This is a genomic window from Streptomyces sp. CA-251387 (genome assembly GCF_050936625.1).
Lineage (GTDB): Bacteria > Actinomycetota > Actinomycetes > Streptomycetales > Streptomycetaceae > Streptomyces.
In genome coordinates this window covers 1-57,245 of sequence record NZ_JBNJMJ010000001.1, presented here as the reverse complement: position 1 = coordinate 57,245, position 57,245 = coordinate 1, and the positions used below count along the sequence as shown (strand labels likewise).

Below are 57,245 nucleotides of genomic sequence, written 5' to 3'. Positions count from 1 at the left end.
GTAGCCAGCCGTTGAGTTACCGTCAGGTGCGATGGGGGACGGGTGCCCGGCCGATGCGGTTCGCGCAGCCGGCGCGTGCGGTGGATGGTGCCCAGCTGACCACCCGGATGCGGGAACGGCTCGCAACCCGCGACCGGCCCACCGACACGCCTGCGTGGACAGTGACCGCGGCTGCCGTTGGCGGCGAGGCCGAGTACCGGCAGGCCCGGCGGCGTCGGCTGCTGGCCGGCACCGCTCCGCCGCGGCGGGAGCACGACGGGACCACCGCATGGTTGGACTGCACGGAGCTGGGCTGGCTCCACCTCACGCCGCTCGGCCACAGCGACTGTCTGGCGCAGGCCATGGTCTCCCGGGACCAGCCGCCGACCCGACCGGACTGCTGGCGAAGATGCTGACCGAGTCCCTCCTGGACTCCCGGCTGCGTCGCCCTCCGCGGACCGCCGTGGCCCTGCCGGCCACGCCCAGAATCCACCTCGCCCCGGCCCTGCCCACCCACGGCGGTCGGCGGGCGGCTGGTCGTCGGAACGGGTGCGCTGCGCTGTGACCCGCTGACCGGCACCGCGCAGGCGCTGCGTACGGCGATTTTCTGGCCGCAGCGGTGGTCGACGCCGCGGCGGCCGGCACCTCGGCGGAGGCCTGAGCGACCACTACACCAGCCGCCTGCGCGTCGCCTTCCTCGAGCACCTGCACACGTGCCTGAAGTTCTGCGAAGGCGCTTTTGCGACGATCGCCTGGCGGGACGAGATCGACGCGACGCACCAGGCGATTCGCGCGACGATACCGGCCCGCGCAGGGCGGGAGCGTGTCACAGCCTGATCACCGAGACGGTGTCGGCGAAGAAGTTGGTCACGTACCGGCGGGTCCCGTCCGGGCTGGTAGCCATGGCCCGTGGTGCGCCACCGACCGGAATCGTCCCGAGCATTCTGTCTCGTCCGGGAACGACCACCGACATGCTGTCGAAGGGGGACTGGCCACGTACACCCGGTCCCAGTCGGGGCTCACCGCCACGCCGTAAGGTCCTTCGGCGACCGGGACACCGCAGACCGGCGTTCCGCCGGCGATGTCGACGACGACACTCGGGGGAGAAGCAGTGGTTCACGTAGGGATACCGCCCGTCGGGCTCACCGCCACGCCGACCGGAAAGTCGAGGACGGTGAGCGTCCCGAAGCCCGCTTTTGCGGACCGGTCGGTGATCCGCACCCGGTCTTCGCGAGCCAGCGCCATTTGTATGCCCTCTGCACCGGGACCAGGGCCGATCGCCACCGGACGGCGCATGGTAGAAGCCACTGCTGAAGGCATTGTTGGATGGTTGATCACGATCAGCACCTTGGAGGGCAGAACCGTGACCTGCAGATGCCCACCGTCGGGACTGGTTGCTACACCGCACGGACCTTCGTCGGCTGCGAAGGGGCCAACTCCCGCGCAGGATGTCGGCCTCCGGCACCGCGTTCCCCATGAACCCGGTCACGACTGCCGCATCCCGTCGGGGCTCACCGCAACGCTGTGCCGGCTCTGTCCGCCCCGGACGGTGGTGGCCCCTTCCGCGACCGGGCGTGACGTTGCCTGCTGTGGGGCGGACGCGCGGCGATCACAGGCTGCGCAGGAACGGCAGCGAGGGCATGAAGAAGTATTCGCCACCCTTCATGGTCACGGCCTGCACAGGAGCGGGGACTTCCTGAGTCTCGTCGTTTCCCCAGGCCTTCGGCCATGTCTGCGGGGGCCGGTCGCCGTGACCGATCACCGCATCGAGCCCGGGCTGGGGAGCGGCGTCGTGCTTGGGGAATCCGGAGTTGTTGGCCCACATCCGCTGCATGAACTCGAACTGCTGACCGATCTCGGAGTTGAAGGCCATGAACAGCAGACCGACACCGCTCTCGGGCTCGTCGCCCTCGGCGCGTTCTCCGTAGGTCTGCCCACGCCGCGCCAGCAGGTGCAGCTTCTCCTCATCCGGTGTTTCGAAGCCGCCTGACCCGCGGGGGTTGGTCTTGCGGATGTGTGCCTGGAACGGGCACTTGTGGGCGACGGTGTCGCTGGCATAGGTGAAGTCGTTCATCACCGGCTTGTCCGCTCCGGCCTCGGCCTGGAGGGTGAGCGGGGTACCGTCCCGGAAGCGGCCGACGAGCATGGCACCGGCGCGCTCGCGGTCGTTGTTGTCCAGCTTCAGCGCAGTGGCGAGCGCTTCCTCGGCCGCTTTGAAGGCGCGTACGTTCTGCTCCAGCTTGCGCAGCACGAAGTAGCTGCCGAAGTCCGTGCCGGGGTTGGGGGCAGCCGGGTCTGCGACCAGCAATCGTCCCAGCGGCAGGAACGGATCCCATACGGAGGTTCCGTCCAGGGTGTCACGCTCGGCGTCCAGGTCCTCGGTGAGGAACAGCGGCAGGCTGCGCCCGTCGACGTACCCGAAGTGCTCGATCGCGCGGCCTGCGGCGTCGTGCTGGGTCTTGCCGGTCTCTCTGGCGAGCACGGTGATCGAACCGGTCAGCAGCGCCTCGACCTCGGCGAGCCGGGCGTCGGCAGGAGGTGAATCGGCGTCGCCGACCAGGACGATGGCGTGGATTTCCTGCTGGTAACCGTGCTCCCACTGCGTGGGATCAGGGTCTTTCAGACTGGTCAGGGAATCGGGGTGTCGCATTCCCCGCTGGAAGACAGGGTCCGAGGGCACCGCACTCGTCAGGCCCAGCCTGCCGTAGCCCGCGTTCGTCAGCCCCACGCCGACATAGGGCGTGCCCTTCAAACCGTGCTGTTTGAAGGCTTCCACTTCTTCGAGCGCCGTCTTGGCCGACTTCATCATCGGGACCAGTCCGGCCAGGAACGCCCGGGCCTCCGCGGCGCCCTCGGGGCCCTCGGCGAATTGCAGGAGGAGGATGTGCAGACGGTCGCGGACATGGCCCTTCAGGATGTTCGCCTGCAGGTTCTGCAGCATGGTCTCGTTGTCGCCGGTGGCGTTCTTCCACGACAGCGGCACTGGGCTATTGAGTTCGACGGGCATGTCAGCTCCCTTTGTCGAGTCCGGGATCCGCCGAGATTGCGGGAGCGGCCTAAAGGCCGGAGGGTGCCCGGACGCCGATGCACTCCTGCTCAGACGCTCTCTGCAAGCGCTGGGGCACCTGTTTCAGTCTGAGGGAGCCGGATGCGATATGCGACTTGATCGAGACCCTCGCGGTGTGCGGTTCCGTTGACTGCAGGGCGAGAAAATTGAACCGTAAAGATCTCGGTTGACGGGAAAAGTAACGCGACGTTTGTCGAGCTCCGTTACGGCGCGCGCCGCCTCACAGGAGTTGACACGCTGGCAGAGACTCACCATTGCCTTTTGGAATGCCTCGGGGGCCCGCACCTGAGGCGTACTTCGGCTGCAGTACTACGCGGCAATGCGGCCGGCGGGAGGCATTCACCCTACTGAGCGTTTGATCCGGTTTCCGGGCAATCTGGTCGCGAATTTGCTCCCCTGGCGTCCAGAGACTGGAGCGGCCGGTGAGCCGGTGAGCCCGAGCTGTTCGCCCTGCCAAGTGCGGGCGTACAGGTCCAGCACCCAGGCGGCCTTCAGCCGGAACCCGGGGCGGGTGATGAAGATCCAGGAGCGCTGCTGCCAGGGCTTGAGCGCGTCCTGGCGAGCCAGCGACGCACGGTCGACGTCGGCATGAACGGGGCGATGCCCCGCCGGGCGGCCTCGCGGGCCAGTTCCGGGCACGACCAGCGTGAGAGCGGTACTTCACCTCTCGGCAGGCAGCCGGCAGGCCAGCGCCTTGACGTCGGCGGCCTGCAGCGGTGTGAACGAGGCGGGACGGCCGCAGCGTTGACGTTCATTGAGCCCGGGCATGCTCGCCTGGGCGAACCGGCCGTGCCAGCGGCGCACGGTGTCCAAACGCAGCCCCGTCTCCCGGGCGATGCACGCGGTGGAGCGTTCACGTGCGGCGTGTAGCACCACCTGTGCACGCACCCGCACCCGCAGCCGGTGCTCGGTCTTGTGGCCGTAGGCCATCTTCTTCAACCGCACGCGTTCGGCGGCACTCAGGGCTGTCGGACAGGGGGTGCGGACGGGCGTGGCGGGCGAACCGATCGGCCGAAGTGGATCACTGGTACTCCGCAGCCTGCCCCGCCCGTCACCGCCCCAGCCCCCGCAATGACCGGTGCAAGAGGCCACTTGGACAGGGAAAACGCAACTTCGACATGGCCCGCAGAGGCAGCTACCTTCACCTGGTCTTCGGCGATCGCCCACGGTCGCCCAGGAGTTCCTTCAGGCTGAGCCACCCGCGACGGGATGAGTTGGTCATGCCCCACGAACCCTCGCCCCCATGCCCAAGCCACCGAACCGGGTCCACACCAGGCACCCCCAACCAGGGAGAGACGCATGCCCCATCTCGCGCTGTACACATTCGGCGTCCTGAAGTCACCTCTCGCCGACCCCGCACCCCTCATGCGCGAGTTCTACGACAGGGGTGAGGCCGTCTACCGGAAGATCAGTCAGCACCCCGGATACCTCGCGCGTGCTGAAGCGGCAGACGGTGACCGGGGCATGCTCTTCGAGGCCGACTGGGGTGCATGGGGAGAGTTCGCCGTACCGACTTGGTACGGCAAGGGCCGTACTGTGGAAACCACCGCCCTGGCCGCGACCCTCTCACTGTGGACCGACCTGCGCCCCGCCTTCGACGCCGTCTACACCGGTCTGCACCGTGAGGCGCTGAACAGGCGTTATGACTGGTTCGAGAGGACAGGGCACCCGAATTACGTGTGCTGGTGGGTCTCCGACAGCGTGATACCCGCCTGGCAGGACGGGGTTTCCAGGCTGGAGTACCTCCACGACCACGGCTCCACGCCGCACGCCTTCACCTTCCACCACTCATTCGCCCCGGACGGAACTCCGACCAGGATCAAAGGCATCGGGCCGAAAAGCGACCAGGTTCGCTGACAAGGAGGCCCGAACGACTGGGTTCGCTGTCAAACGCCGCGATTGAATGACGGCGAACAGATGCGTCTGCGCTACGGCGGATCCGCCAGTACCCGGGGCTTCGACCTCTACCTCGCGAGCACCGATGAGTACCAAGACGCCATCCTGCACCAGCGTCTTCGCCGGCACCCCCGAAGGATTTACGGAGCCGACCACTTAGGATCGGCGGGGAAGATGCTCACCAGGGAAAGGCGCAGTGTGAACACGTCGCAATCGAGCGCCTGTTGGCCAGCCTGGAATTTGACACACCGAAGGCGGCGTTGACCGAGTTCGTTACCACGCAGCGCGAAGCCGAGCAGCACGCGCTGACAAAGGTTGAGCGCCGCGAACAGGCCACTGCCGAGCGGGATTTGTGCGGTCGCTCGTCGTGAGTAGCTGGCCGCTGAAGGGGAACGGGCAGCAGTGCGGCGCGCGGCTCTCGTGGCGCTGGGAGCGTCCTGGGACGACCTGGCTGACGCGGAGCGTCTGTTGGCTACGGAAGAAGGCGGGCGGCGGGAAGCCGGCCGCGTAGAAGATCGCGGCGAAGAAGGCGGTGCCGCTCTCGCGCCGCTCGGTCCGCGCCGCGTACCCGCGTACCTACCCGGTCTGCTTCAAGGACTGCGGCAAGGGCGAGGTCATCACGAAGGTTGGGGGGAGAGAGCTGGGGACATCCCGGTTGTGCTCCCCGCCAGGCGTCGGCAGCCGCGTTGGATTTCGCGCGGGGCGAGGCGGCGATCGAGAGCGGGTAGACGATCCTCTCCCGCAAGCCGTCGGACTGGCTGCTGGGAGCACGGTGCTGCGAACCAACTATTCCTCTGGACCGCCCCGCACCCCACTGCGACCATGTGTGGCATGCTGACCCGAGGGACTACGTCCTTACGCAGCCCACTCACCGTCATGGCCCTGTGCGCCGCCCTCGTCCTGACCGCCTGTACCTCCGCCCCCGAAAACTCCGGCGCCGAGGACGAGCCGTCCAAGAGGCCTACGTCGTCATCCTCACCGGAGGCAGAAGTTCCCCGTCCTGGTGACCAGACGGTCAAGCTGACCTGGAAGGGCCAACAGCGCACCTACAAGGCGCACGCACCCCCTGGGTACACCCCGAACAAGAAACTGCCCCTAGTGATCGCCATGCACCCCTACCCCAGCACCGGGCGCTACGTGGAACAGCTCAGCGGCCTGAGCACGAAGGCCGACCGGGAGAACTTCCTTGTCGTCTACCCGGACGGTCATGCGCAGGCCTTCAACGCCCTGGTCTGCTGCGGCTCCGAGGACGACGTCGGCCTGCTTCGCACGATCACCGACCGCTTCGTCGACATGTGGGGCGCAGACCCAGACCGCATCTACGCGACCGGCATCTCCAACGGCGGCGATATGTCCCTCAAGGCTGCGGTGGAACTCCACGACGTCTTCGCCGCCGTCGCCCCCGTCAGCGGCGGCTTCATCGGCTCGGCCGCGGAGGACGACTCGTACCGGCCTGAATCCCCGGTCTCCGTCATCACCTTCATCGGCGAACTGGACCGGTACTACGACAGTTTCGACACCGGCATCAAGACCTGGCAGAAGCGCGTGGACTGCAAGGCCGCCTTGCCTGAGGAGGCGGAGAAGGAAGTCAGGCGAACCACGGCCACGTGCGCAGACGGCTCCGAGGTGACCACCTACCGACTGGCCCGTATGGGTCATTCCTGGCCCGGCGGCCTGAGCAACGACATGGCCTTCGCCGACTCCGACGTCAACGCCACCGATCTGATGTGGGAGTTCTTCGCCGCCCATCCCAAGAAGAGGCAGTGAAGGCCTGTTGCACGTGTGGTGGGTCAGTGGTTGTGGGCGAGTACCGGGGTCTGCAGCGGCAACTCGCCCACAACTACGCATTCATCTGCCGGAACGCTCGCGTCGGCCGTGCTGAGGTTCCCGCGTTGTCTCTCTCGTCATTTGCGCCAGAAAAGGTGGTGCGTCACGCCGCTCGGGCTGGGCACGACCTCCATGTGGAACCGGTCCAGCAGCTGCTCGGACGAGTCCTAGAGGCGTAGCCCGGACCCGAACTTCACCGGTGAGACGGCCACATGCATGGTGTCGACGAGGTCGGCGTCGAGGAACCCCCGGATAGTGGTCACGCCGCCGCCGAGCCGGACGTCCTTGCCCTGCGCGGCCTCCCGCGCCTGCGCGAGTGGTGGCAGGCGTGAGCGTTGCGCCACGGCAGGTAGCGGTGGAGGGCCTGGGTCTGTGCCGGGGGTGGCTGCGGTGATGGGAGTTGGCCAGGGCGAACTGCCGCAGCGGGCCGAAGTGTGCCTCGATCGGTTTGGCCCAGGAGGCGTAGGTCGGGGTGAAGCAGAGTTGGACTGTGTTCTCCTTCGCCCAGCGGCGAGTCGTCACGCCCGTGTGGGCGGCATGGCCGACCACCCGTCAGCCCCGGAAGTACAGTGTGCGCTTCAGCAGACTGATCGACGTGTCCGCCCAGGCGAGGACCTCGAACCCCGAGGTCAGGTTGCCCGGAGGCTGGTTGATCAGGGTGTCGCGGCGGATGAGCCGATCGAAGTCGACGAGGACCGGGTCCGGTCGTACGGTGCCGTCCGGATGGCGGAACTCGACGCGTGCCTGGCGCATGACGTTGACCAGTTCCTGGGCGATGATGCCGTATCCGACGGTGGTGGGGTGGACGCCGTCGAGGGAGAACAGACCTCCGTCGGTGCGCCCGTTGCCGTCGCTGGTGAGAAAGTGGGAGTTCGGCGGCGTAGCGAGGGCCGCCAGTTGCGGCGGCAGGGGATAGGGCTGCCACCACGTCGGCTGGGCATTGAGATCGTCGATGTAGCGCCTGGCGGCGAGCCGGTCCAGTAGCCCGGCCGTATCCATGAGGTACCAGTCCCGGCCGGCCCGCCGCGTGCTGCGCACCTGGTCGGTGATGGCCTTGTTGTACAGGTCGATCGCCAGGTCGATGTCCCTGGCCTGCTCGCCCGTCACATGCGGGTGCACGGTGGGATTGAAGTCCCGATCGCTGATCCATGGCCGGGTGTAGTACGGGTAGTACCGCGAGCCCGTGGCCATCTTGCGCCCGATCCCGCGCGCGATCGGCGCGATGGTGACGTGGGGTACGGTGCACCAGATGACATGCCGGGCCGCGATGCCGAGCACCCGGTCGGCGAGTTCTCGCAGCTCTGCCTCGAAATGGTCGGGATCCCAGACCGTGTACGACTCCTTGCCCTTCAGATCCTGGTAGTCCTGGCCGCTCCACTTCACCTTGAGCTTGGTCACCGTCTGCAGGGCGTTGTTGGCGCCGACGAAGACGATCAGCGTCTCGATGCCGTGTTTGTGGTCCGCGCTCCGGTCCTCACCGAGACGTTGTGCTGCCGCGAGCACGGTCATGTTCTCGTCGCCGTCGATGCCCGCGGAGGGCAGCACCCGCAGAGCCGCGCGGTCACCGCCGTTCTGCACGACCTGCTTCAGGAAGTTGTCCTTTGGTTCGTCGATGGCGTCCCGGCAGATTTTCGCGCTTTTGGACAGCACATCGCGGACGTCCCAGCCGTACACCCCGAGATTGTGGTTGATTTCGGTGGTCCGAGGCACGTCCTTCCCCGGCCCGCGTTCCCAGTAGTCTTCGGCCTTGTCCAGGAACCTCCGGGCGTGGAACAGTGCCAGAGGCGCCTCCCACCAGTCGAGGTTCTTCCCGAAGCGTTCCTCCAACTCCCGCAGCAGCAACTCGATGTTGAGTGGCAGACCCCCGTATCCGGGATACGAGGGACGGCGGAACCCTTCGCCCCAGCCCAGCTCATGGGCGATGATTGCCGGGAACGAGATATCGGTGTTGAAGATCGCCCCACTCTGGAATCCGTGCGTGAGCGAATCGCCGATGGTGACGAGTCGATGCCGGGGTTCGGGCTCTCCTTCCCAGTCCCGGGCGACTTGGATGCCCAGTGTGGGGTCCTTGGCCGGTTCACGAGCGGGCAGTTCTCTGGCTGCGACCACTCTCGCAGGAGCGGGAAGATTTGCGTGATCGGCCATTTCTTCTCCTCGGTCCAGGCCTGGGTCCTGGATATGCTGGTTCAGCGGTCCGCTTTTTTTGACGGTACGTTTTCCAGTTGCTCCGCCTCGTGCATGTCGGGGTCGGCGGCCAGCAGCATACGGAAGTTGCGGCTACGGACACCCCGCTCCTCCTCGACCCCCTATGCCGCTCCCATCAATGCGGCGAGTGCCGCTGGCAGATTCTTCGGAGTTGACGTCTCTCTGGAAGGCCCGAGAAATTGCTCGACCTGTGTCACCCAGCTGTCCACACGGCAGACCGGCTTGGCCATCGCCAGCACACTCGGAGCATGGCGAAGCGCCAGGTTGGGCTCGTGCAGTCCCACAATGAGCACTTCGGCCTCATGCAGGCACTTCAGAGCCCCTTCGTACAGCTCCCCGTTCCACCAACTATGGATCCGCTCCCACAGCCCTCGCTGACCACTCCCGGTACTGTCGATCAGGTTCTCCGCCCGAACGAGCAACCGCCGAGCCCAGTCACGCTGCTCGCTCCGCTTCACCCCGTCCGAGCAGTCGTCTTCCTTCTCCTCCGGACAGACAGAGGCGAGTTCGATCCACAGAACGGACACACGGACCTTGGCGCGATGCTGCCAGGTATTGGGACGAGTGACCGGTGCGTCGGGCGCGTGCCCCTGGGATTCGCAGAGTGCTCGGCGGCACCCCTCGTTGCCCGGATTCTCCCAATTCTCTGAGGCGCGTCCCATTGACTGCCTCCTCCGGTCACGCCGGATCGGATGCGAGCCGGCGGAGTTCCAGTGGAGAAGTAAATGAAGAAGCAGTAGCCGTAATCGATGAAATGCACGTCTTGGCGTGGAACCGACTCAATGCGCAAGCGTCCGCTTTTCACGTTAGACCCCCTCGCCGTCTCACGCATCCGGACCCCCTCCGGCACCATTCGCCAGAAAGACGCAGCGTCAGGCCGGCGAGGAAGCGCGGTTCCTCATGCCCGGCCGCCTCGCCAAGGGCTATGTGCAAGCCCTGTCCGTGCTGGGCGGTGATTGAGTCAGAGCGGCTGGGTTGCCTAGATGATCGTCAATATTGCGCATCCAGCATTGCGTCTGAATTCAATATTTGACGCTTCACTAGAAGTAGTTGACTGAGTGAGAATCTGCCAAGGGGTAGAAGCGTTGGGGTTCAATGTCAACTTGCCTCATCGCGCAGCTCAACCATCATGGAATGAGTGGCAAAACCACCCTTCTCGGGACCTTCAACTCCTGGAGGGCGGGTGGTCGGAATGGTTGACGTCTGATTCATATAAAAGCTCCAAGTAGTTCAGCTGCTGCAGGAGTTCGAACCTGATTTGGCTGTCCGGGGGTGTCACACTCGGGAGCGCACTGGCCACAGATGGCGGTGGCTTGCCCGAGTGAACGCGGACTTCACGCCCTGGCTCGACGGAATCATCGAGGCAGTCGTGGCCATGTGCCCTCGCAATTGTCGCGGCGATTCTCGTGTGACCACCGGTGCTGCGACCGAACACTCACCAAGGAAAGGCGGCGTTGGTGAGCCTCGCCGCCCCGGACCGCTACTGCGCACGGCGCCGACGCGCCGATGCCTGCCGGGCCTCGGCGGCGGCCGCCCTCGCGTCGTCTCGCCCTCGAAGGGATGTGTGCTCGCATGGCCAGCAGAACGACGAACACGAAGAAGACCGCCTCGAAGACCCCGCCACCGAAGCCCGCGTCGAAGACGGCTTCGGCGAAGAAGAACTCGCCCTCCGACGATGAACTCCTCTCGGCGCTGCGGCAGTACGTCCGCGTCCGGGGCCCGCACCTGCTGGAGGATCCGAACATCACCTCGGTGGGCGTCGGCCGCAAGGCCACCGGCGATCGGCCGGGCGGCGAAGTTGCGTTGCAGTTCACCGTGGCGACCAAGGCCGAGCCGGAGGTGCTGGAGTCCCTGGGCACTGAGCTGATCCCGGCCACCATCACCGTCGATGGCTTCGAGGTGCCCACCGATGTCATCGAGCGCACCTACAAGCCGAGCTTCCACATGGTGGCCGAGGTCGAGAGTCCGCTGCGCAAGAGCCGGCTGGATCCCATTCGGCCCGGGGCCAGCGTCGGCGCGGTGACGGTGTCGGCCGGTACCATCGGCTGTATCGTGTTCGACCGGGCGGACGGCACCCCGTATGTGCTCAGCAACTGGCACGTGCTGCACGGGCCGTTCGGCGAGCTGGGGATCGAGGTCGTGCAGCCCGGCACACGGGACGACAATCGCATCGATCGCAACCGGATGGGCGTACTCAAGCGCTCCCACCTGGGCGTGGCCGGGGACTGTGCGGTGGCGACCATCGAGGATCGCGACTCCCTCCCGGAGATCCTCGAACTGGACGTCGCCCCCCGGAGCCTGGGGGAGCCCGAGCTCGGCGACAAGGTGGTCAAGAGCGGCCGTTCGACCGGGGTCACCCATGGCATCGTCCGCCGCGTCGACACCATAGCGAAGATCAACTACGGCGGGGGAACGGGCCAGCGGACCATCGGGTGCTTCGAGATTGGCCCGGATCCCGACCATCCGCTGGCGGACGGTGAGGTCAGCAGCGGCGGTGACTCCGGCGCGGCGTGGCTGTTCAAGGAGGGCGATGACCGGGTGAGCCCGGTCCTGGCCGGGCTGCACTTCGCCGGCGAGGGTAGGGGTAGTCCGGACGAGCACGCCCTCGCCTGCCTGTCGACATCGGTGTTCGAGAAGCTCGACATAACCCTCAGCCAGCCGACGCCGGAGCAGCTGGAGATCATTGCCGGCTACGACGCCGACTTCCTCGGCGAACGGGTCGAGGCCCCGGAACTGGACACCGACCTCGCGCGGGACGCCGCCCTCCTGGACGGCTCGCCGATCATCCCGTACACGCATTTCTCCCTCACCCTGAATAAGAAGCGGCGCTTCCCGTTCTGGGTGGCCTGGAACGTCGACGGCGGCTCGCTGAAGAAGCTCAGCCGCAGCGGCATCCCCTTCGTCAAGGACCAGCGGCTGCCCGGCACGGCGCAGGTCGGCAACGAGCTGTATCAGGCCAACCGGCTCGACCGGGGGCACATCGCCCGCCGCGCCGACCTGCTCTGGGGCAGCCTGCCGGAGGCGCGCAAAGCGAACACCGACTCGTTCTTCTACACCAATATCACTCCGCAGATGGACGACTTCAACCAGAGCGCCAAGAACGGGGTGTGGGGCGCGCTGGAGGACGCCGTCTTCGCCGACGCCGACGTCGATGACCTGAGAATCAGTGTCTTCGGCGGGCCGGTCTTCCAGGACGACGACCGGGTCTACCGGGGCGTGCGCATACCTCGGGAGTTCTACAAGGTCATCGCATTCACCGAGAACGGTGAACTGAAGGCCAGAGCGTTTCTGCTCACCCAGAGCCTGGATCAGCTCGAAGCGCTGGAACTGGACGAGTTCCGGGTCTTTCAGGTCACCCTCGGCGAGGTTGAGGACCGTACTCGGGTGCGCTTCCCCGCTGCCCTCCACAAGGGCGACACCCTGCATGTGCCCGAGTCTGTGGCGGACCGCCCGCCGCTGGAGACCACGGCCGACATCCAGTGGGGCTGAACCAAACTCCCCGTCCAAAACCCAGATTCGCGCATCACGAAGGACTGGTGCATCGCCATGACCCAACCGGTTCATGAGAACGCACCCGAGTTCCTCCAGAACGCGGCGGAACCGGTACGTGACCACCTGCTCGGTGCGGCTTCTCTGCCGGCCTTCCTGCAGGGCGCCGGCCAGTTGTCCCTGGAGGATCGCCGACTCCTCGCCGAGCAGGCCCTGGTCCTGTTGGAGCAGAACTACGTCCATCTGCCGCTGAAGACCGCGATGCACGCCGTCAACCCGGTCCAGCGGCTGCGGCTGCTGCGCCGACGCATGGAGCGGCAGACACCGCAGACCATGCCGAGGGAGTGGCTGTTCCACGCGGAGATGTCGGAGATCTTCCACTCGGTGCGGGACCTGCACACCAACTACCTGCTACCCGACCCCTTCAGGGGCAAGATCGCCTTCCTGCCCTTCCTGGTCGAGTCCTGCACGGAACAGGGCCGGACCCGGTTCCTGGTCACCCATGTGGTGAGCGGCTTCTCGGCGCCGGGGTTCGAGCCGGGCGTCGAGATCACCCACTGGAGCGGCATCCCCATCCAGGACGCCGTCGACCTCAACGCGGCCCGGTTCGCCGGTAGCAACACGGCGGCCCGGCGCAGCCGGGGTGTGCAGTCGTTGACCGTGCGGCCGCTCGTCATTCATCTCCCGCCGCTGGAGGAGTGGGTGACGGTCAGCTACATCGACCTCGCCGGAACGGCCCGGGAACTCCGGCAGAGCTGGCAGATCGTGGAGAACCTGCCCGCGTTCGTTTCCGCCGACCGGGACACGGCCGTGTTCCAAGGCCTGGACCTCGACGGCGATGAGACCCAGCGGGCCAAGGTGCTGCTGTTCGCGCCCCTGGTTGTCGCTCAGGAACGGGCCGCCGAGGCGGACGAACCCCTACCGGACCTGGGGGCGGGCGAGATCGCCAGCACCATGCCCAAGGTGTTCCGGGCCCGGTCCGTCACCACGCCGTCCGGAACGTTCGGCCACATCCGCATCTTCACTTTCAACGTCAACAGCCCCGGCACGTTCGTCGCCGAGTTCGTCCGGCTCATCCGGCAACTGCCGCAGAAGGGGCTCATCGTGGACGTCCGGGACAACGGCGGAGGGCACATCCACGCCGCCGAGTTCACCCTGCAGACGCTGACGCCGCGCCGGATCAACCCCGAACCCGTGCAGTTCGTCAACACCCCGCTCAATCTGCGGATCTGCCAGCGGCTCCAGGGCGGTCCGGGACTGGATCTGGGCCCCTGGGTGCCGTCCATGGAACAGGCCGTCGAGACTGGCTCGGTCTACTCCGGCGCCTTCCCGATCAGCCCCGAGATCGCCGCCAACGCCATCGGGCAGCAGTACTTTGGGCCCGTCGTACTCATCACCAACGCCAGGTGCTACTCGGCCACGGACATCTTCGCGGCCGGCTTCCAGGATCACGACATCGGCCCCGTGCTCGGCACCGACGAGAACACGGGCGCCGGCGGCGCCAACGTCTGGCCGCACGACCTTTTGACCGAGTTCCTCGCGGACGACCCGGGCACGCCCTATACGGCCCTGCCGAAGGGTGCCGGGATGCGGGTGTCGATACGCCGCACGCTGCGGGTCGGCCCGAATTCGGGCACGCCGGTGGAGGACCTGGGAGTCGTCCCCAACGAGCTGCATCACATGACACGCCGCGACCTGCTGGAGGGCAACACCGATCTCCTGGACCACGCGGGCCGGCTCCTGCAGGGTCTGACTCCGCACGCCGTGACGATCACGGAGGCCGCCGCCGCCGACGGCGCGCTCCATCTGAGGCTCACGGCGGAGAACGTCGATCGCGTCGACGTCTACCTCGACCAGCGCCCCCGCGCCTCCGTCGACCTCATCGGCGGCCAGGCCGACCTGCTGGTCCCTGGCGCCGCCTCGGCACACACCGCCCACCTGGAGGGTTTCGAGGTCGGCCGCCTCGTCGCGAGCACGACCAGGGATCTACCGTAGGCTCTTGTAGGCCCTCACCTGCTTCTGATCCTGAGGGGCCGTAAGCCCTTCGGACAGGGCCAGTCGCCGATCCTCGGAACGATCGGCACCACAGCCAACCCGGCGCGGCAGGAGCACGGCCCCGCACACTGCTACAGCCGGATGCGGGGGGCCACCGCGGACCAGACACCCGCCGTCGCGCCGGTGGGGGAGGCGCGTGCCCGCGCCCTGTACACCGACCCTCCGTCCGGTGCCCCGGTCATCTGCGCCGACGAGCTCGGGCCGGTGATCCCGCGCACGCGCTGGTCCAGCTGGGCGGTGCGGAGGAGGTCGGCGGCGTTGCCAGGCATTGTCGCGGGTGACCGGCAGCTTCGGGGCCGGGGCGTCCTTGGGGCCGGCCGCGGTGCTCGGGCATGAGGCCAGCGACGGCCGTGCGGATGGCACCCCGGCTGACGCCGTGTTCACGGGCCAGGGCGGCCGCCCCTGCTGCCTTTGGCCTCGGCGGCCCGCAGCCCGTCGTATGTCAGCTCCCACTGGGGGTCGCGCTGGGGTTGGCCGGCAGCCGCGAGGGTCTGCACGATGTCACCGCGCACCGGAGACCTTGCCCAGGCACGCCGTAGCTTCGAAGACCGCCATCGAGGTGTGGGCCTTGCCGGGGTCACACCTCAGTGCAGGGTGGCCAGGGAGCGAGAGGATCACGCCTCCAAGGATCCGGAGATCCCGATAGACATCGTCGAATCCTGGCCCGTGCCACCTCCTGGGGGCGCCCAGTTCCTTGAGTGCCATGGCTGTAAAATGATCTTGTTCCGATGGCTCCTCACGATGGTGTTGATCGGTCGTTGGTCGACACCTCCGGGGTCAGAGTTCGGTCGTCCAGATCCCGGCAGGGTGCTCACTCGGTGGAAGCCACAGCTGAGGCTGGGACTCCCGATGCCTCTCCTGAGCCTGTTCTTCCCAATGAAAGCGGTCATCCACGTCGGGCCACGCGACTTGCAACACAGGGAAAGGAGGCCGCGGTAGAACCCGATGGCCCGTCCGAAGAAGGTCCGGTACCAGCGGAGATCGACCTGCCTGAGGGCGACGTGGTGACCGCCGACAACGTCAGGGTGCCTCTGGCCGTCAGCCAGTACAGCACCCGCCGCGGACTTCGCTGCGAGCCTGTTGAGCATCCGGTGCATGGCGTGGACATCGAGCCCGAACATGGCGAGTTCAGATGCGCCGTGAGTGTGCGAGAGGCCGATCGTGTAGGCGAATCCAGGACCGATCTCGTCCTGGGGGCCATCACGACGTGCCATCCGTGCTGCTGCACATTCTCGGTGATCGCAAGATCCACTCGGTCCGCTTCATCTCGGTCACCGTAGTCATGGCACGGGACGCAGCGGCACCGGAACGGATCATCAGCCATGCGCGGAGGCTACGAGATGAGCGTTTGAGTCGGGCAGCCGGGGGTCGTGACCACTCGTTGAGTTCTTTGAGCGATCGAACATGTGCGTCTTCTCGCCACTTCGCATGGGGCGGTCACGGGGCACGGGTCAACACGGGTGTCTGACGGGGGCGCCGCACCTGTGGTCCTGCCTCGGTGAGTCAGCGGCTGCCTGCGGCTGCGGCGGGTTGGGGGCAGGTCGTGCGGCTTGCTGGGAGGGAGATTCGAACATGACTCGTCCGGGCGGTCGTTCTGTGGCGGGATCGGCCCCCGGGCCGGGGGCGGCTGGTGATCGTTCCGGTGGTTTTGTCGGTGCCGACTGCTACACCAACTCTTCAAGCAGCAGCCGCAGTTGGCGGCCTGCCCGACCTTGGGGGAGGAACCATGGCGAGGGTGCCTGAGGGATACCACGTTGTGCGCGAGCACATCCGGCGCAACCCGCGCCCGGAGGCGAAGAAGCTCAGCGGCTGGACGATCGCCGGGCTGGTCGCGGTGGTGTGGTTATGGGGCCAGCTGTTCGGCTTCGGCGAGGCTTCCACGGCTGAGCAGACACCGCACACGCCGCCGCCGTCGGTGTCTGCGGGCCGCTGATGGGCCGCCGCAGCCCCCGCACTCGCCCCGGGCTTCGGCTGCGCGCGCCGCGCGGCCGGAGCGAGCAGCTGGCCGCGGCGGCGGTGGCGGCCGCGGCGGGGTGGGGGCTGCTCCAGGCGGTCACCGCGCTCGGGCAGCTGGCGGCGCGCCTGTGGCCGGTGCTGGCCGTGCTCGCGGCCGCCGGTGCCGGCTACGGGCTATGGCGGATCCGCCGCGCCGGCCGCATACGGCGCGTCCGCGCGCAGATGCTGGCCCGGCTGCACATCACGCTGGACCAGTTCGACGCCATGAATGACCGTCAGTTCGAGCAGGCGCTGCGCGATGTGCTGGTCAGGGACGGCTGGCGGGCGCGGCAGGTCGGACGCGCTGGGGACCAGGGCGCCGACGTCATCGCCGACCACCCGGCGCTGGGGCGGCTGGTGGTGCAGGCCAAGCACACCACCACGGCGGCGAAGGTCGGCTCGCCGGTGCTGTATCAGCTCAAAGGCACCGCCGGCCCCGTCCACGGCGCCCACCTGGCTGTGGTGATCACCAACGGGCACCTCACCCGGGACGCGAAATCCTGGGGCGAGCGTCACCAGATCCACTGGGTCGACCGCGACCGGCTGCGCCAGTGGGCCGAACACGGCACCCCCCTGCATGAACTCCTGCGCCTTACCGCCCGGACGGGACGCCGCAGCCCACGTGCCCGGGCCCGAGCAGGCCAGCGCTCGCGCCCTGGATGATGTCCGGCACGGCGGCGGCCTTGCTCTGGTCAACGGCGTGTGCAGCGCCTGGGCCTGGTTGTCACCGCCATGGGGCGTTGCTCGGGTGGGCTGTGCCTTCGCGCTCAGTGCGTTGACCGCTTGCGGGGAGGCTGTCGTGTCGAGGGGGCCGGTGTGCTGACGCCGCCCCCGCGTGTTGCCGCGCGTGTGGCGTGCTGGGAGGAGGCCCTCGAACTGCCTCATGCGTATATCGAGGCGGATCCGGGCTTGGCGCCGGGCGCTGGTAGCGCCGCTCGCCAGCGGCGGGTTCGGCCGATCCCTGCGGGGGCCAGATGCTGTCGTGCTCTTCAGCTTGCAGTGTCGCATTGTCGTGCATGGCCGGCCGCACATGTACCCGCAGCCGCGGACCGTGCAGAAAGTGGTGCGCAGCCTGCCAGCCCACCGACACGACCGAGAAGACCAACCCGTCGAGCGCGATCACAAACGTCGCTGTGTCCGATCCGTCCATGACGGCACGCAGGGGCGTGTCTGCGGCGCGAGTTCCGCGCGGGGCGTAGGCGTGAGGCGGGCGCGCGCTCATGGGGCCGAAGCGGGCAGTGCAGGAAAGGCAGTCCCTTGCTCAGTGACCTTCAACTCTTCCTCCGACTTGGGGCGTTGGGCCATAGCATCTCGTTGTGCACGGTCAGGCCGCCCGCCGGCCCGACAGGCACACGAGACGAAACTACCGGGTGGCCTCGCTGTCTGTTTCAACGACCGGACAGCAGAAGTGATCGTGCACGGTGCGGGCTTCAGCTGTCCGGACCGAATCGCCTCGGATCGCGCGGCGCGGAGGGATCTCGGGAGCGTGGCGAGGGTCGGGAGATCGGTGCGGTCGGCGCGGTACACAGGCATGCCCAAGATGTCGTACATCTGGTGATTGTGCCTGAGGGTTTCCAGCGCATTCGGATCGCCCGGCTCTACGATCCCCTGGAGTTCTCGGGGGGTTGAATGACGAATGGCGACAGCACCGCGCCCAATCCAGCTCCGCCGCATGGTGCGACTGGGGGGCATGGCGACGGGGATGCGGGGGCGTCCGGGAGCGTGGGCCCGGCCCGCAGCAGGCCTGGGCGGAAGGCTCGACACTGCCATGCGGCAGCTGCACCGCCGCATCCGCACGCGCGGGCGCATCGTTCTGCTCGTCTATGGCTTGATTCTCGGCTGTGTCGGTCTGGCGGATGTCTACCGCGGGCTGGATTTCGGTGCGAGGACGGTGGGAGCGTTCCTTGTCATCGCAGCGATGGCGATTGTCGGCAGTTGCAGTGCCGCGCTCAGGCCTGAGATGCCTGTGCGCTGGCGGCGGTGGGCACCGTTGTCCGCGGATCTCGCCGTCGGCCTCGTCAGCGGCTGGATCATCTTCCGGGTCCAGTCAAACTTCGTACTCCAGCCGGTTCTCGTCGTGACCGCCGTGGTGGTCACCTCTGCTTTGCTCCTGGCAGCTTGCCTCATCTGGGGGGACGCACGAGAGATTGCCGAGGTGCCGCTGTCCACTCAGCTGCCGCCCTCGGCGACGTCGTCCGACAGGCAAGCAAGATCAACAGTGGTAGCCGCCGTGATTGCAGCGGTAGGCGCACTGCTGGCAGCCTGCTTGACCATCCCTCAGTTTTGGTACTCCGCCCGCTACGAGCCGTCCAACAACCCGCCGGTAGTGCAGGAGGAGGCCAGCATCGAGAGCATCGAGATGCGCGCTGATCACGCGGAGATCACCGTGGAGATCAAAGTGGAGAACAAGGGGAAGACGCCCGTGAGGATGCTGACGTCGCTGTACGAGATCACCGGGACGTCCTGGATCCTGATGCCCGAGGACGGCCGTGATCGCGGGCTGCCGTACGAGGACATTGTCGGCGGGAACTATGGTTCTGCCGCGCGGGTGAGCCCGAACACCCTGTACTCGCGCCCGGAGCATATTCAAGTCGGCCCGGTGGGAGAGGACTACGCGTGGATCGGCTCTGATGAGGTAGTCCAGACGACCCTGCTGGCGCGTGCTCCTCGGGACTTGCCATTCTCTGTGTACAGGGTCTCAGTAGACGTCGCCGTCGCGAGGGCGGACCGTGTGGAGGTGGAGAGCCGGCCGGGAAGGGAGACGCCCCGCGAGATCAAGACGTGTGATGGCGTACGAATCGCTGAGTACCGTCGCCCCCTCGCCCACCGCAGCGCCTTCGACTGGCTGACTGAAAGTGATCGGGAGCTCGTCACGTACTGGGTTCTCGGCGGCGGCAGCGGCTGGGAATCACCGTGGTGGCCGCCGTTTCCCTGGAATGGGGTGTCCATCCAGCACGCCGATCATGACTGTAGCCATGTCTTCGAACCAGATCACGACGGCCTGGAGGACGACGCTATGGTCGGCTGGGCCAGCACCGTAGCTGAGGCTGGGAGGCCGCAGGAGGCAGAGGACAAGCCGTAGCCCGCGGTCAGTTCCTCCGTCCTGGTCGTTCTTGTCATCTTTGGCCGTCCTGGACGATGGCACCGCAGCTACACCGGTTCCCCCCGGCGACCACCGAATGCCCTTGGCTTCCGGTAGGTCGGGCACTGGTAGCGCCTGGGCTCAATGCCCATGAGCAGCAGGCATGCGCACGGCGGAGCGGATGGCTGCAGCGAGGAGGCACACGGGAACAGAACCGCCGCCGAGCCCCACTCAACGATGGCGGCGGCCGGTGTATGTGGTGGCTCGGCCGGCTGAGAACGATCTCGCCGACCGGCAGTTCACGCTGCCTGTCGAGCGGACCCGTGGGGAGCCCGAATCACCCGGTTCCGTTGTCGGCTCGGCCTGGGGCGCCCCCTTCCTCACTGACAGAAGGGCGGCTGGGGCCCACTGGCCCATCGGGACTCGCTCCGGCCCTGTTCGGTTGCCCAGGGTGCGTAGCCTGCTTCGTTCAGTTGCTGCTCGTGTCCACGTCAAGAGTCCCTTCGTCGAGTGCGGCAGGGGCCTGCCGCAGCGAAACCGGTGATGCGGGGAGCACCGCAGGTGTCGGGCTGCACGGCACGTAAGGCCCTTCGCCCGTACGGGAGTCAGCCCGCGGCGCCGGATACGGCTGGGGCGCCGGCAGCAGCGCCGGCGCCCGGACGGGTCCTGCCGGGCCCGGATGCGAGCGAGGTAGTGCAGGCCGACGCTGTGGCCGGGATGCAGCCCCGGCCGTCCGCCGGCCCGGCATGCACGTTCGCGTTCGGGCCCGTGGCAGGCGTGCCGGCAGGGTGTGGTGATCAGGAGGCTCGCTGTGTCCTCTGCGCGAGTGGTGCCGGAGGCTGCGCAGCAGCGCCGCCGTGCGGATGGTCGCGGGCCTGAACGTCGGCTGGGAACTCGGCCCGGCGCGTCCTGAAGTGTCATCAGCCAGGTCTGGGTTTCCTGGCGTGCGGGGTTCGGGGGAGTGGTGGGGCGGCCGGTGGGCGGTCTGTGTCGTGTGGCGTTGTGGCCGACCGGCCGATTTGCGTGTGTGTGCTCTCGACATCGTCGGGTTCTTCGCGAGGATGCCCGTAGTGGGGGATGTCGGGGAGGCCGCATGTCTGGGTTTTTGCGGCGTGGCGGGCAGCCTGTGCAGGGGCTTTTCGGTTTTGTTGCGGTGGTGGTCGCGGGCTGTGCGGCCATCGTTGCGGCGATCACCTGGTTGTCGGGGCCATGGGCGGCCGGTGTGGGTGCCGCCATCACCGCCGTGTACGGGCTGACGGCCGAGTTGTTTCGGCCACGACGGCGCAGCCGTGAAGAGACGGACCTGCTGCGTGACGCCCGGGGGCGCATTCCCCGGGTGCGGCAGGTCACCCGGCCGGAAGCGGCCGGAGTGCGGGCCGCCGACGGCACCAAGGCGCCGCCGTATGTGCCCAGGGACGCCGAACGCGAGGTTGTGCGCCAGGTGCAGCAGGCGCGCTTTGTACTGCTGGTGGGTGAGTCCGCGGCGGGCAAGTCCCGTCTCGGTTATGAGGTGGCACGCTCCCAGTTCCCGCACTACCGCTTCGTCGCCCCCCGCACGCGTGCTGCGGTACCTCAAGCGGTGGCCTGCGCGCGCAGCTACCGCCGGGCCGTGCTGTGGCTGGATGACCTGGAGAACTACCTGGGCCGGGACGGCATCAGCGCGGCCTTGCTGCGCTCGTTGGATGGCGGGCGGGGGCACCGGGTGGTGCTGGGCACCATGCGTGTGGAGGAGTACCGCCGCTTCGAGGCCCGGGAGGAAAGCCGCCTGACCGGCTCCGACCGGGACGCCTGGCGTACGCAGCGGGAGGTTCTGCAGGAAGCGGACGTGATCCGGCTGGCCCGGCGCTGGTCCGCGGGCGAGTGCGAGCGTGCCGCCGCTCACGCCGGCGATGCGCGGATCGCGGCCGCCCTGCTCACCTGCGACCGGTTCGGCATCGCGGAGACGATCGCGGCGGGACCGGAACTGATGGCCGCCTGGGAAAACGCCTGGGCCCCGGGCACCAACCCGCGTGCCGCGACCTTGGTGAGCGCGGCCGTCGACTGCCGCCGCGCCGGACTGCGCAGCGCAGTCACACCAGAACTCCTTCAGCGGCTCCATGAACCGTATCTGGCCGAACGCGGGGGCACCGACCTGCGCCCCGAGAGCATCACCGCCGCCTTCCAATGGGCCTGCACACCGGCCCTCGCCACCACCGGGCTCCTCAGACGAGACGACGACGGCCGCTACCGGGCCTTCGACTACCTGCTCAACACCCCCCGTCCCGCACCCGTCCCGGACCACCTGTGGAACGCACTCCTGGCCGCCGTCGGCCCGGAAGACGCCTACGATCTCGGGCTGGTGGCCCATCAGCAGGCCCGGCTGCAACGGGCCATCACCGCGCTGACCAAAGCCCACGAGGGATCCGTGACCGAAGCGGAGTTCCCCCTCGCGCTGGCCTGGGGCGACGGCGGACATCCCCGCCAGGCCGCCACGCGTCTTCAGCGCATCGCCGAGTGGCCCGGCACCGATCCCCTCATCGCCCTCGCCGCCCGGCACCAGGCAGCCTTCTTCACCGGAGAAGCCGGAGACACACACCAAGCCGTGCACCTGTTCACCGGCATCGTCGCCCAGGCCCAGACCCTGCTGGACCACGCGCACCCCGACGTCCTCGACGCACGCCACCAACTCGCCTACTTCACCGGCGAAGCGGCAACCCGGCCAGCGCCGCGGAACAGTTCCGGGCCCTGCTCAGCGACCGCGAGTACCACCATCCGGACGACCACCAGCAGATCATCGCCACCAAGCGCAGCTGCATCTGGTTTGCCACCAGCACAGACACCCTCGAGGAATCCGAACGGCAGATGCACACGCTGCTCGACGAAGCCATCACCCACCTCGGCGCCGACGCACCGCACACGCTGGCCATCCGCAGCAGCCTCGCCACCTTCGCAGCCCGCGCCGGACGCCACGAGGAAGCCGTGGCAGGCTTTGCCTCCCTCATCGAAGACCGCATCCGCCTGCTCGAACCCCAGCACCCTCACGTCATCCGCAGCCGCCTGGACTGGGTGCAAGCACTCGCCGGCGCAGGACACACCCAACAGGCCCGCACCGAGGCACTGAGCACGCTGCACGCGGCCGAGCAGGTCCTCGAAGCCGGCCACCGTCATCTGCGCTAGGCCAGGCATCTTCTTCCGCAACTGCCCTAACTGGCTCTAACAAAAGCGGGTTGATCATGTGACTGTCTGCTTTGTCGCTCGTTGAGGGGGCGTGGGGAAGCGTCAGTCGCGGCCGTGGATCGTGTCGGACGAACTGTGGTCGCTCATCGAGCCGTTGCTGCCCGAGCCTCCGCCGAAGCTGGTGGAGGGACGGCCGCGAGTGCCCGACCGTCAGGCCTTGTGCGGCATCCTGTTCGTGCTGCACACCGGCATCCAATGGGAGTACCTGCCCCAGGAGCTCGGCTTCGGTTCGGGCATGACCTGCTGGCGTCGCCTGGCGGCCTGGAACGAGGCAGGCGTCTGGGACCAGCTGCACCAGCTGCTGCTGAACAAGCTGCGGTCGAAGAACCAGCTGGACTGGTCGCGGGCGGTGATCGACTCCTCCCACGTCCGGGCCGCACGGCGAGGCCCAAAAGCGGGCCCAGCCCGGTCGACCGTGCACGCCCGGGCAGCAAGCACCACATCATCACCGACGGGCAGGGCATCCCGCTCGCGGTGTCTTTGACCGGTGGCAACCGCAACGACGTCACTCAACTGCTGCCACTGCTGGACAAGATCCCGGCAGTGGCGGGAGTGGTCGGCCGACCGCGCCGACGGCCCGACATGCTCTTCGCGGACCGCGGCTACGACCATGACAAGTACCGCCGGCTCCTGCGCCAGCGCGGGATCAGGCCCGCGATCGCCGAGCGGGGACAACCGCACGGCACCGGCCTGGGCACCTTCCGCTGGGTTGTCGAGCGGACAATCTCCTGGCTGCACGGTTTCCGCCGCCTGCGGATCCGGTGGGAACGACGCGACGACATCCACGAGGCGTTCCTCGGACTTGCCGTCTGCCTGATCACCCATCGGCACGTCCAGAGGCTTTGTTAGGGCCAGTAAGAGAGCATCTGATCAGTGTTCACGCGGATGCGAGTGGGATATCTGTTTCGATTCGCCAGGTTGGTGTGGATTCTCCCGTGAGTTTGCGGGACATTTTGTTAGCCATCGCCCAGTGGATCATCGTCCGGGATCTCTGCGGGAGGCCTTCGTAGTCCCGCGCCAGGCGGCGGTGCTGCATCAGCCAGCCGAAGGTCCGCTCGATCACCCACCGCTTCGGCAGCGGCTCGAACCCCCTCGCCCGTGACCGCTGCACCACCTCGACATCGATGCCCAGCCGGGCACCGTGGTTGAAGATGCTGTTCTGGTAACCACCGTCGGCCCAGACCTTGGTCACGCTGGGATGTGCCGCGGCCAGGTCGTCGAGCAGGAGTTTGCCGCCGACGGTGTCGTGCACGTTCGCGGCGGTGACGAGGACGGCCAGCACCAGACCGAGGGTGTCCGTGATCAGGTGCCGCTTGCGCCCTTTGATTTTCTTGCCGGCGTCGGTGCCCTGACTGGCCTCGGCGACATTTGCCGAGGTCTTCACGCTCTGCGCGTCCACCACGGCCGCGGTCGGCTCCGCACGACGGCCATGGAATCGGCGGGTCTTGTCGCGTAACAGGTCGTGGACCTGCTGGTGGTGCCGTCGGCTTCCCACTTCGCGTAGTAGTCGTAGACGGTCTTGTAGGGCGGGAAGTCGTGCGGCAGGTACTCCCAGGGGATGCCGGTGCGGTTGACGTAGAGGATCGCGTTGACGATCTCCCGCAGCTCGTGCACCCGGGCCGCTGTGCCGGGTCCGGTCCGTCTCGCTCGCCAGGCGGTGAAGACCGGTTCGATCAAGGCCCAGCGGGCGTCGGAGACGTCACTGCGGTACGGACGACGAACACTCACACCTCATGAACGACGACCAACGACGCCAGTCACAAAAACATCCCAGAACACAACTACCTAGATCAGATGCCCTCTAAGCCCACCCCGCAGACAGACAAGAAAGGAAGACCCGTTCCGTGCGGACCTCGACCGAGTCATCCCTGGTGCCTTACGTCACCCTGAGAGAAGGGGAAGAAGGCGCTCCGGCCAACCTGCTCATCACCCCGAAGCGGCCTGGCAATAGGCTCCAACTGCGCTACGCCGATGAAGAACGAGACGATCGGGACATTCGTGGGGTGCTGTGGGCGCGCTGCTCGCAGACACCGCGGGATGAGCGGGGCATGCCGACGGGCATGCCGCGATGGAAACTCATGCACCCTTCCCGGCAACGGGAGACGATGCAGGAACTGCGCTGCCAGGTCTGCGTAAAGCGCGCGCGCACCCCTTTGGGCTTCATCTTCCTCGCGGGCCCGAACGACTACGAGCCCGACGCAACCTCGATCATCACCGGCCAGCCGCCCGTGTGCGCGAAGCATGCGCGCGCCGCGGCCCGCCTGTGCCCGCACCTCGACGGCCGGCCGATGGTCTTCATCACGCGGAGCGCCCCCCTTTACGGCGTGCACGGCACCCTCTACGGCTACGGCGAGGACGGCGTCCAGGTCGTAGCAGCCCCCGACCACCCGCTGCCCTATGGCCACCCCAACCTGCCAACGCTCCTCGCATCGCAATTGGTGCGCCGGCTGAACTCCTTCCGGCTCGTCGACCTGGAGGAGCTGCTGGAGGAGTTGACCGCAGCCACACAACCCTTGCCCGGTGGCCCGGATGACGCCCGTCCCTGGCCATCGGGCAGGTAAGACTCCCGGCGCGCGGACGCTGCCCGACCTGTTCCCCCGCGGCTCAGGCCCGATCCCCGCGCCGGGATCCACCTCACCGTTAGCAAACGCCCAAGGCCGAAGCGGAAGGACCACTGATGCACGCGCTAATCGCAGCTCCCTTCGGGGCGACGAACGTCATCCTGCGTCCGGGGAGCCCCAAAGCGATCAAGGTTGGAGCCGTCCGGTTCGCGGAAATCCATGCTGCCGTGGCCGAGGACGACACGGATACATGGAGCTCGACCGCCACGGCGCCGAACTCCTCTTCCAGGCCCTCACCGAACGGGAAGAGAAGAACAGCGTCGCCATCGCATCCAACGCATCCTTCGGAGGCTGGACCAAGACCTTCACCGACCCCCGCCTTTGCGCGGCCATCGTCGACCGCCTCGCCTTCAACGGCACCATCATCGAAACCGGCGCCGACTCCTACCGCCTCGTCACCACCCGCGCACGAGCAGAAGCGCACGCCGAGGCCGGCTGATTGCTGCCGTATCTCCTTTTCGGATGGCAGCAAGGTTGTCAGCGGCATACGAGGGAATCGTTCGGCTCTGACGCCCTTACTTCTCTTTGGCCTCTTGCGAGGCGTTTCTTGTTCCCAGCCGGTTCTGTGGAAACAACGAAGACGCCGATGGCAGCTAGCGTCATTCCTCCTAGATGGTAGGGGTGGAACTTCTCGCCCAACAAGGCTACGGAGAGAACTGCGCCACTGACTGGCGTCAGGGCGGTGAAGGCAGCGGCGACCGTGGTGTCCACCGTATCCATGGCGTCGTATATGAGGACTACAGCCACCCCGTTGATGGCGATTCCGGTGTAGATCATAAGTGCCCATGACTGCCAGGACACCTCAGCCAGCATCGACCAGTCGTACTCAAGGACGGCCGGTACAGCGAACATCAGAGCGCCCGCGGCCGAAAGGATGAGAGACAGAGCAGCGGGCGGAATCGGCCTGGCCAGGAATTTCCCGAAGGTCACAAAGATCGCCTCACATACGACCGCGCTGACCAGGAGGAATGAACCAAGCGCGACGTTGGAACCCGACGATCCAGCCCCGGATTCGGAACTCAATACATTGACGCTGAGAGCACCCAGCACCGCAAGTGCGATACCCAGCCTCCGGCGGAAAGAGATCGATTCACCAAGAAATATCATGGCGACCAGACTGATGGAGACCGGCACCATGCCCAAAATGACGCCGGCCTCGATGGCCCCAGTGAACTTCACGCCATACATGGCGAACACGCTGAAGAGGAAAACACCGAGCAGGGCCTGCAAGCCGAGCATCACGCTGTCCCGGCGTCCCGGCCTCACTCGCCCTGGGCGCTTAAGCACCACGTAGACACCCAAGAAAAGACAAGCGCTGGCGAGCCGCACAAAGGTTGCGGTGAAGATGGGCACTTCACGCAAGATCAGTTTGCTCGCAACGAGATAGGAGCCAAAAAGCAACGAGGCCACAGTCATCTTGAGGTAAGCGCTCCGCATGCAATCAATCCCTCATCGTGGCAGCGGCTGAACGGACTGACGAATCTGTAATGCCCGTCGCCGGCGTAGTGTCTCTGTCACGGGAAAGCGTGAGTGGATCGCTAACTGAAGTCAAGCTACATTTTCTTTAAGTAATGTTAAGCTGGGCTAGTGATTGATGTGAAGCGGCTGATCATCCTGCGGGACCTGGCCGAGCACGGGAAGATCAGCATCGTCGCCGACCTGCACAGAGTCACGCCCTCGGCGGTGTCCCAGCAGCTGCGCGCGCTGGAATCAGAGGCGAAGGTCCAGCTTGTCTACCGGGAGGGCCGTGGCGTCCGACTCACAGCCGCGGGTGTGGCCCTTGCCACGGAATGCGAGCAGGTGCTCGCCGCGCTGGAACGAGCCGAAGGCGCCGTCCAGGCATTGAAGAGGGAACCCAGCGGGGAGTTGCGCATCGGCTGTGCTCCCAGCGCGCTGAGCGCTGTAGCTGTCCCCCTTGTCGCTGAGGTGGCAAAGAGTTATCCGCTGTTGCGGCCCAAAATTGTGCAGGCTGAGCCAGAGGACGCGGTCCGCATGCTGAAGCAGCGCGTCCTGGACGTGGCGGTGTCGTACCGCTATCACCTTCTCGGCACCCCGCAGCCCGCCGGAACCACTGCCGTCGGACTGTTCCACGACCCGCTCGTACTTGCCGTCCCCGAGCAACTGCGTGAGGAGGTTGGCGACAAGGGGCTGGCGGCTTTGCGCGACCACGACTGGATTTCCGCCCCGGAGCCCAGCAGCTGCCGCGAAATCCTGCTCCACGCCTGCCGCAGTGCCGGATTCACCGCCCGCATTGAGCACAGCTTCGAAGACCTGCGGTCAGCGCTGTGCCTCGTCGCCACCGGGCTGGCCGCGACCATTCTGCCCGGCCTCCTCTGCGAGAATCCGTCCCCCGGCACAGCACTCCTGCCCCTGCCCCACCCCGGACGCACCATCGAAGCGCTAGTCCGCGCAGGCACCGAAGCGCAGCCGGCGATCGCCGCAGCCCTCGCCCTCCTCACACGGAACGCGGCAGAGCACCCGAGCTCAACCGCCTGGACTCCTGACGTCACCCCATGAGTGCTTTGGCGCATGCTGTTATCCCATGAACAACGGCGAGCGCGTTGATCTCCGGATGCTGCTGAAACCCATCGACAAACGCTGTCGCTAGAAGTGAATGAAGCCATGCAGGCACGTTGACCGCTGGGGTGTGCGCTCTGACAGGGGCTTGTGGTGCCATGGCTAGGGGGACAGTCTGGGTGGAGCGCCACCGTGGCGGAAGGTGAGACGTCAAGGGACGCGCACGACAGGCAAGGACTGCAGCGCCGTGAAGCGGTAGGTCTTCTGGCACACTGGTGCTCGTCGGTGTCTGGTGGTGGTGAGTGTCTGTGGTGGGGCAGGTGTGGGGGAGTGAGCGTCGTCGGACGGCGATTGGTCGGGCGACGCTGTCGGTTCCGGCGCGGCAGGTGCTGGCGGATGGTCAGCTGACGCCGGAGCGGACGGTTCTCGACTACGGCTGTGGTCGTGGCGATGACGTGCGGGCACTTGAGCGGCTGGAGTGTCGGGTAGTCGGCTGGGATCCGTATTACCGATCGGAAACGCAACTTCAGGTCAGTGAGCCTTTTCAGCGGTCACTCGCCAGGGTGATGGCGCGGCTGCTGTTGACGGGTGGCGGGCCAGCGCGTTCCCACGCTGACGCCCTGGTCCAGCGGCCACCCATGTCACCCGATCGGTGCCCAGGCTGAAACAGCTCAGTGATGTCGTGTTGCTGACGTATGTGCTGAATGTGATCGAGGATCCGGCGGAGCGTCGCCAGACGCTTTTGCGGGCATGGGAGTTGACGTCGACGCTGCTGGTGGTCTCGGCCCGGTTGACGTGGGAGAAGTCCAAGGTCCGCGGCGAGGAGTTCGCAGATGGGCTGCTGACGAGCCGGCAGACGTTTCAGCACTTGTATGCGGCTGGCGAGCTGCGGGAGTACGTGGAGCAGGTGACCGTGTGCGGGTGGTGGCCGCGGCGCCGGGCATTGTGTACGCGTTCAAGAGTGAAGCCGCCCGTTTGGGTTATCTCGCCCGTCGGGTGGTGCCGGATGCCGAGTGGCTTGCTTCCGAGGACACCGCCTCGGCGATCAGTGTCCTGGTGGACTTTGTGGAGCGTCGTGGTCGGCCGCCGCGGATGACGAAATGCCGCGGGCGGTTGCGGAGTTGCTGGCCCATCTGACGCCCGGTGAGCTCAAGCGGCTGGTCAGGGACGGGGCGGACGCGGAGCGGGTGGCGGCGGGGGCCAAACGCTCGACGTTGAACACGCTGCTGTATCTGGCGGTGGAACTCTTCCACGGCCGAGGCTCCTTCGGCAGTCTGCCAGTGGGCCTGCAGCAGGACGTGCGGGCCTTCTTCACGTCGTATAGGGAGGCATGCCGGCGGGCAGATCGGCTGTTGCTGAAGCTGCGCGTGGAGGTACCTGTTCATGGAGCGGGAGTGCAGGGCCCATCCGCCCTGGTCGGCGATCGCCACGGCGTCCTTCCCTTTGCGGCGGGCGGTCCTGGACAGGCCGATGCGGAGGCTGTGGCCGGTCCACGCGATGCTGACCCCGGCCCGGACGCTGATTCGCTTCACGGCCCGCGTCACGGAGTCGGGGACCATGCCTCCGGTGACGTTGCCGTGCCGGTCGATGCCGACGAACGCGGGCGCGTCCGGTTCCGACCAGAGGAGGCCGGCGGGGTCCTGGGCGCGCGAGGCGTAGTGGAAGCTGGTCAGGATGAGCGCCTTGTCCCGGGCCCGGCGAGGGTGTCGGGCAGGCCCTCACCACCCGGTACATCCGGCACCTCGGCGGCCGCCGCCTGGCCTCGGCCGCGCCGCTCCTCGGCCTTGAGCAGTTCGACGGCGCCCGCCTCCAGCTGCGTACGGGCCTGCGCCTGGTCGTCCCGGCTCACCTCCACGCCATGGCGGCGCGGCTCCACGATGGCCCCGGCGAGGATCGTGCTCGCCGACGATGCGGCGTAGCCCTTCCCGTTCGCCTGGCCCCGGTCCAGCAGCCACACCCCGAACGTCACCAGGACGCCGCGCGTCGCCTCCAGCTCGGGCAGGCCGCGCTCAGCACAGAACCGCTCCCAGACGCGCCACGCCTTCGCGTACGTGTCCGTGGTGTGGGCGGGCGTCAGTCGCCGCTGCACCTCATTCGCGAAGTCCTCGGCATCCGCTAGGCGCTGGGCGACCTCCACGCCCTGCCGCTCGGCCCACAGCGCGAAGCGGGCCGCCCGCTCGTCGGCGACGGCGGGAACGAGGACCGCGCTTGCCTCTCCTGACGGGTGCTCGGTGGCGGTGCTCAAGGGGCGCTCCTCCTGCGGTTTCTGGCGTCGGATAAGAAAAGGAGGTCGACACGGAGGACGCGGAGGCCATTGCCGCGTACGACGCGACGCTGCGTGACCCGTCAGTCTGACGCACCTGCCCGGGCTTCTGCGCACGAGACGCAAGGGCGTCGGGATTCTCATCCGCTCCCGCATGCCGCTCGCTGCATGTTGAGGACGGCGGCTTCACGCCGACCCTGGTCGCCCCGCGTGCTCCGTGTCCACGCTCGCCCTGTTGGTCGTCCTGCTGCTCGATCTGGTCGGCCTGATGCTCATCGGCGCACTCGCGTACGCCGTCTACCGTCGGCCGACCCTGAGTCAGCCGCTGACCGCCGCTCTCACCGGGGCTGGGGTGTTCGTTGCTGCGGTTGCCGTCATCGTCACCACGGGGCGGCCGGTGATTTCGGGCGCGCTGACTCGGAGCTGCGCGTAGGACCTGCTCTGCATTGAGGATGCAACGAGGGCCCCGGGTGGCAGACCACCCGGGGCCCTCGCGGCTCGTTCCTCAGCGGCTGGATACGTGACCTGACGCTGGCGGGAGAGGCCGGGTGCTGACTCGTGGTGTTCGCGGCACCTGTGCCTCCGTCGTCCAGGAGAGCCAGCAGCAGGAATATGAGCAGGATGACGCCGCCCCCGCCCGGCCGCCACGGCGACCGGGCGGCTGATCCGCCGGTGGTGCCCACGGACGTAGGTGCCGTCCGTGCGGCGATAGCTCCGTACCCACGTCGTCTGACCCACCGGGGCCGACTGGAGTCGGGTGACGGTCGTGTTCACCCTGCGCGGGGTGGGGCGAGCGGATCGGGCGGTCGCCGGGCGAGTGTGGCGATGGTGCGGGCGGACGTGAGAGCCGTTGTGGCGGGTCTCGACCGCGGACCAGCATCCCGATCATCAGATCGACGCGCTCCTGCGGCACGGGGTGGAGCGGGGCGATCTCCACGTCGAACACTGCGAGTGGCGCGAAGGCGTCCCGCCCGAAGCTCGACCTTGTGCTGCAGCTGTTGCGGCCCGGCGACACGCTGAAGATGACCGGTCTCGACCGACTTTCCCGCTCCGTCCTCCACCTGGTGACTCTCGGCGCCGACCTGCGCGAGCGAGGCATCGGGCTGCACGTGATCGAGCAGGGCATCGACACCACCGCCGTCGAGGGCCGGGCGATGCTCGGCATGCTGTTCGGTACTCGCAGAGCTCCAGCGCGAGCTCATCGTCGCCAACACGATGGACGGCCTCGCCGCCGCCGCGCCAGGGGCCGGGTCGGCGGACGCCGTCCAAGGCTCACCGAGGACCAAGCTGCCCTCGCCCAGCAGCTGTACGACGCGCGCGAGAAGACCGTCCAGCAGATCGCCGGCCTGTTCGGCGTCCCCCGCTTCACGGTCTACGGCCACCTCGACAAGACCACAACCGTGCTCCGCCAACCGAAGATGACGGCCGCGAAGAGCTGACTGACAGCACCTTAGGCTCCGGTGCCGGAAATGGTTCCGGTCAGCGCTTGTCGCGCTGTGCTGCGGTGATCTGTTGGACGAGCAGGTCGGGTGCTGCCTTGCGCTGGACGGTGGCGGCGAGACTGGGGAAGAGGCCGCCGATGGCGCTTCCAAGGCGCAGTTCGGCCGGTGCGACATTGACCTCGGTGCGGTCGCGTTCGATTGCCCTGATGGTGCCGGCCGCGACCTGCTCGGGGCTGACGGTGCGTATGCCTGCGGGCGGTGTGGCGCCGGTGTCCGCGAACATCCCCGCGTCGCGGACGAAGCCCGGCTGCACAAGGGACACCCCGACACCCGTGCCGTGCAGGTCCTGGCGCAGGGCGAGGGCGAATCCGCGCAGGCCGAACTTCGCGGCGCTGTAGAGCGAGGTGGCCGGGGACGCTGCCCGGCCCGAGATCGACCCGATCATCACCAGGTGGCCACGGCCTTGCGCGACCATACGCGGTGCCAGCAGCCGGGAGAGCATCAGCGGGGCCCGCAGGTTCACCTCCAACGAGCGGTCGATCTGCTCGGGGGTGTAGTCGAGAAGGTCGCCGCTGGACGGCAGGGCGGCGTTGGCGACCAGGATGTCCACGGGGCCGGCCTGCTCGGCCAGGCGCTCGACCGCCTCGCGATCGCTGAGATCTGCGACCACCGGGCGGGCGGCCAGCGACTTCTCGAGTTCCTCGAGTGCGTCGGCGCGCCGGCCGGTGACCACCAGACTGGCGCCTCGGGCGGCCAGCGCCCGGGCCAGGGCATGGCCGATGCCGCCGCTGGCACCGGTGAGAAGAACGGTCGATCCGCTGATGTTCGTCAAGGCCATCCTCCGCTACTGTTCGTTCGAACGAACAGTAGCGGAGAGGGGAAGGAAAGACGATGCCCGATTCCACTCACGCCGGCCTGACGGGCTTGACAGCCGCTCTCGCCGGCGGCCACGTCTCTTCCCGCGCCCTGGTGGGAGACCCTGGCACGGATCGATGCCGCCCAGCCGACCCTCAACGCGTTCCGCCGGGTGCGCGCCGATGCCGCCTTGGCCGAGGCCGATGGCGCCGACCGGCGCCTGGCAGCCGGGGAACGGTTGTCGCTGCTCGGCGTTCCGATCGCTGTCAAGGACGACACTGACGTGGCCGGTGAGCCGACCGCCTTCGGCTGCAGCGGCGATTTCCCTCCCAGGGCAGCTGATGGCGAGGCGGTCCGCCGTCTGAGGGCCGCAAGAGCGGTCATCGTCCGCAAGACCAACACTCCCGAACTGGGCCAATCGGCACGATCTTCAAGCGCGTCAGGCCGGCGTCATCCTCACCCCGACCACCGCCACCCCGCCCCCGCGCATCCATGGGCCTGTCCAACTCCCGCACCAACCAGGCGGTGATCGCATCCTGCCCCCACGCCTGGCCCTGGAACGTCCTCGGCTGGCCCGCCATCAGCGTCCCCGCCGGATTCACCACCACCGGCCTCCCGTTAGGGGCACAACTCCTCGGACCTGCGCACAGCGAACCTCTCCTGCTTTCCCTCGCCGCCCAACTCGAGGATGACCTGCGCTGGCATGAACACCGGCCCCACCCCCGACCACTCCACCACCCGGACCCCACACCACCCGCCAACTACCGCCGGAACACACGGCAGGCCGGGAACACGACCATGAAACGATGAGCACCATGCCCAACCCCTCCCAGACCCGGGAACGCATCATCGCGGCCACACTGCGGATCATCGGCGAAAACGGCATCGCCGCAGTCACCAACCGCCGCATCGCCAAGGAAGCCGACGTCTCCCTCGGCTCGATCACCTACCACTTCGCCACCCAGCACGACCTACTACGCGAAAGCCTGCGCTCCTTCGTCACCCAGGAGACCCGCCGCTTCACCGACCTCGCCACCCACCACTGCACAGGCCCCATCACCCCGCAGGAAGCCGGCGCACTCGTCGGCCAGGTCGCCGCCGACACCGCCTTCGACAACGAACACATCGCCCCCTACGAGCTTTACATCCAAGCCGGCCGCGACCCCCAGCTACGCTCCGCCGCCACCGAATGCTTCGCCGCCTACGACCAACTGGCGGCATCCATCCTGGGTACCCTCGGCGTACCGGATCCCGAACGCATGGCCGGCCCCGTCGTCGCCCTTGTCATCGGTCTGCAACTTCGCCGCCTCGCCACCGGCGCCGCCACCGACGACCTCGTCGACGCACTCCTTCTTCTCACAGGCAATCCCGCCTGAGCCGTTCCACGCGTCCACGAACTCCGGGATCCTCCGGGTCTGGGCGGCACGCTGATAGGCCCACGACGGTCGCTGCCATCTGCGGCGTGCAGACCACGGAGGTCGACACCTGGGATCAGGCGGTTCGGAGCATCGAACCTGCAGCCAGAGGGTGAGTTTCCATCAGGCCGATCAGCCGACTGGTGCACCGGCGCCACCGAGGTCCAGGAGCGAACCGAGGTCGAGCCGGACGTCCCCGTAGGGGCGCACGTGCTCCCAGAAGAGAGGGGTCAGGCCGCGCCGGTCGGCCGCGGTGAGCAGGGCGGACCAGCGTGGTTCGGTCAGGACCGTCTGGAGCATCAAAGAGTGTTCACGAAGACCAGGGAGGCCTGGATGATCCGCAGGCACAGGGCGGCCATCTCGACTTCCTCGCGATGGTTGGTGGAGATCTCTCCGCGCCGGGTGGTAGATGATGCCATTGGCGCGGTTCCACGCCTCGACCACGTTCAGGCTTTCCTCGATCTCGCGCTGCAGGTCGCAGGAGCGCAGATCCCGTGCCACGAAGCTCGTTTTCTGGGCACGGCCGATCTCTAGCATGGCCTGGTAGGCGGGGTGGGAGGCGGCCCGGGTGAACCGGGACAGGATCGCCTCGGCGGACGCGGTACCGGTGCGGATCGCGGTGGCGTACGTGATCACCTGGTCGTAGTTCGCCGCGATCACGTCCCAGCGGATCGGCCTCGTCAGCGCCGTCTTGAGATTCGGGTACGCGCCCGGCTCACCGGTGGGCCGGTAGAGCTTGACCTTGTTGATCTGCTTGATGCGCGGCAGCAGATCGACGTTCAGCAACCGGGTCACCCCGAACCCGATCTCCGACTGGCCATGCAGCCACTGACCAGCACATAGATGATCGCGGCGAAGACCGCCTCATCATCGATGTTCGCGACCCCGCCCCTTGCGGACGGGCCCGCGCCGGCGGCAGCAACGGCTTCGCGATCTCCCTCAAGCCGTCCGGAATGATCCATCCCCACCGTTCACTCTCCATGTCCAGCGCAACTGCCAACTAGAGGTTGTCCCGTATGGGGTGTGAGTTATCCGGTGAGGGCCAGGTTGTGGAGTCGGGCGATGCCGAGCATGGCTTGGTGAACGCCGTTGCCCTTGAGCCGGCAGTCCCGCAGGATCTTCCAGTTCTTCAACCGCGACAGGGCGTGTTCCACCCGGGCTCGCGCCCGGCGGTGGACGGCGTTCTCCGCTTCCTGCTGTGGGCTGAGGTGCGTCTGACCTCGTCGTTTGCGGTGCGGGATGAGCAGGCCAGTTCCTTGGTAGCCGCCGTCGGCGATGGTCGGTGCGCCGCGGCAGGCCCGGTCGACGCCGGACTCCGTGAAGGCCCGGCAGTCGTTGCGGCTGCCGGGCAGCGGCAGACCGATCGCCACCACCAGGCGGCTGTTGGCGTCGATCACGACCTGCACGTTCGTCGAGTACCGATAGTTCTTGCTGGAGGCGGCCATGCTGCGGTCACGGGTGGGCACGAGGGTGCCGTCGACGATGTAGACGGTGTCTTTGCGCGGCCGGCGGGCCGGCGAGATGGCCAGCAGGGGCGCCAGGTGATCGAGGATGCGGTCGGCCGCAGACTTCGAGACCCCGAACAACGGCGCCACCTGCCGCAACGTCAGGTTCGTGCGCCAGTACGTCGCCACCAGCAACACCCAGTCCTCCAGCGGCAGCCGCCAGGGACGGCCGCGCTGAACGTCACCACCGCGACGCCGTACCAAGGCCACCAGCCTGGTGAACTGCGACTCGGTCAGCCCGGAGAACGGCTCGATCCACTTCGGATCATCCGCTGAGATCACCCCACCCATGCCCAGCCAACGCACCAACCGTCCCACCGGTTACGGGACAACCTCTAGCCCATTAGGACACGGTCTTAGGCTTGTTACCGGTGCATGGGGCCCCAGGGCGATTCCGCATTTGCAAGGTCAATCCCATACACGAGTAGGGCGACCCCGGGAAGTGGGGACCAATCTAGGCTGGGCAATCGGTAAAATCCGATTCGCTCGTATAGCCGATGGGCGGCATACATATCGTCTTTTGTTGAAATGATCAAGCGCTTGAATCCTTCTCTGCGGGCTTGGGCTATGCATTTCTGGACTAGCGCCTGACCGACTCCTTGTTTACGCCCTTCTGGCGCAACAGCTAGCATGCGAAATTCTGCGTCACTGGCATTTGCTATCTGAGCATACTCACTATTCGGTCGCGTAAAGGTTACGGTGCCCAGTAAGTCTCCGAGGTCGGTGACTGCGACAAAGATTTCAGCCTTCCTGGCCCGACTCTGCGCATCCCGAAGCTGCTGCCCGTAGTCCTGAGTCTCCGGGGGGAGTAGTCCGTCAACCCTGTATGCCGCTTCGGTCAGCTTTCCAACAGCCTCTAGTTCCTCAGCGTGCGGATTTCTAATAAGGAATCCCATAAGATTTTTCACCATTCCATGGATTTGCAGTACGATTTTTGGGTCAGGTGGGATGGCGAGATTGCCGGGCCAGGAGAGGTGGGCTGCGGTAGCAGCGGCGCGGAGCGTGGTGCCGAAAGCGGCGGCGTCGAGTTCGTCGGGCCCGAGCAGGTGGACGATGCGGGGGTCAGTGTGGACTAGCCGCACCGGGCGGCTGGCTGCTTCCGCCTCGGGCGAGTGTTCGTTGAGGTGGACGAGGGCGAAAGGAGTGCAGAACTCGCACATAATGTCTGACCATCCGGGGTTGTGGCATCGTCGACGGCACCCTTGTCCCGAATCGACCGCATCAAGGAATCTCGTTAGCCGACCCGTCCTTCGCTGACGACGGTACAGACAGGTGTGATCAGGGGGGACCTCGGCGCGACGTGGCCTGACGCGTGCAGACTGCTTCGGATCAAGGCGGACGGCGCAGGTTTGTGATAGCTCCCAATGAGGCCCCGTCTATGGTGTTGAGACTTTGGACATCTCGCCCAACAGTCCGAGGGTCGGGCCTCGCCTGTCACGTCAGTCCGGTTCACCCGATCAGTGGTCAACGCGACCACGGGCGGGGTCACCGGCCGGGATGTCCCCGACTGCAACAACCCGCCGTAGTAACGTTCGACTTCACCGAAATTGGCCGGAGGCTTCAAGTACTGCCTTGCGCGCTCGCCGACCCCGCAGTAACCAAGATTCCGTTGAGAGTGTGGCGGCAAGGGATGTAGCAATCAGCCCAGCTTTTAGCTTCTTCACCCTGAAATTACACTCTTCTCTACTTCAGTGGATGATCAGCTTGTGTGCAGTAAATGCAATATGGAGCGTGTAATTAATTCAAGAGTAATTGCTGCTTAATGTTTAGTCCCGGCGGTGGCGGCCCTCAGGTGTCGCCAACGGGCGGATAGGTCAGCCGGACGATTTTCGACTAAACGAGCTGAATGTCTCAGATGTAACTCTCAACTATCACCTGCGGGGTCTGAGGGATTGTAGAGAATGAAGGTATTGTTTCATGTTATTGGTATCGTTATTGTGATATGAGAGTCTCTGGAGGGGTTAGTGGTCAACTCGCTGTGAAGCTCGGGGCGGTTCTCGCATTGGATGAGCGGCAGCGGCGGCTGATGAGGGGGCCGAGGCCCGGATCCTGGGGCGCGGCTGGTCGTACCTGACGAGCGGGCGATCCGATGTCGCCGCTGTGTTGGACGGCGAAGTCGACCAGGAAACCTCATGGCCGCGCTCACCCGCCAGGGGCAAGCAGCACCCGGACCGCGACGCCCAATTCCACACTCAACGAGCGGGCCAGGGAACCCATGGGCCGGTCAGCCGGTAATCAGCGTGGACATGAAGACGTAGGAACTTGTCGGCGACTACAAGATGGCGAGCCGCCAGTGGTGGCCGGCCATGAACCGGTACTGGTCAAGACGCAGGGACCTGGCAAGGCGATCCCGTACGGGATCTATGACGTCGCCTCGAACACCGGCTGTGTCAGTGTCGGCACTGATCGCGGCACCGCCGCGCTCGCTGTGTCCTCCAGGGCCGGCATGACTATCCGGCCGCTATCCATGTAGTGATTTGCGGACGCAGGCGGGTCCAGCGGCTACCGGACCCGCGCCTGGAAGAGTGAACTCGCAGCTCTGGCTGCTGAGACGGCTTGCACATCATGGTCTGCCACATGTCGCCGGGCACCTCGAAGTAGAACAAGGTAGAGCACCGGTCGGTCTCCCACATCTCCATGGACTGGCGGGCCGCCCGCTGACCAGCCACGAGGCCATCGTGGACAGCATGGTGGCGACCACCACCCGCACCGAGCTGGGAGTCCACGCTGAACTCGACCCGGGCACCTACGACACCGGTATCAAGGTGACCGACAGCGCTATCGACGCTCTGCCCATATACCGAACCGCTTCCACGGCGACTGGAACTACACCCTCCAGCCTCAACCTCGCGAAACCACCAGTGCAGCCGAGAAGCGGTCAGCCGGTGGGCCGTCCCCACAGCCTTGCGCTGGGCGCCTGCGCCACCCAGAACTCACCGGTATGCCTGAACCGGCACTGGACCGGCTGGTGGCCACCCTGATTCATCTGCGGAACGACCTGCCGCACTCGGTGCTGGGACTGCTGTTCGGCGTCGTCCGGTCCACCATCACCCGCGCGATCGGAGAGCTACGCAGCCCTGGTCTGCGTCTTCGGACGCTGGCGGGTTGTGTTCGCCTATGTTCTGGCCGAGGGTATCGAGCTGCGTCTGGACGCCACCGAGATCCAGGTCCGCAGGTCACCGGCCGGCCGCGGCGGACGGCGCGCGTTCGGCTCCGGCAAGAAGAACCAGAACACGATGAAGGCCACCGTGATCGCCGACTGGCGGGGCCGCACGTTATGGACTGATGCCCTGCGGCCTGGGCGTATGCATGGCGCCACTGCCGCACGCAACGAGGGCCTCGTCGTCTGCTTCCAACACTTCCCCGACGTCGAGGTCCTCCTGGACTACGGCTACCTGGGCCTGAGCCGCGACCATCCCGGCCAGGCCATCACCCCGCCGAGAAAGCCGCAGCCCGGAGCACTGCCCGGAAGAGTCGATCAGCGGGAACGTGACCGTCACTGGCACTCGTCGGACCGCATCACGGTCGAACACGCCCTCGCCGACCACAAACGCTGGAAGCAGCTGACCCGTTTCACCCACCGCCGCGACCGTCTGCCCGAGGCCTACCGCGCCATCGCCGGGGGTTGATGAAGATTCTTGAAAACGGCTCTGTCCGCGCTTCCGTGAATCCCCAGGTCAGTGGCAGGTACGCGAGATCGTTTCGGCAGCGTGTTTGCTGCCGTGGCGAGCAAGACGGTCGAGGCTGTGCTGTTTCCAGGGATCGATGTGTGAGTGGAGCGCGTCAGCGACTCCTCCGACGTCCTGGTGGTGGAGGCGGTGTCCACCGCTCGCCAGGGCCGGTGCCCGGACTGCCGGAAGCAGGCACGACGCGTGCACAGCGCCTACCAACGCCCCTGGATGAGCGGCCGTTGGGCTCCCGTCGGGTCGTGGTACGGCTGTGGGTGCGCCGGTACATCTGCGACCGAAAGAGTTGTTCCCGCAGGACGTTCGTCGAGCAGGTGCCGAGCCTGTCCGGGCGGCACCGCCGCTCCAGCATCGGGCTGACGGGTGGGCTGCGGTCGATCGCGATCGAGCTCGGCGGACGTCCAGCCGCGCGGCTGTGCCGCCGCCTGCGGCTGGTCGCGGGCCGGACCCGGCGGCTCAGGCTGTTGACGGCGCCGACGGTGCCGGACCGTGCGCCGCGGGTTCTGGGGGGTGGACGAGTTCGCCTTCCGCAAGGGCTGCACCTACGGCACCGTGCTGGTCGATGTCGAAGCAGGCCGGGTCCGTGGGCCCTCCGCGCGGGCACCGCCGAACCGGTCCAGGCCGACAGGAGTTCCAAGGTGGTCGAAGGGCACGTGAACCGGGTGAAAACGCTCAAGCGAGCCATGTATGGACGAGCCTCATTTGAACTCCTCCGGACCCGCATCATCCCCCAGTCGTGACCTGCATCAACCGCCCAAAGCACTGCCCTCATTGTCAGAGGTCAGCTCCGTCGCGCCCGCTGGGATCCATTGTCAGGAGGTCTTCATGCAGGCCCGACATGGCTCGTCGGATCGGAGAGCCATCTTCGCCCGACTCCATGACCACCCAGCCGGACTCCACACCTGACACGTTTACATCGCCGCCGGCGTCCAGCTGTCCGCGTACAAGTGAACGTGCACCACCTCGTACGGATGAGAGTGCACCGTTCTTGATGCGGTGAGGGGCATGGGCCGCGAGTCTGCTGCTGTCGGTTCGGGTGGCAGAGGGGCGGCTGACGGTGGTCTTGGATCCGCATCGCTGGCTGGAGCTTCGGCGGTTTCGCGGTTTGTATGAGTCCGGCGCGATGAGCCTGCGGGAGATCGCGAAGGAGACCGGACTGAACCGCCGCACGGTCGCGAAGTACCTGTCGGGTGAGGTGGCGGCTGCGCCGCCGCAGCGGGAGCCGAACGGGCAGCCGCGGCGGCGGGTGGTGGACGAGGTTGCCCCGCTGATCGACGCGATGCTGCGGGCGGAGATCCTGCTCAAGGGGGCGGTGATCCACGAGCGCCTGGTCCAGGAGTACGGGGTCGCGATCAACTACCAGCGGGTGAAGCTCTACCTGCAGGAGGCCAGGCCCAGGATCGCCGAGGAACTCGGGATCAGCCCGGGTGAACTGGCCGGTCTGCACCGCCGGTTCGAGGTGGTCCCTGGCGCTCAGGCCCAGGTGGACTGGGGTGATGAGGGCAAGGTCCTCGCTCATGTCGGCATTCCGAAGGTCTACTCGTTCCACATGACGTTGTCGTACTCGCGCGACCCGTTCTGCTGCTTCACCGCCAGCCAGGACCTGGCGACCTTCTTCGACTGCCACCGACAGGCGTTCGCGCACTTCGGCGGGGTGCCGATGACGATCGTCTACGACCGCACCAAGACCGTCGTGCGCCGGCACGTCGCCCCGGGCGAGGCGGTCCCGCTGCATCCGGAGGCGGTCGCGTTCGCCGGGCACTACGACTTCGACATCGATGTGCTGGCTGCCTACCGGCCGCAGGGCAAGGGCCGCGTCGAGCGGCAGGTCGGCATCGTCCGCGATCACGTGCTGGCCGGGCGGGCGTTTGCGTCCATCGAGGAGATGAACGCCGCTTTCGCAGCCTGGGTGCCGCTGCGGCGGGCGAAGGTGCATGGCACTCATGGCGAGGTCATCGGCCATCGGGCGGTGCGCGACCACATGGCCCTGCGTCCGCTGCCCGAGACTCCGTATGTGGTCGCCCAGCGGCAACTGCGGCATGTGGGCAAGGACTGCCTGGTCGCCTTCGACGCGAACCTTTACTCGGTGCCCGCCCGCAGGGTCCGCCCCCGTCAGCTGGTCGAGATCCGGGCCACGAAGTCCCAGGTCACGCTGCACTCCACGGTCCCCGGCTCGGACGGTGAGACTCTGCTGGCCGCCCATCCGCGGGCTGTTGGCCGCGGCGCCCGCATCGTCGACGACAGGCACTGGGACGGTCTGCCCACCGGCGCCGGCCGCCGCGTCACCACCGGCGACAGCCCGGCTTCGCCCCGCCGGGACCCCTCGCCCGAGCCGCAGGCCAGCCCGCTACAGGCCCTGCTGAACCGGGCCGCTGCCGCCCGCGTCGAGGTCGGCCGCCGTCCGCTGTCGGTCTATGACGAGCTGACCGGCACCCGACCCTTCACCTCCAACACTCCGACAAAGGAAGCCCGTTGAGCGAGCTGACCGGCACCCGCATCCGCACCACGGCCGTCAAGCTCGGCCTGCCTCACCTGGCCGACGCCCTGAACCAGTACATCCAGCGGGCTGACGAGGCCAAGATGGGCTATCTCGACTTCCTGGACCTGGTGCTGTCCGAGGAACTCGCCGTCAAGGACGACCGGCGCTTTCGGCAGGGCCTGCGGCTGTCGAAGCTGCCACACCACAAAACGCTGGACGACTACGACTTCTCCTTCCAGCCCGAGCTCGACCCCCGCAAGGTCAAGGATCTCGCCAGCCTCTCCTTCGTCGAGGAGAAGGCCAACGTTGCCCTGCTCGGCCCGCCCGGCGTCGGCAAGACGCACATCGCCGTCGCCCTGGCCGTCGCGGCCTGCCGGGCCGGCTACTCGATCTACTTCACCAGCCTCGACGACATGGTCCGCAACCTCAAGGCCGCCGAAGCGGCAGGTCGGCTGACCAGCAAGCTCGGCACTTATCTGCGGCCGGGCGTTCTCGTGGTCGATGAGGTGGGATACCAGCCACTCGAGCGAGCCGAGGCGAACCTGGTGTTCCAGGTGATCTCCAAGCGTTACGAGAAGGGCTCGATCATCCTGACCTCGAACAAGACCTTCAGCGAATGGGGCCAGGTCTTCGGGGACGAGGTCCTCGCCACCGCCATCCTCGACCGACTCCTGCACCACTGCGAGGTCGTTCCCATCAACGGCAACAGCTACCGGCTCAAGAACCGGCTCCAGGCCATCGAGCGAGACACCGACGTGGCCTGAGTGGTGCACATATCCCCGTACTTGGTGGTGCATTCACACGAGTACGGGGACACCAGCTCGTCGAGCGTCGCGAACACCGCCTCATAGGCAACGGCTCGGACCAGGCGAACAAGGTCCTCCCGGTCCGCTCCGGCGGCAAGAAGGCGTTGGGCGGCGGGCTGTTGATCGAGCGAGCCCGGCTCGGTCCAGCCGTCGATCGCAACCGTGCCACAGGCTTCGCAGCAGCACGAATCGCGTGAGCGGCGCCAGAGGCGGGAGCAGTTGCTGTCTTCATCAGGGGGGCCTTGCAGACGGCCATGGCGGTCACCGATTACGGCCATGGTGGCGCCAGTGGGCAGGTGGCGCAAACACTCTCCGTCGTCGTAGGAGGTTTTCACTCGCAGCCCCGGTAGCCCAGTCTGCGGGAGCTTGTCGCGGCCGACCAACCAACAGCTCACGTTGTAGGGCGTTCGTGGTGGTGATCACTTGGTCGTCGTGGCGTGGGGAGATGACAACGGTGTAGCGGGTGACGTCGGCCAGACTGACGTTGCGCGGCCAGAGGCTGGTCGGGCGGTGGTTGAACATGCCGAGGGCCAGCAGCGCACGGAGACATCGCTGCAGAAGACGCCGGTCACTGCGGCGGAGCGACCTGGCCGAACGCACTGGCAGCATGCCGGGCACGCTCAAGGCCTGGTCGGGCAGTACCGAGCGCAGGAGCTGCTCATTGATGCCGACCAGGATGTTCTTCGGGTCCGAGACAAACACGGCGTCTGTGCCTCGGGCCAGCTGCTGCTGGCGGCGGAAGCGGTGGCTGAGGGCGATGCCGAAGTATCCGGCAGCGGCGCCGTCGGGCAAAGCAGGGTCGGCGACCAGTCCTTCATCCGTCAGGCACCAGACGTGTTCGAAACAGGTGAAGGGTGCGGCGGCACGGACCAGGGCATAGCCCTCGGCGTAGGCCCAGCCCGCGCGTTCAGCCCACTCACTCGCAGCCGCGAAACAGCGACCCGGCTGCGACTGGCCGCCGTGCGTCCATGGGCTGGGAGGCCGGTAGCTGCCCACGTCGGCTACCAGACCGGCGAAGCTGCGATAGGCCCAGAAGAGTCGCCCACCCGAAGCTGGCCATACAACCGCAGCCAGCGACGCAACTCCTGCTCCGCATCGGACGCCGCCCCGGTCCCGCGCCTCCTCCAAACCCCCATGGGAGCAACCATGTCGGTTGTTGGGGCGTTGGCACTCCGCATCGGCGAACCGTGCCGCACTGGGTGTGCATACCCACACGACACATTACGCCTATGGGACAGCTGTCGCAGGAACGGGATGCCGGCTCGACTGATCTGTCCAGCCAAGACGCTGCCCCCACGGCAGCTTCGTAGCAGGGGCGAGACAACTCGCAGTCCGTGACAAGCTCTAGACAGGCAGGCTATGTAGAGCACGAGTATGGGCAGTCCGCGTATGACCCTGCAGACTCAACTGGTGCTGTGGGCCTTGTTGGAAGGCCCCGCCAAAGAGCGTTACGGCCTCGAGTTGTGTGAGCTGGCGGGATTGCCGTCGGGCACGATCTATCCGATCCTCGCCCGCCTGGAACAAGTCGGCTGGGCGGACAGCACCTGGGAAGACCCCGCCGTACACGCGAAAGTCGGCCGTCCGCGCCGTCGCTTCTACCGGATCACCGAGGGCGGTGCTGAGCACGTGCGGGACGCCCTCGTCCACACCTACTGCGCCCGCAAACAGCCTCTGCCGGGATGGGTTGTGCGCCCGATCCGCCGACGGGGAGTGTCATGAGGGCCCAGCCCTGTTAGACAGGAAAGGGAAGTCTTCCTGAAGGAGCGGCAGTGAGCGCGGCGCCGAGAGTTGCGCCCACGGCGGCGTGGCCTATTCCGGGATGTCGGGTTGAGTTTCGGTCTGGGGCGCTGTTGCGGGTTGCGGTGGGTTGGGAGCGGTGTAGAAGACGGAAGAGGCCTGCTTGGTGCGCTGAGCCTGGTTCCTGGCCACAAGATTTTCCAGACTTGTGCGCACGACGGTGGTCTTGATGCCACGGTCGGGGTATGCCTGGCTGAGCGCCGTGGCAATCTCCGCCGCAGAGCGTGGTTCACTCTGTTCGGTCAGGTGGCGGCGGATGAGTTCGACCAGCGTGGGCTGAGCCGTCTTGGTGACAGCCCCTTTTGCGGATTGCCTCTTGGCGGCGGGCTTTTCCGTAGTCGTCGTCTTCACCCTGGTGCGAGGCTTGGCAGTGCCCTGCTTTCGGGGTGATGGCACGGTGGCACTGTCGGCGCTCGCAAGCTCAGGGGCCGTTGCCGCGACGCCGAGTGCCTGTTGCATCTGCACCAGCACGGTGTGGTCATGCTGCAGAGCGGCCAACTGCTGCTGCAGCGTGGTCATTTCCGACGCAATGCGTTCCTGTTCCTTGACGTTGCGCTCGAGGTCACTGGCTACTTGGCTGATGTATTGCGATGTCAGCTCAGTTGCCGCAGTCGTGGTTTCGGGCATCCTTTTTCTCCTCGGTTCGTGGCCGGGCGCAGACCCATGGTCAGGTACAGCAAGTCAGAGACGGGCGCTCCGGCTGGGGGTGCCTGACGCAGCGATGATACGGGTGAGTAGAGGCAATGCCCTTGGGCAGCCTAGAGGTTGTCCCGTAACCGGTGGGGCGGTTGGTGCGTTGGCTGGGCATGGGTGGGGTGATCTCAGCGGATGATCCGAAGTGGATCGAGCCGTTCTCCGGGCTGACCGAGTCGCAGTTCACCAGGCTGGTGGCGCTGGTGCGGCGTCGCGGTGGTGACGTTCAGCGCGGCCGTCCCTGGCGGCTGCCGCTGGAGGACTGGGTGTTGCTGGTGGCGACGTACTGGCGCACGAACCTGACGTTGCGGCAGGTGGCGCCGTTGTTCGGGGTCTCGAAGTCTGCGGCCGACCGCATCCTCGATCACCTGGCGCCCCTGCTGGCCATCTCGCCGGCCCGCCGGCCGCGCAAAGACACCGTCTACATCGTCGACGGCACCCTCGTGCCCACCCGTGACCGCAGCATGGCCGCCTCCAGCAAGAACTATCGGTACTCGACGAACGTGCAGGTCGTGATCGACGCCAACAGCCGCCTGGTGGTGGCGATCGGTCTGCCGCTGCCCGGCAGCCGCAACGACTGCCGGGCTTTCACGGAGTCCGGCGTCGACCGGGCCTGCCGCGGCGCACCGACCATCGCCGACGGCGGCTACCAAGGAACTGGCCTGCTCATCCCGCACCGCAAACGACGAGGTCAGACGCACCTCAGCCCACAGCAGGAAGCGGAGAACGCCGTCCACCGCCGGGCGCGAGCCCGGGTGGAACACGCTCTGTCGCGGTTGAAGAACTGGAAGATCCTGCGGGACTGCCGGCTCAAGGGCAACGGCGTTCACCAGGCTATGCTCGGCATCGCCCGACTCCACAACCTGGCCCTCACCGGATAACTCACGCCCCATACGGGACAACCTCTAGTAGTGCTTCGTTAGGTTCTGGTTCTGCTGGTTTTGAGGGGGCGACCGCAGGTGGTGCAGGTGCCGGTCCAGCACCTCAGCAGGTCTTGGAGTGCGTCGAGGGTCTGGTAGAGGCTCGCGTCGGTGTCTCGACTTTTGGGTCGAGCCTGCGGAGGGTGAGGAATGCCTGCGCGGCGGTGACGAGGGTGACGTGGTGGTGCCAGCCGCGCCAGGTTCGGCCTTCGAAGTGGTCCAGTCCCAGGCCGTGTTTGAGCTCGCGGTAGTCATGTTCGATCCGCCAGCGCATCTTCGCCCACCGCACCAGGTCAGCGACGGGTGTGGTGGCGGGCAGGTTCGATATCCAGTAGTCCGTCGGGGCGTCCTGGCCGTCCGGCCATTCGACCAGGAGGGTCTGGGTGGGCAGGACGCCGTCCCACCGGCTGCGGCCCCCGCCAGATTCCTGAGCGGCGGCCAGGGACTGTTTGCCCGCGGGCCGCACCGTCAGCACCGTGAACCGTGAGGTCATCGCGCCCTTGCTGCCCTGCCGCCAGGTCACTTCGGAGAATCGCTTGGCACCCGCCTGCGCCGCGAGGGTGGAAATGGCTCGCGGCGGGGTGCGGTAGCGGGGAAGGGTGGGCGGCCCGAGCCCGCCATAAGCGGGCTGGTGCGGCTCGACATCCTCCGGATGAGCGACTTCCTTCCCGTTGAGGGCCAGGACATAGGACAGCCCTCGCTCCTGGAGACCGAGCCGGAACGGTGTGCTGACGCCGTAGCCGGCGTCGGCGACCACGACCGGCGCCTCCAGCTGCCACTCGGCGAGTGTGTCCAGCAGGCCGAGCGCGAGCCGCCACTTCTCCCGGTGCACCACGTCCTCGGGGACGCCTGCCCTGCGGCAGCGGTCGGGCTCGTCCGTCCACTCCCGCGGCAGATACAACTGCCACTCCAACGGGCACGAGGCGGTGTCGGTGGCGGCATGGACACTGACCGCGACCTGGCAGTTCGCCCGTTTGCCGACCGCTCCGCAGTACTGGCGGGCCACCCCGACCGAGGCCTTGCCGCACTTGGGGAACGACACGTCGTCGATCACCCACACCTCGGGCCTGACGACTCTGGACAGCCGCTCGGCGATCCGCCGCCTGACCGGCAGCGGATCCCACGGCGACTGGTTCACGAACTGCTGCAGGGCCTGCATGTTCCCGTCCGGCAGACGCTCGGCCATCGGCTGGATCGACTTGCGCCGACCGTCGAGCATCAGGCCTCGCAGATAGCACTCACCCTTGGCCCGCTGATCCGTACGCGGCACCGAGGCGAAGACATCCGCCACGAACATCGCCAACGCCGCCCGTAATCGGTTCACTTCATGCGCATCCACACGACCAACATGCTCTTGATCAGCACCAACGAATAGACCTAACGAAGCACTACTAGGATCGGGGCGTGGGACTGCTATAGCACGGTCCCTCGTTGTTGCTGTGCTGTGGGCAGCGCCCTTGTGTGATGCGGGATAGCTGTCAGAACACTTCCTCCGTCCCGGCTGTGGTGCGGGTCCGCCAGTGTGCGCACGGCGAGCAGCCGGTCGAGCAGTCCTGTGGTTTGATGGGGCGGGCGCCGGCACAAGCTGGCGAGGATATCAACGTTTGCGCCGTGCACCTGGCGGCCGCAAGTGCGTGCGGCCAGGAAGTGTGATCAGCGGCAGTGCCGGAGCGTAGTTGCGGGCACGGCCAACTGCTCCTATTCCCCCTGCCGGAGCGGCTCCATTGGCCTGCCGAAATCAGTCGCGCCAAGATATCGCGATCCTCCGTCCGCCGCGCTGCGGACGCTTCGCCATGGTTCGCGGCATCATCGGCCGACATAGCGCCCATAACTCGTCTGACACCAACCGCTTCACCAAGTACGCCGAACCGCTCGACGACGAGCATCAAGAGACACGTCGTCTAAGACTGCTGGCAGTTCGCGGCAAGTACGCCACACTGGCAGTGCAATCAAGCCAGAAGTGCGCGACTTGCTGGGTAGGGAGCATGTTTTGTCCCGGTACGCCACTGACGGCGTGCGGCTGCTGTGGCAGCACGGGCGTTTCGCCCGCTGGCGTGGGCGCTGAGCAGACCAAAATGGGAAGTCGGCGGAGTTTATGGAGGCATGGGCTCCATTCCGGTGGCCTGGCCGCGCCTTGTACGGCCAGGCCGTTCTGCGGAGCGCGAGAGGGCGTGCTGCTGGAAGTCAGTGGGCCTTCTCGTAGGCCTCCCGGATGCTAGCGGGGACGCGACCCCGATCATTCACCTGGTAGTTGTGCTCTCGGGCCCATGCCCGAAGTTCCTCAGCGCTGGGTCCGTCGGTCGGCGCCTTGCGCGGTCGCCCCATCCCCTTTGCTCGGCCGAGCTTGCGGCCCTTGTCAATGAAGGGGGCGAGCGCTTCGAACAGCTTGTCGTAGTTGTCCGAGACGAGGTCGATCTCGTAATTCACCCCGTCCAGGGAAAAGGTGTGTGTCCGCACATCTTCGGATTCCGCGCCGGTGAGGTCATCCGTGTAAACAGTCACGATCTTTTGTGCCATAGCTGGATGGTACCCAGTTTTTGCGCGGTGTCTACCCTTACCCTATGGGTCGTCTTCATGGAACAAACGATGCTGCTTTCCCTGTCGCCTGATGAGGGACAGCGACAATGAAACGGAACAGCAGAGACCCCGGTCCGCGCCAGGGGTCACCAGAATACGGCCCTGGAGGCAACTCCCGGAGCATGAAGAGCCTGCCGGCACCGGCGAATGGTGCAACGCTTGCGGACCCGCACGCCACGCGTTCGCCCTGCTCAATGGGTAACGAAGCCGAACCTCACGGGGGGCCTTCCACGTGTGAGGAAGCTGCGTCCATAAACCGCACGTCCCACATGGAGGTGACGGTTTCAGGCAGTCCTTCCCACCGCGCAACTGCCTTGCATTCAGATCCTCCAAAAGTGTCAATTCGGGCGTATCGCCACAATCGTTAAAGAGCGTAAGCTGCTGTTTAGGGCCTTCTTTTCTTGGTAGCGGCCGGGAGCCGGCCACCCGGGCCAGCTAGGCGATCTCGACGCCGACGGGAGCGCAGGCGAGGTAGCAAGCGATCTCACCGGGGTCGGACAGGCTGCGACGGGTCATGACCCACCGGTGATGGGTGGGCGGATCGGGATCGAAGATGAGGTTGGCGGGCAGCTTGGCGGCGGCCCAGTCGCAGACGCGGGGGCCCTTCGTCCCGTCGCCGCAGGACAGCCACTGCCAGGCGTCACCGGGTGCTTCTTCGATGAGCTCATCGATGCGTCATATCCCGGCCAGGGACTTGATCTGCTGGACTTGGGTATCGCGACGACCACATAGCGAAGGCCGAGTTGTTCGAGCAGGCGGCGGACGTGCCAGTCCTGTCCGTAAGCCTCGTCCGCAGTGACGTAGGTGGCGGGAAGGCCGCCCGTGATGCAGCGACGGACGATGTCCCGGGCCAGCTCGCCGTAGGTGGCAAAGCCCCGCTTCGACTACATCCACTCCGCCGTCGACGACCACAGCCGCCTCGCCTACAGCGAGATCCACACAGACGAGAAGGCCGCCACTTGCGCCGCCTTTCTACGACGGGCCGCGGCCTTCTTCACCGCGCACGGCATCGACGGCATCGAGCGGGTGATGACCGACAACGCCTGGCCCTACCGCAATAGGTTCGTCTGGTGGCAGACCCTGGCCGACCTCGGCGCGACCGGCAAACTCACCCGCATCCACCGGCCGCAGACCAATGGCAAGGTCGAACGCTTCAACCGCACCCTGCTCGCTGAATGGGCCTATCTACCGCCCTACGCCAACAACGACGAACGCACCGACGCCCTGGCAGACTTCCTGCACACCTACAACCACCACAGCTGCCACACCGCACTCGGAGGCAAGCCACCCATCAGCCGTGTGAACAGCGCTGGGGGTCAATACACCTAGGGCGCGTATCGAGTCGTGATCAATCTGCGGGATTCGCCCTTGGGGTGGGACGTGGACCGGTAGACCTTCTTGCGTGATGCGAGTGCAACTGACGGACGCCGAGTGGGAGTTCATCGGGCCGTACCTGTCGATCGGCGAGTTCGGCCCGTACCCGGAGCGGCTGAGGCAGCAGTTCGAGGGTGTGATCTGGCGGTTCAGGACCGGCGGATAGTGGCGGGAGATGCAGCAGGAGTTCGGCGCCTGGTCGACCGTCCACAACCGCTTCCGACAGTGGCATGACGCGGGTGTCTTCGAGGCCCTGCTTGAGGGGCTCATCGCGGAAGCCGCGAAGCGGGGTGCGGTGGACCTGTCCCTGGTCAGCATCGACTCCACCACCGCGCGCGCTCACCCCGACGCTGCGGGGATGCACCTGGGCGAGGACGTCCTCACCGCCCTTGAGAAGGCTGCTGCGGAGGCGGAGAAGGCCAGGTCAAAAGGGGCAGCCTCGAAGAACAAGACGGGACAGGACGCCGAGACCTCTTTATTGCGTGGTCCTTGATCGAGTTCTGTGAGACTGCGGTTCTTTGGGCCTGGCGTGTGCGTATTTCATGCGGCAGGCAGGGGAGTTTTGCTCGCCGGGGCCGCATGGGGGGTGAGGAGTGCGCCTTTGGTCAGGGCGAGGCAGGCCAGGCTGGCGGCGGTCATGGCAAGCAGCCAGCTGGTGGGGTGGTGGTGGCTGAGCATGATGCCGGCCAGGAGGGGGCCGGTAAGGATGCCGGTGGTGTAGGCGAGGGTGAGGGCGCCGTTGTACTGCCCGCGCAGGTGGGCGGGGCTGTGGTGATTGACCAGAGCCGGCACGGTGGCAGCATGCAGGCTTTCGCCCACGGCGATGACGGCGGCGGCCGTAATGAACAGCACGGCGGTGGTGGTGCCGCTGAAGTTGCCGCCGAGGAGGACCAGCGCGCTGGGCGCGGCGAGCACGCAGCACAGGGCCCGCAGCGCGCAGCGGTGGGAACGCTTTCGGAGCAGGCGGGCAAGGGGGAACTGGGCGACGACCACTGTCAGGGTGTTGGCCAGGTAGGCCAGGCTGATCACGCGCGGCGGGACGTGGGCCTCAGTGGTGGCATAGGCGGGGAAACCGCTGTTCAGCTGGCTGAAGGCGGTCGCGGTCAGAACGGCGTTGAGCAGCCATAGCCGGGCAAAGGACCGATCACGGAAGATCATGCCGAGCGCGAACCTGGTGCGTTGTGCGGGCTGGGCCGGCTCGTGGGATTTGTACTGGTCGCTGGCCGGGACGCGCATCAGTAGTGCGCCGGAAAGCAGGAAGGAAGCCGCGTCGCTGAGATACAGGGCGGTGAAGCTTCCTGGATGGGCGGGGTCGGCAAGGATGGCGGCTAGGAAGCCGCCCATGCCGTAGCCGGCCTGCAGCACCACGTACTGCGTCGAGAAGGCCCGGGGTAGCTTCTCGTCGGGCACCAGTCCGCCCAGCAGGGCGTTCATAGCGGGCCACATGACCGACTGCCCGAAACCGAACACGCCCATCCATACCAGGGCCTGCCAGGTGGCAGTGACGGTGGCCATCATGCCGGTACCGGCCGCGGCCACGAGCATCCCTGCCAGGCCGGCGTGGCGACGGCCGATCCGGTCGGCCAGATACCCGCCCAAAGGGTTGCCGACCAGGCTGACCACCGCCGCGACCGTGACTACCGAGGTGGCCACTGCGATCGGGAGCCCCCGCACCGTGTGCAGGTACACCACCAGCAGCGGATTGGTCATGCCGCTGCCGACCGCACAGACCCCTACCGAGGTGAACAGCGGACCTGTGCCCCGCTGAAAGGACGGCCCCCTCCGGGCGCGACCGGTAAACAATGCAGGCATCATGTGTTCCTCAACAAGATCGACAAAGCCTGGCGCAGATCGTCAAGTAGGGATAACTCGCCGGTTGTCCAGGCGGTTCAGGCGAGCGCGGAGAGGGTGTCGGTGTGAAAGGTGGCGGTCAGCCGCTGGGCACGGCGAAGGTCGTGGTCGTGTTCAGGGCCGGTCACCAAGGCCAGGCCAAGCCAGGAAGTGGCCACCCCGGGGTGCTCTGAGTCCAGGGCCCGGACCTTGACCGCGATCGCTTCCCGATACAGGTTCGCCGCCGATCGCCGCGTGGTCTCCGCCCAACCGCTGCCGATACGTGGTCAGCGCTGCCTCGGCGAGGACCCGAGCCTGGAGGGCCTGCCCGCGAGCAGACAGCACGCCGGCCAGACAAAGCCGGTCTGCCGCTACCTCCAGCACATCCCGCTCCAGCGCCGTCAGAGCACATTCCGCCGCCAGTGCCCGATCCAATCGCCCCTCTGCGAGCAGACGCCGCCCCTCCTCCAGTTCCTGGCACGCCCCTGCAATAGCCACCGCATCCAGCACGCTGCTCCTCACACCCAGCCCAGACCGGAAAAGCAGCAGGGGGTGGGCCGGTACGGCCCACCCCCTGCTCACACTCGTGCGGATCCGCCTATTCGACCGGCTCGGCGTGGTTGCCGCTGACGGGGCCCTCCTGCGTCACAGTGGTGTGCATGACCGGCTCGGCGTGGTTGCCGCTGACGGGGCCCTCCTGCGTCACGGTGGTGTGCATGAAGATCATCGTCTCTTCCTCCGAGTGCTGGGGTGATTGCGAGGCCTACTGGACGTGCCGGATCGCTTCCGGGCAGGGTCGTGGTCTGCGGTACTGGCAGCGCGGCCCGGTCGAATTTGCCGTGTCCGGTCAGGGGGAATTGCTCCAGGGCCATGCATACCCGGGGCACCATGTAGGAGGGCAGCCGGGAGGCGGCCAGATCGATTAGCTGGCGGGAAGAGCCTCCGTGCCTGAGGCCGCGGTGTAGTAGGCCGCCAGGTAGCGGGGGAGCTGGGCTGGTCCTCGCGCTTGACGACCAGAACCCGTGCAACTGCAGGGAGGCTGTGCAGGACTGTCTCGATCTCGCCGGGCTCGATCCGGTAGCCGTGCAGCTTGACCTGGTCGTCGAGGCGGCCGCAGAAGATCAGGGTACCCTCCGGTGTCCAGCGGACCAGGTCGATCGGTGCGGTAGAGGCACTCGGCCGGATTGTCGGGGTCGGGGATGAACCGTTCGGCGGTAAATATGGTCACGGTCGGCCAGCGCCTTGTCCAGACTTTTCAGGACGACCACCGCGCAGCCACTGCCCCGTACCACTTGTTCAATCGAGCCCAGACGCACGGTATGCAGCCGTTGCCTCCAGGGTGCCAGTCGGCACGGGCCCGGATGCTCCTTGCCGCCGCCTGGCTGGCTCTTCTATAGCGTGCCGCCGCCGGCCGGTGGGCGTGCCCGTCGCTGCGCTGCTCTCGGAGGAGCCGATCGAGGAACCCGCCTCTGCGCGCACCGCGGCGTCGGCCGTTGCCCGCGCCCTGATAGGCCACGCGCCCGCACGCAGCGGCGATCCGACGAGCCCGGCCCAGCGGCGCGAGCGGGTGGAGCAGGCCTGGTGCACATGGCAGGCCTCCAAAGACCGGTTCACCGAGGCGGGCCGCGTCCCCTCCATCGACCCAGGCACTACAACCAAGGGCTCCCACGGTTCTCGAACGCTTGACCTTGGTGCGGCCGTCCGCCAGACCGGACAACGCGCACGAGCGCGCTCGTATCCTCAGCCGCGGACTGGAGGGAGTGCTGGTTACCACCCGCAGTTGAGGCCGCACACCGCCGGGCTGATGGCCTTGGCGGTTATACCAGCCCACACTAACGACGTGGTACGCGATTGAGGCCGCGTGTGTCGGGCTGGTGGCAGCGGCCTCGAAATGCCTGGCGGAGCTAGGATTCGCATATGCCTGAGCAGTTGTACGACCGTACGAGCCGTGCTTGCGCAATCGGTGACCTGGATCCCCGGTTGCGCACTATGCTTCTGGCCGCGGCCGAGACCGAGCTGCTCAGTGATGTCGAGGCAACCGCGGTCGGCTGTGTGGAAACTCGCAGCGTGCCCCGGCGCCGTCCCGGCGTCTTCGCGCGTTTGCTGGGCGGCGGGGCGCTGCGCGAAACGCTGACCGCTGCTGTGCTACTGCCGCGGCACCTTCTGGTCGCGGTGACCGACATGCGCGCAGGAACGACCACAGCACATGCCGGGCGGCTGGCCGACATGACCGTCACCGAGGTCGATCAACGACTGGCCGTTGATAGCGGAGTATCGGTGTTCACCCGCTGGTCGAACCGGGCCGAGGCCGAGTCGATGCACATCGCCCTCGGTGATGATCCTGCCGGAGTCTCGTTCAAGGACATGCTGCGCCAGGCCGTCCGCGCGGCAAAGAGCAGCTGAACGCCAACACTCGAAACAGGCCCGCATACCGCGAGTAACAATTGCGTCACTGTGTAGGCAGGCGGGGAGCCGCGCGGGCGTGAGTGGATTGTGACGTCCTTCTCGGCCCGCGCGGCTCTGTACCATCCTGCCTTCTGCGGTATTGCTCGTGCACATCTCGGCGATTTGATCGAGGAGTTGACTGGTCCGTGGTCGGCGCAGTGCGAGTCCGCGCTCCGGGAACGACGCGGCGGCGACCGTCAGCGGACGGCTGGTGCCGGGCCCGATCACCAGCTGGTCTTCGTCGATCGGCTACTGGTCACCCTGGCCTACCTGCGGCTGCACCTGCCGCACGCGGCGCTGGCCGCCCTGTACGGGGTGAGTAGGCCCACCGTCACCCGAGCGATCCATGAGATCCAGCCGCTGCTGGCCCGGCGTGGCTTCGCTGTCCCGCAGCGGCCCGGCGTGCGGCTGCGTACCCTGGCCGACGTCTTCGCCTATGCCGAGGCCGAAGGGGTTGACCTCCACGTGGACGGCACCGAGGTGCAAGTCCGCCGTCCCAAGGCCGGACGAGCGGGCCGCACGGCGTTCGTATCCGGAAAAGAGAAGCAGAACACAGCCAAGACCACCACGATCATCGACGGCTCTGGGCGGCTGTTGTGGTCTGGAGCCGACCGGCCGGGCCGCATGCACGACCAGATCGCCGTGCGCACCGAAGGGATCGCCGAGCAGCTCCGCCTGCACCGAAGGTGAAAGCCGAAGTGGAGGGGTACCGAGGACTGAGCAACGAGTTTCCCGACCAGGTCAGCGCCCCGTCGAAGAAACTGAAGGACGACGCCCCGCCCGGCGAGCGGCATGCCTGGCGCGAGCAGCGCCGACGCCAGTCCTCCAGGCGGATCTGCGTGGAGCACGTCAACGGCGAAGAGAAGAAGTGGCGCCCACTGCAGCGGTATACCGGACGGCGGGAGTACTACCCCGAGACCTATGCCGCCATCGCCAGCCTGGCCTCCGACCATGCCGCCCGCAGACCGAACCGCCGCCGGACGAGCACCGAACTGGTGCCCCTCCAGCGCACAACCTGCTCATCACTCACCAGCCAAACCGCCAGGCCAACACGCCCCGACCCCAATCGCGTACCACGTCGTAAGGGCCCGTGGCAGTTCCAGACAGTTAGCAGTAGATGTCACCGAGGCCGTCGCAGGTGGGGCAACTCTTGCTTGGGTTTTTCGGATCTGTGCCCTTGCCGTCGCAGGTCGAGCATGCCGAGCAGACTTTGCTGTCTATCATGATTACTTCTCTCGCGCGGGTCGGTTTCCCGACTCTGGCCGAGGTAGCCCATGCAAGATCCTCGCCGGGAGAGCGACACGCTGCTCGGGTGCCATTTGAATCGATTATCCCGTCATCTGCCTTTTCGTCCATCACGGGTAGGCGCACACCTGCGAGGGGCGCGGTTGGAGCAGGGTGACAGGCGCGGTAGCTGGGCGGCACCGAGGTCCTGCGCTCGATGCCCCTCCGCTCTAACCGTTCGCCGGACTCGTAGGTTCGCAGGGGACAGTGGGTGTGATTTGTTGCCTGCCGAGCCTGCTGCGATTGCGGATCGGCGCTGGGGCCGGCGAAACATGGGAGTTATGAAAGCCCGCGGATTGTGCGCCTCGGCGTGGCGATCTTGCATCGTGTGCCTTCGCTTTCTGGCAAGGCCCCTCCAGCAGCGCGCTCTTCACGCGGAGCGATTCGGCCTCAGCAACCGAGACATCCCGGTCGGCGGGCGTTGGTCCGCCGGAGCATCACTCTTCCCCGCCACGAGGCGCGGAAGGGGATAGACGCCATCTGCTTATCGATCAACGGGCTGGTCTGGACGAAACTAGTAGTGCTTCGTTAGGTCTATTCGTTGGTGCTGATCAAGAGCATGTTGGTCGTGTGGATGCGCATGAAGTGAACCGATTACGGGCGGCGTTGGCGATGTTCGTGGCGGATGTCTTCGCCTCGGTGCCGCGTACGGATCAGCGGGCCAAGGGTGAGTGCTATCTGCGAGGCCTGATGCTCGACGGTCGGCGCAAGTCGATCCAGCCGATGGCCGAGCGTCTGCCGGACGGGAACATGCAGGCCCTGCAGCAGTTCGTGAACCAGTCGCCGTGGGATCCGCTGCCGGTCAGGCGGCGGATCGCCGAGCGGCTGTCCAGAGTCGTCAGGCCCGAGGTGTGGGTGATCGACGACGTGTCGTTCCCCAAGTGCGGCAAGGCCTCGGTCGGGGTGGCCCGCCAGTACTGCGGAGCGGTCGGCAAACGGGCGAACTGCCAGGTCGCGGTCAGTGTCCATGCCGCCACCGACACCGCCTCGTGCCCGTTGGAGTGGCAGTTGTATCTGCCGCGGGAGTGGACGGACGAGCCCGACCGCTGCCGCAGGGCAGGCGTCCCCGAGGACGTGGTGCACCGGGAGAAGTGGCGGCTCGCGCTCGGCCTGCTGGACACACTCGCCGAGTGGCAGCTGGAGGCGCCGGTCGTGGTCGCCGACGCCGGCTACGGCGTCAGCACACCGTTCCGGCTCGGTCTCCAGGAGCGAGGGCTGTCCTATGTCCTGGCCCTCAACGGGAAGGAAGTCGCTCATCCGGAGGATGTCGAGCCGCACCAGCCCGCTTATGGCGGGCTCGGGCCGCCCACCCTTCCCCGCTACCGCACCCCGCCGCGAGCCATTTCCACCCTCGCGGCGCAGGCGGGTGCCAAGCGATTCTCCGAAGTGACCTGGCGGCAGGGCAGCAAGGGCGCGATGACCTCACGGTTCACGGTGCTGACGGTGCGGCCCGCGGGCAAACAGTCCCTGGCCGCCGCTCAGGAATCTGGCGGGGGCCGCAGCCGGTGGGACGGCGTCCTGCCCACCCAGACCCTCCTGGTCGAATGGCCGGACGGCCAGGACGCCCCGACGGACTACTGGATATCGAACCTGCCCGCCACCACACCCGTCGCTGACCTGGTGCGGTGGGCGAAGATGCGCTGGCGGATCGAACATGACTACCGCGAGCTCAAACACGGCCTGGGACTGGACCACTTCGAAGGCCGAACCTGGCGCGGCTGGCACCACCACGTCACCCTCGTCACCGCCGCGCAGGCATTCCTCACCCTCCGCAGGCTCGACCCAAAAGTCGAGACACCGACGCGAGCCTCTACCAGACCCTCGACGCACTCCAAGACCTGCTGAGGTGCTGGACCGGCACCTGCACCACCTGCGGTCGCCCCCTCAAAACCAGCAGAACCAGAACCTAACGAAGCACTACTAGG

General features: G+C 66.9%; 46 protein-coding genes and 10 pseudogenes (1 of these 56 running past the window's edge). 32 read left to right on the top strand and 24 right to left on the bottom strand.

What is annotated here, in order from left to right; genetic code table 11:
• Positions 1-395, top strand: the 3' portion of a protein-coding gene (locus ACQEV2_RS00280) for a hypothetical protein (protein ID WP_433034862.1). The gene continues 100 nt to the left of window position 1, outside the view; only the last 395 of its 495 coding nucleotides appear in the window; its start codon lies off the left edge, out of view; the stop codon is at positions 393-395.
• Positions 396-1,095: 700 nt separating this feature from the next.
• On the opposite strand, the gene ACQEV2_RS00275 is transcribed toward ACQEV2_RS00280, so the two are convergent.
• From ACQEV2_RS00275 to ACQEV2_RS00265, 3 genes are all read right to left on the bottom strand, one after another.
• Complete coding sequence (locus ACQEV2_RS00275; protein WP_433034859.1) at positions 1,096-1,326, bottom strand: hypothetical protein; 231 nt, start codon at positions 1,324-1,326, stop codon at positions 1,096-1,098.
• Between the two features lie 262 nt (positions 1,327-1,588).
• On the bottom strand, positions 1,589-2,986 hold the full coding sequence (locus tag ACQEV2_RS00270; RefSeq protein ID WP_433034856.1) for a Dyp-type peroxidase: 1,398 nt from the start codon (positions 2,984-2,986) through the stop codon (positions 1,589-1,591).
• A gap of 720 nt (positions 2,987-3,706) precedes the next feature.
• On the bottom strand, positions 3,707-3,991 hold the full coding sequence (locus ACQEV2_RS00265; RefSeq protein WP_433034853.1) for a helix-turn-helix domain-containing protein: 285 nt from the start codon (positions 3,989-3,991) through the stop codon (positions 3,707-3,709).
• Positions 3,992-4,345: 354 nt separating this feature from the next.
• On the opposite strand from ACQEV2_RS00265, the gene ACQEV2_RS00260 reads away from it, so the two are divergent.
• The 3 genes from ACQEV2_RS00260 (at position 4,346) to ACQEV2_RS00250 (ending at position 6,709) form a co-directional block, all read left to right on the top strand.
• Positions 4,346-4,903, top strand: coding sequence for a DUF3291 domain-containing protein (locus ACQEV2_RS00260; protein ID WP_433034850.1), 558 nt, complete (start codon positions 4,346-4,348; stop codon positions 4,901-4,903).
• Positions 4,904-5,166: 263 nt separating this feature from the next.
• Entirely contained in the window at positions 5,167-5,313 is a 147-nt protein-coding gene (locus ACQEV2_RS00255) for a hypothetical protein (RefSeq protein WP_433034847.1), read from the top strand.
• 460 nt (positions 5,314-5,773) lie between these two features.
• The gene (locus ACQEV2_RS00250) at positions 5,774-6,709 is read left to right on the top strand and encodes an alpha/beta hydrolase family esterase (RefSeq protein WP_433034844.1); all 936 of its coding nucleotides are present in this window, start codon (positions 5,774-5,776) and stop codon (positions 6,707-6,709) included.
• Between the two features lie 137 nt (positions 6,710-6,846).
• Here the strand turns inward: ACQEV2_RS00250 and ACQEV2_RS00245 are convergent.
• From ACQEV2_RS00245 to ACQEV2_RS00230, 4 genes and pseudogenes are all read right to left on the bottom strand, one after another.
• Positions 6,847-7,086, bottom strand: a pseudogene (locus ACQEV2_RS00245) (dihydrofolate reductase family protein); the annotation flags it as partial.
• Positions 7,029-7,306: pseudogene (locus ACQEV2_RS00240) on the bottom strand (hypothetical protein); the annotation flags it as partial. The pseudogenes ACQEV2_RS00240 and ACQEV2_RS00245, both read right to left, overlap by 58 nt.
• Positions 7,307-7,321: 15 nt before the next feature.
• The gene (locus ACQEV2_RS00235) at positions 7,322-8,878 is read right to left on the bottom strand and encodes a hypothetical protein (protein ID WP_433034841.1); all 1,557 of its coding nucleotides are present in this window, start codon (positions 8,876-8,878) and stop codon (positions 7,322-7,324) included.
• 197 nt (positions 8,879-9,075) lie between these two features.
• Positions 9,076-9,636, bottom strand: a complete 561-nt coding sequence (locus ACQEV2_RS00230) for a hypothetical protein (protein WP_433034838.1) — start codon at positions 9,634-9,636, stop codon at positions 9,076-9,078.
• A gap of 910 nt (positions 9,637-10,546) precedes the next feature.
• On the opposite strand from ACQEV2_RS00230, the gene ACQEV2_RS00225 reads away from it, so the two are divergent.
• On the top strand, positions 10,547-12,463 hold the full coding sequence (locus ACQEV2_RS00225; protein WP_433034835.1) for a DNA/RNA non-specific endonuclease: 1,917 nt from the start codon (positions 10,547-10,549) through the stop codon (positions 12,461-12,463).
• A gap of 57 nt (positions 12,464-12,520) precedes the next feature.
• Positions 12,521-14,458 carry a S41 family peptidase gene (locus ACQEV2_RS00220; protein WP_433034832.1) on the top strand — a complete coding sequence of 646 codons (1,938 nt, stop codon included), beginning with the start codon at positions 12,521-12,523 and terminating at the stop codon, positions 14,456-14,458.
• Positions 14,459-14,589: 131 nt separating this feature from the next.
• Here ACQEV2_RS00220 and ACQEV2_RS00215 read toward each other — a convergent pair whose 3' ends face one another.
• The 3 genes from ACQEV2_RS00215 to ACQEV2_RS00205 all read right to left on the bottom strand — a co-directional run bounded on the left by ACQEV2_RS00215 (position 14,590) and on the right by ACQEV2_RS00205 (position 15,732).
• Positions 14,590-14,787, bottom strand: a complete 198-nt coding sequence (locus ACQEV2_RS00215) for a hypothetical protein (RefSeq protein ID WP_433034829.1) — start codon at positions 14,785-14,787, stop codon at positions 14,590-14,592.
• Positions 14,788-14,898: 111 nt separating this feature from the next.
• Positions 14,899-15,030 carry a hypothetical protein gene (locus ACQEV2_RS00210; RefSeq protein ID WP_433034827.1) on the bottom strand — a complete coding sequence of 44 codons (132 nt, stop codon included), beginning with the start codon at positions 15,028-15,030 and terminating at the stop codon, positions 14,899-14,901.
• Positions 15,031-15,132: 102 nt separating this feature from the next.
• Positions 15,133-15,732: a DUF4262 domain-containing protein gene (locus ACQEV2_RS00205; protein WP_433034824.1), complete on the bottom strand. Its 600-nt coding sequence runs from the start codon at positions 15,730-15,732 to the stop codon at positions 15,133-15,135.
• Between the two features lie 512 nt (positions 15,733-16,244).
• Between ACQEV2_RS00205 and ACQEV2_RS00200 the strand changes: the two genes are divergently transcribed.
• The 5 genes from ACQEV2_RS00200 to ACQEV2_RS00180 all read left to right on the top strand — a co-directional run bounded on the left by ACQEV2_RS00200 (position 16,245) and on the right by ACQEV2_RS00180 (position 23,660).
• The gene (locus ACQEV2_RS00200; RefSeq protein WP_433034821.1) at positions 16,245-16,451 is read left to right on the top strand and encodes a hypothetical protein; all 207 of its coding nucleotides are present in this window, start codon (positions 16,245-16,247) and stop codon (positions 16,449-16,451) included.
• The gene (locus tag ACQEV2_RS00195; protein ID WP_433034818.1) at positions 16,451-17,176 is read left to right on the top strand and encodes a restriction endonuclease; all 726 of its coding nucleotides are present in this window, start codon (positions 16,451-16,453) and stop codon (positions 17,174-17,176) included. Before ACQEV2_RS00200 ends, ACQEV2_RS00195 begins: the two co-directional genes overlap by 1 nt.
• Before the next feature lie 1,105 nt (positions 17,177-18,281).
• Entirely contained in the window at positions 18,282-19,595 is a 1,314-nt protein-coding gene (locus ACQEV2_RS00190; RefSeq protein WP_433034815.1) for a hypothetical protein, read from the top strand.
• 1,093 nt (positions 19,596-20,688) lie between these two features.
• Positions 20,689-22,695: a hypothetical protein gene (locus ACQEV2_RS00185; RefSeq protein ID WP_433034812.1), complete on the top strand. Its 2,007-nt coding sequence runs from the start codon at positions 20,689-20,691 to the stop codon at positions 22,693-22,695.
• A 147-nt stretch (positions 22,696-22,842) separates the two neighbouring features.
• Positions 22,843-23,660, top strand: a protein-coding gene (locus ACQEV2_RS00180) for an IS5 family transposase (RefSeq protein ID WP_433034809.1) whose coding sequence is annotated in 2 segments (ribosomal slippage) — positions 22,843-23,203 and positions 23,203-23,660 — 819 coding nt in all. Because the reading frame shifts where the segments join, the coding sequence is not laid out codon by codon here.
• 28 nt (positions 23,661-23,688) lie between these two features.
• On the opposite strand, the pseudogene ACQEV2_RS00175 reads toward ACQEV2_RS00180, so the two are convergent.
• A pseudogene (locus ACQEV2_RS00175) lies at positions 23,689-24,539 on the bottom strand (IS5 family transposase).
• Positions 24,540-24,655: 116 nt separating this feature from the next.
• Here ACQEV2_RS00175 and ACQEV2_RS00170 point away from each other — a divergent pair.
• Positions 24,656-25,372, top strand: coding sequence for a hypothetical protein (locus tag ACQEV2_RS00170; protein ID WP_433034806.1), 717 nt, complete (start codon positions 24,656-24,658; stop codon positions 25,370-25,372).
• A gap of 244 nt (positions 25,373-25,616) precedes the next feature.
• Positions 25,617-25,871 (top strand): annotated as a pseudogene (locus ACQEV2_RS00165) (ATP-binding protein); the annotation flags it as partial.
• 38 nt (positions 25,872-25,909) lie between these two features.
• On the opposite strand, the gene ACQEV2_RS00160 reads toward ACQEV2_RS00165, so the two are convergent.
• Positions 25,910-26,869, bottom strand: a complete 960-nt coding sequence (locus tag ACQEV2_RS00160; protein ID WP_433034803.1) for a DMT family transporter — start codon at positions 26,867-26,869, stop codon at positions 25,910-25,912.
• Positions 26,870-27,019: 150 nt separating this feature from the next.
• On the opposite strand from ACQEV2_RS00160, the gene ACQEV2_RS00155 reads away from it, so the two are divergent.
• The gene (locus ACQEV2_RS00155) at positions 27,020-27,949 is read left to right on the top strand and encodes a LysR family transcriptional regulator (RefSeq protein WP_433034800.1); all 930 of its coding nucleotides are present in this window, start codon (positions 27,020-27,022) and stop codon (positions 27,947-27,949) included.
• Positions 27,950-28,864: 915 nt separating this feature from the next.
• On the top strand, positions 28,865-29,086 hold the full coding sequence (locus ACQEV2_RS00150; RefSeq protein ID WP_433034797.1) for a hypothetical protein: 222 nt from the start codon (positions 28,865-28,867) through the stop codon (positions 29,084-29,086).
• Positions 29,087-29,618: 532 nt separating this feature from the next.
• Here the strand turns inward: ACQEV2_RS00150 and ACQEV2_RS00145 are convergent.
• Positions 29,619-30,194: a hypothetical protein gene (locus ACQEV2_RS00145; RefSeq protein ID WP_433034794.1), complete on the bottom strand. Its 576-nt coding sequence runs from the start codon at positions 30,192-30,194 to the stop codon at positions 29,619-29,621.
• A 235-nt stretch (positions 30,195-30,429) separates the two neighbouring features.
• Between ACQEV2_RS00145 and ACQEV2_RS00140 the strand changes: the two genes are divergently transcribed.
• Both ACQEV2_RS00140 and ACQEV2_RS00135 read left to right on the top strand, forming a co-directional pair.
• Complete coding sequence (locus ACQEV2_RS00140; RefSeq protein WP_433034791.1) at positions 30,430-30,645, top strand: hypothetical protein; 216 nt, start codon at positions 30,430-30,432, stop codon at positions 30,643-30,645.
• Positions 30,646-31,198: 553 nt separating this feature from the next.
• Positions 31,199-31,651, top strand: a complete 453-nt coding sequence (locus ACQEV2_RS00135; RefSeq protein WP_433034788.1) for a recombinase family protein — start codon at positions 31,199-31,201, stop codon at positions 31,649-31,651.
• Positions 31,652-31,691: 40 nt separating this feature from the next.
• Here the strand turns inward: ACQEV2_RS00135 and ACQEV2_RS00130 are convergent, their stop codons facing one another.
• Positions 31,692-32,492 carry an SDR family NAD(P)-dependent oxidoreductase gene (locus tag ACQEV2_RS00130; protein ID WP_433034785.1) on the bottom strand — a complete coding sequence of 267 codons (801 nt, stop codon included), beginning with the start codon at positions 32,490-32,492 and terminating at the stop codon, positions 31,692-31,694.
• Positions 32,493-32,545: 53 nt separating this feature from the next.
• On the opposite strand from ACQEV2_RS00130, the pseudogene ACQEV2_RS00125 reads away from it, so the two are divergent.
• The 3 genes and pseudogenes from ACQEV2_RS00125 to ACQEV2_RS00115 all read left to right on the top strand — a co-directional run.
• A pseudogene (locus ACQEV2_RS00125) lies at positions 32,546-32,927 on the top strand (amidase family protein); the annotation flags it as partial.
• A gap of 74 nt (positions 32,928-33,001) precedes the next feature.
• Positions 33,002-33,319 carry an amidase family protein gene (locus ACQEV2_RS00120; RefSeq protein WP_433034782.1) on the top strand — a complete coding sequence of 106 codons (318 nt, stop codon included), beginning with the start codon at positions 33,002-33,004 and terminating at the stop codon, positions 33,317-33,319.
• Positions 33,316-33,885: a TetR/AcrR family transcriptional regulator gene (locus ACQEV2_RS00115; protein ID WP_433034779.1), complete on the top strand. Its 570-nt coding sequence runs from the start codon at positions 33,316-33,318 to the stop codon at positions 33,883-33,885. Before ACQEV2_RS00120 ends, ACQEV2_RS00115 begins: the two co-directional genes overlap by 4 nt.
• Positions 33,886-34,056: 171 nt before the next feature.
• Here the strand turns inward: ACQEV2_RS00115 and ACQEV2_RS00110 are convergent, their stop codons facing one another.
• The 4 genes and pseudogenes from ACQEV2_RS00110 to ACQEV2_RS00095 form a co-directional block, all read right to left on the bottom strand.
• Positions 34,057-34,719, bottom strand: a complete 663-nt coding sequence (locus ACQEV2_RS00110) for a Tn3 family transposase (protein ID WP_433034776.1) — start codon at positions 34,717-34,719, stop codon at positions 34,057-34,059.
• Positions 34,720-34,745: 26 nt separating this feature from the next.
• Positions 34,746-34,906: pseudogene (locus ACQEV2_RS00105) on the bottom strand (IS5/IS1182 family transposase); the annotation flags it as partial.
• Positions 34,907-34,952: 46 nt separating this feature from the next.
• Positions 34,953-35,720, bottom strand: coding sequence for a transposase (locus ACQEV2_RS00100; protein ID WP_433034756.1), 768 nt, complete (start codon positions 35,718-35,720; stop codon positions 34,953-34,955).
• A 74-nt stretch (positions 35,721-35,794) separates the two neighbouring features.
• Positions 35,795-36,325, bottom strand: coding sequence for a GNAT family N-acetyltransferase (locus ACQEV2_RS00095; protein ID WP_433054067.1), 531 nt, complete (start codon positions 36,323-36,325; stop codon positions 35,795-35,797).
• A gap of 18 nt (positions 36,326-36,343) precedes the next feature.
• Here ACQEV2_RS00095 and ACQEV2_RS00090 point away from each other — a divergent pair, with 18 nt between their 5' ends.
• From ACQEV2_RS00090 to istB, 5 genes and pseudogenes are all read left to right on the top strand, one after another.
• On the top strand, positions 36,344-36,505 hold the full coding sequence (locus tag ACQEV2_RS00090) for a hypothetical protein (RefSeq protein ID WP_433055223.1): 162 nt from the start codon (positions 36,344-36,346) through the stop codon (positions 36,503-36,505).
• Positions 36,506-37,474: 969 nt separating this feature from the next.
• A pseudogene (locus ACQEV2_RS00085) lies at positions 37,475-38,502 on the top strand (ISAzo13 family transposase); the annotation flags it as partial.
• 34 nt (positions 38,503-38,536) lie between these two features.
• Complete coding sequence (locus ACQEV2_RS00080; RefSeq protein ID WP_433034773.1) at positions 38,537-39,058, top strand: transposase family protein; 522 nt, start codon at positions 38,537-38,539, stop codon at positions 39,056-39,058.
• A 1,180-nt stretch (positions 39,059-40,238) separates the two neighbouring features.
• Positions 40,239-41,591, top strand: a complete 1,353-nt coding sequence (gene istA / locus ACQEV2_RS00075) for an IS21 family transposase (protein ID WP_433034770.1) — start codon at positions 40,239-40,241, stop codon at positions 41,589-41,591.
• Positions 41,588-42,358 carry an IS21-like element helper ATPase IstB gene (gene istB, locus ACQEV2_RS00070; RefSeq protein WP_391335784.1) on the top strand — a complete coding sequence of 257 codons (771 nt, stop codon included), beginning with the start codon at positions 41,588-41,590 and terminating at the stop codon, positions 42,356-42,358. Before istA ends, istB begins: the two co-directional genes overlap by 4 nt.
• A gap of 303 nt (positions 42,359-42,661) precedes the next feature.
• On the opposite strand, the gene ACQEV2_RS00065 is transcribed toward istB, so the two are convergent.
• Entirely contained in the window at positions 42,662-43,396 is a 735-nt protein-coding gene (locus ACQEV2_RS00065) for a hypothetical protein (RefSeq protein ID WP_433034765.1), read from the bottom strand.
• 393 nt (positions 43,397-43,789) lie between these two features.
• Between ACQEV2_RS00065 and ACQEV2_RS00060 the strand changes: the two genes are divergently transcribed.
• Positions 43,790-44,119, top strand: coding sequence for a PadR family transcriptional regulator (locus ACQEV2_RS00060; protein WP_433034762.1), 330 nt, complete (start codon positions 43,790-43,792; stop codon positions 44,117-44,119).
• A 90-nt stretch (positions 44,120-44,209) separates the two neighbouring features.
• Here ACQEV2_RS00060 and ACQEV2_RS00055 read toward each other — a convergent pair whose 3' ends face one another.
• A complete protein-coding gene (locus ACQEV2_RS00055) occupies positions 44,210-44,824 on the bottom strand; it encodes a hypothetical protein (RefSeq protein WP_433034759.1) in 615 nt (204 codons plus the stop codon).
• A gap of 179 nt (positions 44,825-45,003) precedes the next feature.
• Here ACQEV2_RS00055 and ACQEV2_RS00050 point away from each other — a divergent pair, with 179 nt between their 5' ends.
• Complete coding sequence (locus tag ACQEV2_RS00050; RefSeq protein ID WP_433034756.1) at positions 45,004-45,771, top strand: transposase; 768 nt, start codon at positions 45,004-45,006, stop codon at positions 45,769-45,771.
• Between the two features lie 103 nt (positions 45,772-45,874).
• Here the strand turns inward: ACQEV2_RS00050 and ACQEV2_RS00045 are convergent, their stop codons facing one another.
• From ACQEV2_RS00045 to ACQEV2_RS00035, 3 genes and pseudogenes are all read right to left on the bottom strand, one after another.
• Positions 45,875-47,149 carry an IS701 family transposase gene (locus tag ACQEV2_RS00045; protein WP_433034744.1) on the bottom strand — a complete coding sequence of 425 codons (1,275 nt, stop codon included), beginning with the start codon at positions 47,147-47,149 and terminating at the stop codon, positions 45,875-45,877.
• A gap of 845 nt (positions 47,150-47,994) precedes the next feature.
• Positions 47,995-48,327, bottom strand: coding sequence for a histone-like nucleoid-structuring protein Lsr2 (locus ACQEV2_RS00040; protein WP_433034753.1), 333 nt, complete (start codon positions 48,325-48,327; stop codon positions 47,995-47,997).
• A 498-nt stretch (positions 48,328-48,825) separates the two neighbouring features.
• Positions 48,826-49,268, bottom strand: a pseudogene (locus ACQEV2_RS00035) (transposase); the annotation flags it as partial.
• A gap of 10 nt (positions 49,269-49,278) precedes the next feature.
• Here ACQEV2_RS00035 and ACQEV2_RS00030 point away from each other — a divergent pair.
• Both ACQEV2_RS00030 and ACQEV2_RS00025 read left to right on the top strand, forming a co-directional pair.
• Positions 49,279-49,716: pseudogene (locus ACQEV2_RS00030) on the top strand (integrase core domain-containing protein); the annotation flags it as partial.
• A gap of 73 nt (positions 49,717-49,789) precedes the next feature.
• A pseudogene (locus ACQEV2_RS00025) lies at positions 49,790-50,245 on the top strand (transposase); the annotation flags it as partial.
• 56 nt (positions 50,246-50,301) lie between these two features.
• Here ACQEV2_RS00025 and ACQEV2_RS00020 read toward each other — a convergent pair.
• Positions 50,302-51,573, bottom strand: coding sequence for an MFS transporter (locus tag ACQEV2_RS00020; protein WP_433054064.1), 1,272 nt, complete (start codon positions 51,571-51,573; stop codon positions 50,302-50,304).
• Between the two features lie 1,935 nt (positions 51,574-53,508).
• On the opposite strand from ACQEV2_RS00020, the gene ACQEV2_RS00015 reads away from it, so the two are divergent.
• The 3 genes from ACQEV2_RS00015 (at position 53,509) to ACQEV2_RS00005 (ending at position 57,165) form a co-directional block, all read left to right on the top strand.
• Positions 53,509-53,994, top strand: coding sequence for a hypothetical protein (locus ACQEV2_RS00015; protein ID WP_433034750.1), 486 nt, complete (start codon positions 53,509-53,511; stop codon positions 53,992-53,994).
• A gap of 90 nt (positions 53,995-54,084) precedes the next feature.
• On the top strand, positions 54,085-54,726 hold the full coding sequence (locus ACQEV2_RS00010) for a transposase family protein (protein ID WP_433034747.1): 642 nt from the start codon (positions 54,085-54,087) through the stop codon (positions 54,724-54,726).
• A gap of 1,164 nt (positions 54,727-55,890) precedes the next feature.
• Complete coding sequence (locus tag ACQEV2_RS00005; RefSeq protein WP_433034744.1) at positions 55,891-57,165, top strand: IS701 family transposase; 1,275 nt, start codon at positions 55,891-55,893, stop codon at positions 57,163-57,165.
• Positions 57,166-57,245: the final 80 nt, after the last annotated feature.

What these genes read in the sequence shown, in the direction of transcription:
- ACQEV2_RS00270 (WP_433034856.1), bottom strand. Translation starts at nt 2,986, where the DNA reads ATGCCCGTCGAACTCAATAGCCCAGTGCCGCTGTCGTGGAAGAACGCC.
- ACQEV2_RS00260 (WP_433034850.1), top strand. Translation starts at nt 4,346, where the DNA reads ATGCCCCATCTCGCGCTGTACACATTCGGCGTCCTGAAGTCACCTCTC.
- ACQEV2_RS00250 (WP_433034844.1), top strand. Translation starts at nt 5,774, where the DNA reads ATGCTGACCCGAGGGACTACGTCCTTACGCAGCCCACTCACCGTCATG.
- ACQEV2_RS00230 (WP_433034838.1), bottom strand. Translation starts at nt 9,636, where the DNA reads ATGGGACGCGCCTCAGAGAATTGGGAGAATCCGGGCAACGAGGGGTGC.
- ACQEV2_RS00225 (WP_433034835.1), top strand. Translation starts at nt 10,547, where the DNA reads ATGGCCAGCAGAACGACGAACACGAAGAAGACCGCCTCGAAGACCCCG.
- ACQEV2_RS00220 (WP_433034832.1), top strand. Translation starts at nt 12,521, where the DNA reads ATGACCCAACCGGTTCATGAGAACGCACCCGAGTTCCTCCAGAACGCG.
- ACQEV2_RS00215 (WP_433034829.1), bottom strand. Translation starts at nt 14,787, where the DNA reads ATGCCTGGCAACGCCGCCGACCTCCTCCGCACCGCCCAGCTGGACCAG.
- ACQEV2_RS00205 (WP_433034824.1), bottom strand. Translation starts at nt 15,732, where the DNA reads ATGGCACGTCGTGATGGCCCCCAGGACGAGATCGGTCCTGGATTCGCC.
- ACQEV2_RS00200 (WP_433034821.1), top strand. Translation starts at nt 16,245, where the DNA reads ATGGCGAGGGTGCCTGAGGGATACCACGTTGTGCGCGAGCACATCCGG.
- ACQEV2_RS00195 (WP_433034818.1), top strand. Translation starts at nt 16,451, where the DNA reads ATGGGCCGCCGCAGCCCCCGCACTCGCCCCGGGCTTCGGCTGCGCGCG.
- ACQEV2_RS00190 (WP_433034815.1), top strand. Translation starts at nt 18,282, where the DNA reads ATGCGGCAGCTGCACCGCCGCATCCGCACGCGCGGGCGCATCGTTCTG.
- ACQEV2_RS00185 (WP_433034812.1), top strand. Translation starts at nt 20,689, where the DNA reads ATGTCTGGGTTTTTGCGGCGTGGCGGGCAGCCTGTGCAGGGGCTTTTC.
- ACQEV2_RS00160 (WP_433034803.1), bottom strand. Translation starts at nt 26,869, where the DNA reads ATGCGGAGCGCTTACCTCAAGATGACTGTGGCCTCGTTGCTTTTTGGC.
- ACQEV2_RS00130 (WP_433034785.1), bottom strand. Translation starts at nt 32,492, where the DNA reads ATGGCCTTGACGAACATCAGCGGATCGACCGTTCTTCTCACCGGTGCC.
- ACQEV2_RS00120 (WP_433034782.1), top strand. Translation starts at nt 33,002, where the DNA reads ATGGGCCTGTCCAACTCCCGCACCAACCAGGCGGTGATCGCATCCTGC.
- ACQEV2_RS00115 (WP_433034779.1), top strand. Translation starts at nt 33,316, where the DNA reads ATGAGCACCATGCCCAACCCCTCCCAGACCCGGGAACGCATCATCGCG.
- ACQEV2_RS00100 (WP_433034756.1), bottom strand. Translation starts at nt 35,720, where the DNA reads ATGGGTGGGGTGATCTCAGCGGATGATCCGAAGTGGATCGAGCCGTTC.
- ACQEV2_RS00095 (WP_433054067.1), bottom strand. Translation starts at nt 36,325, where the DNA reads ATGGGATTCCTTATTAGAAATCCGCACGCTGAGGAACTAGAGGCTGTT.
- ACQEV2_RS00090 (WP_433055223.1), top strand. Translation starts at nt 36,344, where the DNA reads ATGGATTTGCAGTACGATTTTTGGGTCAGGTGGGATGGCGAGATTGCC.
- istA (WP_433034770.1), top strand. Translation starts at nt 40,239, where the DNA reads ATGAGCCTGCGGGAGATCGCGAAGGAGACCGGACTGAACCGCCGCACG.
- ACQEV2_RS00060 (WP_433034762.1), top strand. Translation starts at nt 43,790, where the DNA reads ATGACCCTGCAGACTCAACTGGTGCTGTGGGCCTTGTTGGAAGGCCCC.
- ACQEV2_RS00055 (WP_433034759.1), bottom strand. Translation starts at nt 44,824, where the DNA reads ATGCCCGAAACCACGACTGCGGCAACTGAGCTGACATCGCAATACATC.
- ACQEV2_RS00050 (WP_433034756.1), top strand. Translation starts at nt 45,004, where the DNA reads ATGGGTGGGGTGATCTCAGCGGATGATCCGAAGTGGATCGAGCCGTTC.
- ACQEV2_RS00040 (WP_433034753.1), bottom strand. Translation starts at nt 48,327, where the DNA reads ATGGCACAAAAGATCGTGACTGTTTACACGGATGACCTCACCGGCGCG.
- ACQEV2_RS00020 (WP_433054064.1), bottom strand. Translation starts at nt 51,573, where the DNA reads ATGCCTGCATTGTTTACCGGTCGCGCCCGGAGGGGGCCGTCCTTTCAG.
- ACQEV2_RS00015 (WP_433034750.1), top strand. Translation starts at nt 53,509, where the DNA reads ATGCCTGAGCAGTTGTACGACCGTACGAGCCGTGCTTGCGCAATCGGT.